The sequence below is a fragment of the Neolewinella litorea genome, assembly GCF_004803465.1.
Taxonomy (GTDB): Bacteria; Bacteroidota; Bacteroidia; order Chitinophagales; family Saprospiraceae; genus Neolewinella; species Neolewinella litorea.
In genome coordinates this window covers 1-57,671 of record NZ_SRSF01000004.1, presented here as the reverse complement: position 1 = coordinate 57,671, position 57,671 = coordinate 1, and the positions used below count along the sequence as shown (strand labels likewise).

At 60.8% G+C, this 57,671-nt stretch carries 45 protein-coding genes (1 of these 45 running past the window's edge); 27 read left to right on the top strand and 18 right to left on the bottom strand.

Annotated features, from left to right (window positions below):
- From E4021_RS11035 to fcl, 15 genes are all read left to right on the top strand, one after another.
- On the top strand, positions 1-772 hold the 3' portion of the coding sequence (locus E4021_RS11035; protein WP_211097008.1) for a glycosyltransferase family 4 protein. The gene continues 479 nt to the left of window position 1, outside the view; the window shows 772 of its 1,251 coding nt (coding positions 480-1,251); its start codon lies beyond the left edge, outside the window; it ends in the stop codon at positions 770-772.
- On the top strand, positions 769-2,109 hold the full coding sequence (locus tag E4021_RS11030) for a hypothetical protein (RefSeq protein WP_136459372.1): 1,341 nt from the start codon (positions 769-771) through the stop codon (positions 2,107-2,109). Before E4021_RS11035 ends, E4021_RS11030 begins: the two co-directional genes overlap by 4 nt.
- Positions 2,099-3,112, top strand: coding sequence for a glycosyltransferase family 4 protein (locus E4021_RS11025; protein ID WP_136459370.1), 1,014 nt, complete (start codon positions 2,099-2,101; stop codon positions 3,110-3,112). Before E4021_RS11030 ends, E4021_RS11025 begins: the two co-directional genes overlap by 11 nt.
- Positions 3,109-4,251: a glycosyltransferase family 4 protein gene (locus tag E4021_RS11020; RefSeq protein ID WP_136459368.1), complete on the top strand. Its 1,143-nt coding sequence runs from the start codon at positions 3,109-3,111 to the stop codon at positions 4,249-4,251. Before E4021_RS11025 ends, E4021_RS11020 begins: the two co-directional genes overlap by 4 nt.
- Positions 4,236-5,162 carry a glycosyltransferase family 2 protein gene (locus E4021_RS11015; RefSeq protein WP_168797565.1) on the top strand — a complete coding sequence of 309 codons (927 nt, stop codon included), beginning with the start codon at positions 4,236-4,238 and terminating at the stop codon, positions 5,160-5,162. The genes E4021_RS11020 and E4021_RS11015 overlap by 16 nt, the downstream gene beginning before the upstream one ends.
- Position 5,163: 1 nt before the next feature.
- Positions 5,164-5,742: a putative colanic acid biosynthesis acetyltransferase gene (locus tag E4021_RS18585; RefSeq protein WP_136459364.1), complete on the top strand. Its 579-nt coding sequence runs from the start codon at positions 5,164-5,166 to the stop codon at positions 5,740-5,742.
- Between the two features lie 76 nt (positions 5,743-5,818).
- Positions 5,819-7,072, top strand: a complete 1,254-nt coding sequence (locus E4021_RS11005; RefSeq protein ID WP_136459362.1) for a WcaI family glycosyltransferase — start codon at positions 5,819-5,821, stop codon at positions 7,070-7,072.
- Positions 7,051-8,469 (top strand): exopolysaccharide biosynthesis polyprenyl glycosylphosphotransferase, encoded by a 1,419-nt coding sequence (locus E4021_RS11000; RefSeq protein WP_136459360.1) that lies wholly within the window; start codon positions 7,051-7,053, stop codon positions 8,467-8,469. The genes E4021_RS11005 and E4021_RS11000 overlap by 22 nt, the downstream gene beginning before the upstream one ends.
- 82 nt (positions 8,470-8,551) lie before the next feature.
- Positions 8,552-9,703 (top strand): glycosyltransferase family 4 protein, encoded by a 1,152-nt coding sequence (locus tag E4021_RS10995; protein ID WP_136459358.1) that lies wholly within the window; start codon positions 8,552-8,554, stop codon positions 9,701-9,703.
- Positions 9,704-9,705: 2 nt separating this feature from the next.
- Positions 9,706-10,821: a GDP-mannose 4,6-dehydratase gene (gene gmd, locus E4021_RS10990; RefSeq protein WP_136459356.1), complete on the top strand. Its 1,116-nt coding sequence runs from the start codon at positions 9,706-9,708 to the stop codon at positions 10,819-10,821.
- 352 nt (positions 10,822-11,173) lie between these two features.
- On the top strand, positions 11,174-12,802 hold the full coding sequence (locus E4021_RS10985; RefSeq protein WP_168797564.1) for a DUF1800 domain-containing protein: 1,629 nt from the start codon (positions 11,174-11,176) through the stop codon (positions 12,800-12,802).
- 13 nt (positions 12,803-12,815) lie between these two features.
- Positions 12,816-14,378, top strand: a complete 1,563-nt coding sequence (locus E4021_RS10980) for a DUF1501 domain-containing protein (protein WP_136459352.1) — start codon at positions 12,816-12,818, stop codon at positions 14,376-14,378.
- Between the two features lie 180 nt (positions 14,379-14,558).
- Positions 14,559-15,518 carry a UDP-glucuronic acid decarboxylase family protein gene (locus E4021_RS10975; protein ID WP_136459350.1) on the top strand — a complete coding sequence of 320 codons (960 nt, stop codon included), beginning with the start codon at positions 14,559-14,561 and terminating at the stop codon, positions 15,516-15,518.
- Positions 15,519-15,639: 121 nt separating this feature from the next.
- On the top strand, positions 15,640-16,962 hold the full coding sequence (locus tag E4021_RS10970; RefSeq protein ID WP_136459348.1) for a UDP-glucose dehydrogenase family protein: 1,323 nt from the start codon (positions 15,640-15,642) through the stop codon (positions 16,960-16,962).
- A 9-nt stretch (positions 16,963-16,971) separates the two neighbouring features.
- Positions 16,972-17,904, top strand: coding sequence for a GDP-L-fucose synthase (fcl, locus tag E4021_RS10965; protein ID WP_136459346.1), 933 nt, complete (start codon positions 16,972-16,974; stop codon positions 17,902-17,904).
- A 196-nt stretch (positions 17,905-18,100) separates the two neighbouring features.
- On the opposite strand, the gene sucD is transcribed toward fcl, so the two are convergent.
- From sucD to carA, 4 genes are all read right to left on the bottom strand, one after another.
- Positions 18,101-18,973 carry a succinate--CoA ligase subunit alpha gene (gene sucD, locus E4021_RS10960; protein ID WP_136459344.1) on the bottom strand — a complete coding sequence of 291 codons (873 nt, stop codon included), beginning with the start codon at positions 18,971-18,973 and terminating at the stop codon, positions 18,101-18,103.
- Positions 18,974-19,020: 47 nt separating this feature from the next.
- Entirely contained in the window at positions 19,021-19,338 is a 318-nt protein-coding gene (locus E4021_RS10955) for a hypothetical protein (protein ID WP_136459342.1), read from the bottom strand.
- A 100-nt stretch (positions 19,339-19,438) separates the two neighbouring features.
- The gene (gene eno, locus E4021_RS10950) at positions 19,439-20,740 is read right to left on the bottom strand and encodes a phosphopyruvate hydratase (protein WP_136459340.1); all 1,302 of its coding nucleotides are present in this window, start codon (positions 20,738-20,740) and stop codon (positions 19,439-19,441) included.
- A 92-nt stretch (positions 20,741-20,832) separates the two neighbouring features.
- Complete coding sequence (carA, locus tag E4021_RS10945) at positions 20,833-21,942, bottom strand: glutamine-hydrolyzing carbamoyl-phosphate synthase small subunit (protein ID WP_136459338.1); 1,110 nt, start codon at positions 21,940-21,942, stop codon at positions 20,833-20,835.
- A gap of 140 nt (positions 21,943-22,082) precedes the next feature.
- On the opposite strand from carA, the gene E4021_RS10940 reads away from it, so the two are divergent.
- The 3 genes from E4021_RS10940 to E4021_RS10930 all read left to right on the top strand — a co-directional run bounded on the left by E4021_RS10940 (position 22,083) and on the right by E4021_RS10930 (position 25,482).
- A complete protein-coding gene (locus tag E4021_RS10940) occupies positions 22,083-23,801 on the top strand; it encodes a GMC oxidoreductase (protein WP_246050278.1) in 1,719 nt (572 codons plus the stop codon).
- Positions 23,802-24,046: 245 nt separating this feature from the next.
- A complete protein-coding gene (locus E4021_RS10935; RefSeq protein WP_136459336.1) occupies positions 24,047-24,904 on the top strand; it encodes a hydroxypyruvate isomerase family protein in 858 nt (285 codons plus the stop codon).
- A complete protein-coding gene (locus E4021_RS10930) occupies positions 24,901-25,482 on the top strand; it encodes a hypothetical protein (protein ID WP_136459334.1) in 582 nt (193 codons plus the stop codon). The genes E4021_RS10935 and E4021_RS10930 overlap by 4 nt, the downstream gene beginning before the upstream one ends.
- Here E4021_RS10930 and E4021_RS10925 read toward each other — a convergent pair.
- Positions 25,463-25,780, bottom strand: coding sequence for a hypothetical protein (locus E4021_RS10925; RefSeq protein WP_136459332.1), 318 nt, complete (start codon positions 25,778-25,780; stop codon positions 25,463-25,465). The two genes, E4021_RS10930 and E4021_RS10925, sit on opposite strands and share 20 nt — an antisense overlap.
- A gap of 112 nt (positions 25,781-25,892) precedes the next feature.
- On the opposite strand from E4021_RS10925, the gene E4021_RS10920 reads away from it, so the two are divergent.
- The 3 genes from E4021_RS10920 (at position 25,893) to E4021_RS10910 (ending at position 28,274) form a co-directional block, all read left to right on the top strand.
- Positions 25,893-26,711: a 2,3,4,5-tetrahydropyridine-2,6-dicarboxylate N-succinyltransferase gene (locus tag E4021_RS10920; protein ID WP_136459330.1), complete on the top strand. Its 819-nt coding sequence runs from the start codon at positions 25,893-25,895 to the stop codon at positions 26,709-26,711.
- 109 nt (positions 26,712-26,820) lie between these two features.
- A complete protein-coding gene (recF, locus tag E4021_RS10915; RefSeq protein ID WP_136459328.1) occupies positions 26,821-27,957 on the top strand; it encodes a DNA replication/repair protein RecF in 1,137 nt (378 codons plus the stop codon).
- Positions 27,958-27,968: 11 nt separating this feature from the next.
- A complete protein-coding gene (locus tag E4021_RS10910; protein ID WP_136459326.1) occupies positions 27,969-28,274 on the top strand; it encodes a DUF721 domain-containing protein in 306 nt (101 codons plus the stop codon).
- Between the two features lie 71 nt (positions 28,275-28,345).
- On the opposite strand, the gene E4021_RS10905 is transcribed toward E4021_RS10910, so the two are convergent.
- On the bottom strand, positions 28,346-29,050 hold the full coding sequence (locus tag E4021_RS10905; RefSeq protein ID WP_211097007.1) for an endonuclease III domain-containing protein: 705 nt from the start codon (positions 29,048-29,050) through the stop codon (positions 28,346-28,348).
- Positions 29,051-29,673: 623 nt separating this feature from the next.
- Between E4021_RS10905 and E4021_RS10900 the strand changes: the two genes are divergently transcribed.
- Complete coding sequence (locus E4021_RS10900; protein ID WP_136459324.1) at positions 29,674-30,159, top strand: single-stranded DNA-binding protein; 486 nt, start codon at positions 29,674-29,676, stop codon at positions 30,157-30,159.
- 200 nt (positions 30,160-30,359) lie between these two features.
- Here the strand turns inward: E4021_RS10900 and nadC are convergent, their stop codons facing one another.
- Positions 30,360-31,226: a carboxylating nicotinate-nucleotide diphosphorylase gene (gene nadC, locus E4021_RS10895; protein ID WP_136459322.1), complete on the bottom strand. Its 867-nt coding sequence runs from the start codon at positions 31,224-31,226 to the stop codon at positions 30,360-30,362.
- Positions 31,227-31,325: 99 nt separating this feature from the next.
- Here nadC and E4021_RS10890 point away from each other — a divergent pair, with 99 nt between their 5' ends.
- A complete protein-coding gene (locus E4021_RS10890) occupies positions 31,326-31,928 on the top strand; it encodes an HD domain-containing protein (RefSeq protein ID WP_136459320.1) in 603 nt (200 codons plus the stop codon).
- 10 nt (positions 31,929-31,938) lie between these two features.
- Here the strand turns inward: E4021_RS10890 and E4021_RS10885 are convergent, their stop codons facing one another.
- From E4021_RS10885 to mqnC, 4 genes are all read right to left on the bottom strand, one after another.
- Positions 31,939-32,655 (bottom strand): SCO family protein, encoded by a 717-nt coding sequence (locus tag E4021_RS10885; protein ID WP_136459318.1) that lies wholly within the window; start codon positions 32,653-32,655, stop codon positions 31,939-31,941.
- Between the two features lie 63 nt (positions 32,656-32,718).
- Positions 32,719-35,298, bottom strand: a complete 2,580-nt coding sequence (locus E4021_RS10880) for a protein-disulfide reductase DsbD family protein (protein WP_136459316.1) — start codon at positions 35,296-35,298, stop codon at positions 32,719-32,721.
- Positions 35,299-35,447: 149 nt separating this feature from the next.
- Positions 35,448-36,167, bottom strand: a complete 720-nt coding sequence (locus E4021_RS10875; protein ID WP_136459314.1) for an SAM-dependent methyltransferase — start codon at positions 36,165-36,167, stop codon at positions 35,448-35,450.
- Between the two features lie 5 nt (positions 36,168-36,172).
- Positions 36,173-37,315, bottom strand: coding sequence for a cyclic dehypoxanthinyl futalosine synthase (gene mqnC / locus E4021_RS10870; RefSeq protein WP_136459312.1), 1,143 nt, complete (start codon positions 37,313-37,315; stop codon positions 36,173-36,175).
- A 181-nt stretch (positions 37,316-37,496) separates the two neighbouring features.
- On the opposite strand from mqnC, the gene E4021_RS10865 reads away from it, so the two are divergent.
- Positions 37,497-39,269 carry an alkaline phosphatase gene (locus tag E4021_RS10865; RefSeq protein WP_136459310.1) on the top strand — a complete coding sequence of 591 codons (1,773 nt, stop codon included), beginning with the start codon at positions 37,497-37,499 and terminating at the stop codon, positions 39,267-39,269.
- Positions 39,270-39,503: 234 nt separating this feature from the next.
- On the opposite strand, the gene E4021_RS10860 is transcribed toward E4021_RS10865, so the two are convergent.
- The 6 genes from E4021_RS10860 to E4021_RS10835 all read right to left on the bottom strand — a co-directional run bounded on the left by E4021_RS10860 (position 39,504) and on the right by E4021_RS10835 (position 45,341).
- Complete coding sequence (locus E4021_RS10860) at positions 39,504-40,235, bottom strand: rhomboid family intramembrane serine protease (protein WP_136459308.1); 732 nt, start codon at positions 40,233-40,235, stop codon at positions 39,504-39,506.
- 12 nt (positions 40,236-40,247) lie between these two features.
- On the bottom strand, positions 40,248-40,640 hold the full coding sequence (gene rbfA, locus E4021_RS10855) for a 30S ribosome-binding factor RbfA (RefSeq protein WP_136459306.1): 393 nt from the start codon (positions 40,638-40,640) through the stop codon (positions 40,248-40,250).
- Positions 40,641-40,784: 144 nt separating this feature from the next.
- Entirely contained in the window at positions 40,785-42,185 is a 1,401-nt protein-coding gene (locus tag E4021_RS10850) for a c-type cytochrome (protein WP_136459304.1), read from the bottom strand.
- A 103-nt stretch (positions 42,186-42,288) separates the two neighbouring features.
- Entirely contained in the window at positions 42,289-42,867 is a 579-nt protein-coding gene (locus tag E4021_RS10845) for an energy transducer TonB (protein WP_136459302.1), read from the bottom strand.
- Positions 42,868-42,879: 12 nt separating this feature from the next.
- Positions 42,880-43,422: an energy transducer TonB gene (locus tag E4021_RS10840; protein WP_136459300.1), complete on the bottom strand. Its 543-nt coding sequence runs from the start codon at positions 43,420-43,422 to the stop codon at positions 42,880-42,882.
- A 116-nt stretch (positions 43,423-43,538) separates the two neighbouring features.
- Positions 43,539-45,341 carry a tetratricopeptide repeat protein gene (locus E4021_RS10835; protein WP_136459298.1) on the bottom strand — a complete coding sequence of 601 codons (1,803 nt, stop codon included), beginning with the start codon at positions 45,339-45,341 and terminating at the stop codon, positions 43,539-43,541.
- Between the two features lie 215 nt (positions 45,342-45,556).
- On the opposite strand from E4021_RS10835, the gene E4021_RS10830 reads away from it, so the two are divergent.
- From E4021_RS10830 to E4021_RS10820, 3 genes are read left to right on the top strand one after another with little or no spacing between them, the layout of a single operon-like run.
- Positions 45,557-50,683 carry an adenylate/guanylate cyclase domain-containing protein gene (locus E4021_RS10830; RefSeq protein ID WP_136459296.1) on the top strand — a complete coding sequence of 1,709 codons (5,127 nt, stop codon included), beginning with the start codon at positions 45,557-45,559 and terminating at the stop codon, positions 50,681-50,683.
- Positions 50,680-51,837, top strand: coding sequence for a catalase family protein (locus tag E4021_RS10825; RefSeq protein WP_136459294.1), 1,158 nt, complete (start codon positions 50,680-50,682; stop codon positions 51,835-51,837). The genes E4021_RS10830 and E4021_RS10825 overlap by 4 nt, the downstream gene beginning before the upstream one ends.
- Positions 51,838-51,843: 6 nt before the next feature.
- Positions 51,844-54,126, top strand: coding sequence for a lipoxygenase family protein (locus E4021_RS10820; protein ID WP_136459292.1), 2,283 nt, complete (start codon positions 51,844-51,846; stop codon positions 54,124-54,126).
- A gap of 909 nt (positions 54,127-55,035) precedes the next feature.
- On the opposite strand, the gene E4021_RS10815 is transcribed toward E4021_RS10820, so the two are convergent.
- Positions 55,036-56,349, bottom strand: coding sequence for an aminopeptidase P family protein (locus E4021_RS10815; RefSeq protein WP_136459290.1), 1,314 nt, complete (start codon positions 56,347-56,349; stop codon positions 55,036-55,038).
- Positions 56,350-57,671 lie beyond the last annotated feature (1,322 nt).

Sequence of the window (57,671 nt, the reverse complement as noted above, 5' to 3'; positions counted from 1 at the left end):
AGAAGCCGAACGGCGGCCCGCCTGGGCCGACACCCTCGGGGGCGGCATCCGCGACAGCCAGCAGAAACTGGACCGCAAGACGGAGGAAATGGAACTGGCCGACGTGGTAGTGGGCCCCGGCTCCTTCGTAATGGACTCCCTGCCGGACTGGGCAACCCACAAAAGGCGGATCGTTTCCCCTTTCGGCTCCCCGGTTTCTCCCGCGGCACCCGCGCGCGCCGCCACCCCCTCCACTAACGGGAAACTCCGCGTCCTTTTTGTTGGCTCGATGGGGCAGCGCAAGGGGCTGGGCGACCTATTTGAGGCGATGAAACTGCTGAACAACCCCCAAGTAGAACTTGTAGTGCTCGGCAGTCTGCAGGCCCCCATGGAATTCTACCGCCAGGAATACCCTGACTTCACCTACGAGCCGACGCGCCCCCACGCCGGTGTACTCGAACTGATGGCCAGTTGCGACGTCTTCTGCCTGCCCAGCATCGTGGAGGGCCGTGCCCTGGTCATGCAAGAGGCGATGAGCCGCGGCCTGCCCGTGATCATCACCCCCAATACCGGCGGGGCCGACCTGGTCGTGCCGGACGAAACCGGTATCCTGGTTCCCATCCGCTCTCCGGCGGCCATTGCGGAGGCCATCCAGTGGTTCTGCGACCACCGCGACCAGTTGCCACGGATGTCGGAGGCCGCCCGCCGCCACGCCGCCGCCTACACCTGGCCGGCTTACGGGGGGACGGTAGCCCGCGAACTAGCTGATCTCTCACCCGCCACCGTATCGTGAACGCCGCCGTCCTGCAACGCCCCCTGGCTCCGCCCCCCGCGGCCGTCGAGCAACAGCACCGGCTGACGAAGCGGCTGATATGGCTGTACCTGTTGCTGCTGCTCTTTGAAGGAGCCCTGCGGAAATGGGTCCTGCCGGGTTTGCAGGCTCCCCTGCTGATCGTGCGCGATCCGGTGGCCCTGCTGATCATACTGCAGGCGGCCAACCGGCACGTGCGCATCCTGAACCCCTATACGCTGGTGATCTTCTTCACCACGATACTTTCATTTCTGATGACCTTCCTGAGCGGACACCAGAACCTCTACGTGGCCATCTACGGACTGCGGATCACGATCCTGCATTTTCCCCTGATCTTCATCATCGGGCAGGTCTTCTCCCGCCTCGACGTGGAACGCATGGGCAAGTTCCTGCTTTGGGTAGCCCCGTTCATGACGGTGCTGATCGCGCTGCAATTTTACAGTCCGCAGTCAGCGTGGGTCAACCGGGCCGTGGGCGGCGGCGAGGGCGGCGGCTTTGACGGTGCGATGGGTTACTTCCGCCCGCCGGGCACCTTTTCGTTTACCAACGGGACCACGCTGTTCTTCAGCCTTACGGCGGTGTTCGTCTTCTACTTCTGGCAGGCGACGCGGAAGGTCAACTTCCTCATCCTCCTGGCCGCCAGCGTGGGCATCATCGTCGCCATCCCGCTGGCCATCAGCCGGGGGTACCTGTTTCAGCTCATCATCACGGCGGTTTTCTTCGTGATGGGAAGCCTGGTGGGCGGGGGCCGCGCCGTGGGTCGTCTGGGCCTGGCCGCCGTAGCCCTCCCGATACTATTAATGATCCTGAGCGGTTTTGACTTCGTGCAGAACGGCATCACCGTATTTACCGACCGCTTTACCAAGGCCAGTCTCGCCGAGGGTGGCTTGGAAGGGACGCTAGGAGACCGCTTCATCGGCAGCATGATCGAGGCCGTGGGCGGCGCCGACGATCTGCCGTTCTGGGGGCAGGGCCTCGGCAAGGGTACCATCGTAGGGGCCACCCTGCTCACCGGATCGTCCGACACCTTCCTGGTGGCGGAGGGCGAGTGGGGTCGCGTCATCGGAGAGATGGGGCCACTGCTGGGCATCCTCACGATACTCACCCGGGTAGTCCTGGCCATTCATTTCCTGGTGCGCAGCGTGATCTACGTCTTCCGGCGGCAGCCCCTGCCCTGGTTGCTCACGAGCTTCGGATTGGTACAGATCATCACCGCCAACTGGTCGCAACCTACCGCCCTGGGGTTTGCGGTGGTCACGGGCGGCTTACTCATCGCCAGTTTCAACGAGCCGGCGGAAAATCGGGCTTATGCGGCTTAACCTGTTTTTCCGCAAGGCTTACCCCACCGCCTTCAGCATCGAGCGCCTGTTCGATCAGTTGTCGGAGGCATTCGTGCAGCGGGGCGTGTCGGTGCACCGTCTGGAACTCCCGGAATACAACAATACACTGGGCAACGTGCGCAGCAACAACCGTTGGGCGCGGACGCAGGTGCAGGGCTGTTCCCGCAAAGAGCCGTGCATCCACCACGTGACCGGCGACGTCAACTCCATCGTTTTCGCGCTGCGGGGGCCGTCGGTGATCACCATCCACGATTGCAACCCGCTGTTGCGGTATCCGCGGTGGCACCCCCGGTACTGGTTTTACCGCTGGATGATCTTTGAGGGCCCCGCGCGCAGGGCGGCGGCCGTGACGGTGATATCCGAAAAGACGCGGCGCGAGCTCGTGGAACTGACCAGTGTAAAGGAGGAGAAACTGCACGTGATCCCCAATTTCGTGGATCCGGCTTTTGTGCCCCGTGACCGACCGTTCAACACGGCACGTCCGACCATCCTGCAAATCGGGGTGAAACCCAACAAGAACCTCGCCCGCCTGGCCGAGGCCCTGGCCGGCGTTCCCTGTCGCCTTGAAATTATTGGCCAGCCCTCCGACGACGATCTCGCGGCCCTTGAAGCCCACAACATTGAATTCAACTGGGCCACCGGATTATCCGACGCTGAAGTGCGCCAACGCTATACGGAATGCGACCTACTGGCCTTCGTCTCGACCTACGAGGGATTCGGATTGCCGATCCTCGAAGCGCAGGTGACGGGGCGGCCGGTAGTGACCAGCAACCTCTCGCCGCACCGCGAAGTGGCGGGTCCCGGTGGAGCAGCCCTGGTAGACCCCTTCGAACCCGCCGCTATCCGGGAAGGTATATTGCAGGTGATCCGGCACCCAGAATACAGAAATCAGCTCATCGAACGCGGGCGGGAGAACGTTGTGGATTACCACATCGACTCCGTAGCCAACCGTTACCTTGACCTTTACTCCAGTTTGCTTTGAAGAAACTCAAGATCCTTTTTCCCGCCGGAAGTTTTTATCCGGCCCAGACGGGCGGACCCGACAATACCGTCTACTGGATCACGAAGGCCCTGACCCGCCGGGGGCATAAGCCGATCGTCTCAACCACGGACCGCGGGCAGGGACTGCCCATGCCCCGCGACCGGTGGCTGGATACCGACTACGGTACCATCATCTATACCCGGAATCCGCTGCACTACCTGCCCGTTAACCTGGTGTTTCGGGCCCTGCGTCAATTGAAGAAAGTGGATGTGCTCCACCTCTCGATGATCACCTATCCCGCCTCCCTGACCATGGCGGTGATCAATTCCTACTTCTACCGCAAGCCGATGCTCTGGTCTTCGCGGGGCGACCTCGACCCGCCCATGCTCCTGCGTTCCCCGAAAAAGAAGGCTACGATGATCAAGCTCATCAATTCGCTGGTGGACAAGGACCTGCTGTGGTTTCACTCCACCTGTGATGCCGAGACCCGCTACATCCGCGACAATTTCGGCGAGGACGCCAAGGTGGTACAGATCCCCAACTATATGGAACTGCCCGAGCGGATCGAGACCAACAAGGAAAAGTACTTCATGTACATCGGCCGCATCGACCCGAAGAAAGCGATCGAGAACCTCATCGAGGCCATGTCTAGATCCACGGCCTTTCTTTCAAGTGAATTTACCCTGAAAATTGTCGGTGATTATTACAACGATTACGGACGTTCACTCGTCAAACAGGTTGAGGACCTGGGGCTTACCCACAAGATCCGCTTCCTCGGCCACCGCGACGGACGCGAGAAGGAGGAGTTGCTGGCCGCGGCCTGGTTCACCTTCATGCCTTCCCACACGGAGAACTTCGGAATTGTGGTGATGGAGGGCCTGGCTCAGGGTACGCCGGCGGTAGCCTCCACCGGTACGCCCTGGGAGATCCTGGAAAAGCACGAAGCCGGCTACTGGATCCCGAACGACCCCGACAGTCTGCTGCGGACGATCGAACACATCCATACCCTTACCCCCGACCAAATGAAAATCATGAACAAGAACGCCCTGCGACTGGCCCGCGAAGAGTTCAGCATCCACGCCAATGTTGGCGAATGGGAAGCCGCCTACCAAAAAGTGATCTCATGCACCACCCGCTAACCATCGTTATCCTCACCTTCAATGAGGAAGCCAACATTGAGAATCTGCTGGACTCCCTGGCGGGGGTAAATGCCCCCATCTTCGTGGTGGATTCTTACTCCCAGGACCGCACCCTGGAGATTCTGGACCGGCGGGGTATTCCCTATACTCAGCACGCCTTCAAAAACTACGCCGCCCAGCGCAACTGGGCCCAAAGCAACCTCCCGTACGAAGGGGAATGGGTGCTGCACCTCGACGCCGGAGAGCGCCTTACCCCGGGAATGGTCACCTGGATCAACGAATCGTTCGATCCGGTGGACAAGACCGTCGACGGCTACATGTTTGCCCGTCGCGCCATCTTCCTCGGCCGCTGGATCAAGCACGGCGGCTACCACCCCATATACCACCTGCGCCTGTACCGCCGCCACCTGGGCCACTGCGAGAACAAGGTGTACGACCAGCACTTCGTCGTCGATGGCAATACCGCCAAGGCGGGCCGGGGCGCGGATCTTGAGGACGGCGTAATGAGCAGCCTGCGCGACTTTACCGTCAGCCACGCCCGCTGGGCGGTCTTCGAGGCCGTGGAGTCTATCCTTAGCGAAGAAGATCCCGGCGAAGTGAAGGCCCGGCTCACCGGCAACCCGATTGAGCGGAAGCGCTGGCTGAAGAGCAAGGTATTTCAGCGCTCCCCCCTTTTCTTGCGGAGTTTTCTGTACCTCTTCCACCGCTACATCATCAAACTGGGTTTCCTGGACGGCAAGGAGGGGCTCATCTTCCATTTCCTGCAAGGCTTCTGGTTCCGCTTCCTGGTGGATTCCACCATTTACGAGATCAAGCAGGAGATGAAGCACCGCCCACTGGAAGCCGTAGTGTGGGACAAGTACGGCCTGGACGTGAACGTCTTCCTGAACAAAGAACCCGCCGTAGTCTGATATGGAGGAGCGCTACCAGGACCTGAGTACCTTTGAATTGCCGGAGAACTTCCGGGGCCGCCCCGGCTGGGTCGTACAGTTGTGGTGGATCGTGGAGGCCTTGTTGTTCCGGCCTTCGCCCCAGTTCATGTACGGCTGGCGACGGTGGCTCTTGCGATCATTCGGAGCGACGGTCGGGCGGGGCGCAATCATACGCCCGACGGTGCGCACGCAGTTTCCCTGGAAGGTTTCCATTGGTGATTTTGCCTGGATCGGCGACGACGTCGTACTGTATAGTTTGGGGGCTATCCACATTGGACCCCATGCCGTTGTCTCTCAGAAGAGTTATCTTTGTACCGGTAGCCATGACCCTGAGAGCACAGCATTTGCTATCTACAGTCGACCTATTAGTATAGGTGCCGAGTGCTGGATAGCAACTGACGTTTACGTCGCCCCGGGGGTTACAATAGGTAGGGGCACCCTGGTCGGGGCCCGTTCCTCTGTATTCAAGGACCTACCGCCGGGCATGATCTGTATGGGATCTCCCGCCCGGGTGATAAGGAAAAGAGTTGCCGGCTCCCCCGCCGGCGGTTTGGTTTGAAAGTAAATCCCAGTTAGCCCGCCCTGAAAAGCGGGTGTCTCTAAACCCCCGGGTTGATACCGGCGGGCTATATATCGTGAAAGTACTAATCTACGGCATCAACTTTGCCCCGGAACTGACCGGCATTGGCAAGTATTCGGGTGAAATGGCGGCCTACTTCGCCGCTCAGGGTGACGAGGTGGAAGTCATCACCGCTCCCCCCTATTACCCCCATTGGAAGGTAAAATCGGGTTACGTCAACGCGTACCGGGAAGAGAATATCGATGGCGTACGGGTATTGCGCAGCCCCCTGTACGTGCCCGAGGAGGTAACCGGTCTGCGGCGCATCCTGCATGAGATGAGTTTCGTGCTCAGTTCCCTGCGATACTGGATACCCCGCTACTTCCGCTCCTATGATGCCATCATCTGCGTGAGTCCGCCCTTTCACCTCGGCTTTCCCGCCTTGCTGCATCAGTGGTTGCACGGTACGCCCGTCATCAATCACATCCAGGACCTGCAGGTAGACGCGGCCCGCGACCTGGGCATCATCCGGCAGAACTGGTTGCTGCGGCTGCTGGAACGTTCGGAACGGTGGTTGCTGCAACGCATGACCGCCGTTTCCACGATCAGCGATGGCATGCAGCGAAAGATTCTGCAGAAGGGCATAAACACGGACAAAATTATCATGTTTCCAAACTGGGTAGACGGAGACCTCGTATATCCAGTGTCGCGGAAAGATTCTGCGAGAGAAGAATGGGGTTTTGGCGATAACGATCGCCTGGTATTGTATGCCGGCAATCTCGGCGAGAAGCAGGGATTGGAAAATATTCTTCAACTTGCGGATCGGATGCGCGACGTTCCAGATCTCACCTTCCTAATTATCGGGGAGGGGGGTGCTAAGTCCCGCCTTATGGCGGAGGCCGAAAGACTGGAACTTACCAACGTAATTTTTAAACCCTTACAACCCCTTGACAGATTGGCGGCCAGCCTGGCCGCGGCAGACGTTCATCTGGTTTTGCAGAAAAAAGCTGCAGCCGATCTCGTGATGCCGTCCAAGCTGACCAACATCCTGGCGGTGGGTGGGCATGCTCTCATCACCGCCGAAGCAGGAACTACCCTACATGACCTCGTAAAGGCTCACCATCTCGGAACACTGGTTGCTCCCGAAGACATTGATGCACTGGAACAGGGATTGAGGAAAATTTTAGCGGGCGAATGTGAAACGAATTACCGCGGAGCCCGCACCTTTGCCGCAGAACAGTTAGATAAGCGGAACATCCTTTTTGGTTTTAGACAGATTTTGACACAGAACACTAAACAACACAACACATGGAATTCACCTCTCAGTTAACCGCAACCTCGAGTTCGAGGGTGTTGCGGTCGACGCCACACCGTTACGACCTTATAGCGACTGACTTTTTCCTGATCAATCTTTCCTTCCTGCTGGCCAGTCTTATCACTTATGGGGTACTGGACTACAGCGCCGCGATGACCGGGAGGAACCTTGCGTTGATTGTTTTCGTCAACATTGCCTGGGGCTGGCTCTGCGTTTATTTTAATGCTTACCGCTGGTACGAACGGGTAAGGATGGAGCAGCAACTCTCCAAGGTCTTCAAGATCCTGATCTTTCTGCTCGCTTTCACCTCGCTGTTCTACTACAACGTACTGGGGGAGGCTCCGCACACTCCCTTCATCCTCCTGGCGCACGGACTGGCGCTGATCCTCATTTCCACCGGCCGGGTATTTCACCGCGTCCGGGAAGAAAGCCCCTTTGAAAAGTTCCGCTACGTAGTGGTAGGCGGCAAGGCCGAGAACCTGCAACAGCTGTTCAAGGCCTTTGATTACTGCTTTCCCGGCAGCGCCGAACTGGTGGGCCGCTTCGGCAATACGCCGCACGCCAACGTAACCAACATCGGCAATTACGGCGACCTCATGGATTACCTGAGCACGCAGCCGGACATCGACAAACTGATCTTCTTCTACAGTGACCTTACCCTGGAAGAAGAACGGGAGATCATGCGCATCTGCGAAACCCAGTTCATCGACGTGGAAGTAGCTCCGCGGGAAACCACCCTTTTCCCCCGGACGTACAAAAGCCAACAGCTGGGCGACCTTTCCATGCTCACGCTGAAGGAGGAACCCCTGAACGAACTGCGCAACAAGGTGCTGAAACGGGCCTTTGACCTGGTGGTCAGCAGCCTGGTGATACTGTTCATCTACCCCATCCTGATGCCTATCGTGGCCATCGCGATCTATCGCGAAGACCCGGGCCCCATCTTCTTCCGCCAGGAACGTACGGGTTACCTCAACAAGGTCTTCAAGATGTGGAAGTTCCGTTCCATGCGCATCAACGACCGCGCCGACGACAAGCAAGCCACCCGCGGCGATTCCCGCATCACCAAAGTGGGCGCTTTCCTGCGCCGGACCAGTCTGGACGAGTTCCCCCAGTTCATCAACGTGTTCCTGGGTGACATGTCGGTGGTCGGACCACGTCCCCACATGATCAAGCACACCGAGGAATACTCCCGCCTGATCGACAAATTCATGATCCGCCACAAGGTAAAGCCTGGCGTGACCGGACTGGCGCAGATCAACGGATACCGCGGCCCAACCGACGAGGTTTGGAAGATGGAGAAGCGGGTGGAGTACGACGTATGGTACCTGGAAAACTGGAGCATACTGATGGACATCCGCTGTGTCGTCATGACCGTCTATAACGCCATCAAAGGAGAGGAGAACGCGCTGTAAGCGTCCCTTATCCCATATCCGCCGCATCACGGTATCACGTTTCCCGCACGTGGTACCGTGATGCTTTTTAGAGACTTCCCCTATGAAAATTTTACTCTCCACCCCGGTATTCAAACCGATGGTTGGGGGGATAGAGACCCTCGCCCTGAACACCGCCCGTCACCTGACGGACCGGGGTCACGAAGTGGTAGTGGTCACCCCGATCACCAGCGAGGTGTCCGATAACGAGCCCTTCCGTGTGGTAAGGCAGGCCGCTCCCGGGGAACTGCTGGACCTGGTGCGCTGGTCGGACCTGGTGTTTTGCAACGGCGCCAGCCTTTACATTGCTCCCTATACGCTGCTTGTACGCCGCCCGGTGGTGATGCGCCACGATGGATACCAGGTTTCCTGTATCGACGGGGCGGGATGGTACGCCGGCGGCCCGGCGCCGCTGCGGCCGCTGCCTTCCTTTTGGTATCACCTCAAGCGCGGCAATCCGTTCTTCGCCCTGCGTGGCCTGCTCAAGGTTACTGCCTTGCGGCTGTATGCCAACCACGTTGTCCGGGCCAACGTAGCCATCTCAGACTGGATGAAGGACCGTCATCCGCTTTCGAATCACGTGCGTATTCACAACCCCTTCCCCATTTCCAAATTTGCCGGGGCGCGGAATACCGACGGGAGCTACGATTACGATTTCTTCTTCCTGGGTCGCCTGATCTCGGAAAAGGGGGTGGCCGTCCTGATCGACGCCTTCATCCGCCTTCAAGGTCGTACCGGCAACGCCTACCGCCTCTGCATCATCGGTGACGGTCCGGAACGGAATCACCTGGAGGGACGGGTCACTGCCGCAGGTTTGGACGCATACGTCCATTTTGCCGGCATGACGACTGGCTCCGACCTCATCGACCTACTCCGCCGCTGCCGCATCGCCGTGCTGCCTTCTACCTGGGAGGAGCCCTTCGGGGGGGTCGCGACCGAACTCATGGCCGCGGGCAAGAACCTGATCGTTTCACGCGACGGGGCCCTTTCCGAGTTGGTAGCCGACGCCGGTCTGGCCGTGCCCAACAGCGACGCTGAGGCCCTGAGCGAGGCGATGTACCAACTTGCCTCGGATAAAAACCTGCAAACGCAACACCTCAAACGCGCTGAAACCATTCTTTCCCGTTTCGACGAGGAGCGTTTGATCGACGCTTACGAAAACCTCTTTCTCCGCGTTCACAACAACCAGAGCATTTACCCCATTAAATCAATTTAGCCATGGCCAAGAAAGCAATCATCACCGGAGTGACCGGTCAGGACGGCGCCTACCTCACGGAACTTCTGCTGAAGAAGGGATACGAAGTGCACGGCATCAAGCGTCGTGCCTCCCAGTTCAATACTGATCGGATCGACCACCTGTACCAGGACCCCCACGTATCGGATCGGAACCTCATCCTGCACTACGGCGACCTTACCGACTCAACGAACCTAGTCCGGATCGTACAGGAGGTACAGCCCGATGAGATCTACAACCTGGCGGCCATGAGCCACGTGAAGGTCAGCTTCGAAATGCCCGAATACGCTGCGGACGCGGACGGCATCGGCACTACCCGCCTGCTGGAGGCGATCCGTCTGCTCGGGCTGTCGGAAAAGACACGCTTCTACCAGGCGTCGACTTCAGAGCTTTACGGCCTGGTGCAGGAAGTCCCCCAGTCGGAAACCACCCCCTTCTACCCCCGATCCCCTTACGCGGTAGCCAAGCTGTACGCCTACTGGATTACGGTCAATTACCGAGAGGCCTATAATATGTATGCCTGCAACGGCATCCTGTTTAACCACGAAAGCCCGCTGCGGGGTGAGACCTTCGTGACCCGCAAGATCACGCGTGCCGTAGCCAAGATCGCGCTGGGCCTGCAGCAACACCTCTACCTCGGAAACCTGGACGCACAGCGCGACTGGGGCCACGCCAAGGATTACGTCGAGGGAATGTGGCGGATGCTGCAGCAGGATGAGGCCGACGATTACGTACTGGCTACCGGCGTGACCACCCGGGTGCGCGATTTCGTGCGGATGTCGTTCCGGGAAGTCGGCGTCGAACTGGAATTCAAAGGAGAAGGAGCCGAAGAAACGGGTGTCATCTCGGAAGTACACAATGATGAGTTTCCGCTGCCCGTAGGCACTACCGTCGTCTCGGTAGACCCCCGATACTTCCGACCCACGGAGGTAGAGCTGTTGCTAGGCGACCCCACCAAGGCCAAAACCAAACTGGGCTGGGAACCAACTTACGACCTGGCCACCATGTGCGCCGAAATGGTCAGGGCCGACATTGCGCTCTTCGAGCGGGATCAGCTGCTGAAACGGGAAGGTTTTGAGGTCCGGAACCAATTTGAATAGCCCCCGCAAAAAAATGTTTGTCGATTTGAAAAATAAATTTCGGGGCTCCGCAGTTAACTAATCGACACTTACCCACCCCGGAGACTCAACAATAGCCTAACATTCAGGCCGTTGCCCGGAAGGTGGAAATGAGCTTTCCCGTGTAAGCGAACAGGAGCTTTCACAAATTTGCCCGCCTTCGGTTTGCAAATTATTGTAGGCACCTGTAGTTTTGCTGCCGCTTAGACACCTGAGCATCAGACTTTTTTGTAGTCACACGGTATTCCAATTTGCATAACTCTCTTGATTAGATCTGTACGACGCAAGCCGTATAGGCCTCACCTGATTGTTCTACATTTTAAATACCTGTGATTTGTCCTACCAGTCTAGTCAACGGTTTTCTACGGTTATCGCCCCTTTAACCACCTTCTCCGGAGCCTGGGACCGCCAAAAAGCAGCCCACCTGCTTCGACGCACGGTTCTCGGCCCACGCATCGATGAGATCAACCGGGCCCAGCGCGATGGCCTTAGCCGGACCATCGATCTCCTCCTCAGCCCCATAGCCGTCCCGCCGCCGCCCGTCAAGTATCGCAATGATGACGACGAGTACCTGCAGATGGGAGAAACCTGGGTTGATAAAAGTTGCCGCGGCACCAACCTCTACCGTGCCCACTCCCTGAAGGGATGGTACTACAACAATATGGTCCAGGCGGATCGCCCCTCCAATATTCAGGAGCGGATGTCCTTTTTCTGGCTCAACTACTTCTCGATTTCCGCCCCGAACTCTGACCCGCGGGCCATGTACAAGCATATCCGCCTGTACCAGGAGGAGGCTACCGGTAACCTGCGCAGGATGCTGCAAAAGGTGACGGTGGACCCCAGGATGCTGCGGTGTCTGAATGGCGACGTCAATAGCAAGGCGAACCCCAACGAGAACTACGCCCGTGAGCTCATGGAGCTCTTCACGCTGGGCAAAGGCCCTCAGGTAGGCGACGGAGACTACACCACCTACACCGAGAAGGATGTCGCGGCCCTGGCCCGTGCCCTCACGGGTTGGAAGATCAACAACTATCGCTTTGCCAAGGATGATACTCCGGTAGACAGCCACTTCGACGTAAACGACCACGACACTGGTGACAAGCAACTCAGCAACCGGCTCGGCAACGTCGTTATCAAGAACGCCGGAGCGGACGAATACAAAGTGGTCATCGATATTCTGCTGAAGCAGGAGGCCACCGCCCTTCACTTCTGCCGCGAACTGTACCGCTACTTCGTTTTTCACGACATCAACTCATCGGTTGAAGATCAGATCATCAAGCCCCTGGCCCAGACCCTGCGCAACAACAACTACGAGATCAAGCCGGTACTGAAGCAGCTGCTCTCCTCGGAGCACTTCTTCGAGGCCGCCAATACGGGTGCGATCATCAAGAACCCGCACGACTTCCTGTGCAGCATCGTTCGCCCCTTCAAGGAGTTCTGGCACGACGGTCCGATGAAGGATCTGCGCATGCGCTACGAGCTGGGCGGCAAGTACTGCGATTACATCTACGATCTGGGAATGGAATTCCTGGACCCCCCCACCATTGCCGGCTGGAAGGCCTACTACGATTCGCCCCAGTACTACCGCCACTGGATCAGCCCCGCGCTGATGCAGCGCCGTGTGCAGATCTCAACCGCCATCATCGACGGTGATTTCCACATCAACGGTACGCGGCTGACGATCGACTACTATTCGTTTCTCAAGGCTTTGACGAATCCGCTTGACATTAATTCAGTTATCGATGAGATTGTCCTCATCTTTTTGCCTCGTCCGATTTCCGCACAGCAGACTGCTGCACTGAAGGAAACCATCATGGGTGGACTGGAAGACAAGGAATGGACCATGAGTTGCAGCGATTTTCTCTCCAATCCGGGTAACTCCAATTACTCGAAGCCGATCGAAGGTCGTATGGCTTTATTCTTTGTGGACCTATTCTCTTTAGGCGAATTCCAACTCCAGTAAAACCCTAATTACCATGAAACGTAGAAATTTCCTCCAGACCGCGGCTGCTCTTACCATTCCGACCTTCATGCCCCTTCCCGGCATGAAAGCCAGTAGCTCCCGGTTCACTTCCCTTATCAATTCCGACAGCGATCGGGTACTCGTGATCGTTCACCTGTTCGGCGGCAACGACGGCCTCAATACCGTCATCCCCCTGGATCAGTATGATGGTATCACCGCAGTCCGGCCCCGCCTCTACCTGAAAGCGGATTTGACGCACAAGATCACCGATACGGTGGCGCTGCACCCCAGCATGCAGGGCATGTCCAACATGTTCAAGGACGGTCGCCTCAAGATCATCCAGAGCGCCGGCTATCCCAACCAGAACCGCAGCCACTTCCGCTCCACCGACATCTGGACTTCGGCTTCCAAATCGGATGAGTTCCTGAACACCGGCTGGGTGGGTCGGTACCTGGATTCCCAGCTGCCCGGCTACCCCGCGGGTTACCCCAACCAGACCCAGCCCCACCCCCCGGCGATCTCGATCGGAAACGTTGCCCACCCCACCTGTGAAGGGGTGAAGATCAACTTCAGCCAGACGGTCAATGACCCCCTGAATACGACCGAGCTTTCCGGCGCCATGGCCGACATGTACTCCGGCGACCGCTACGGCGGGGAGTTGAAGTTCATCCAGACCACCATGCAGCAGACCAACGATTACAACAACGTGATCAAGGAAGCGGCTGCCAAAGGCAAGAATGCCGTACCCTACCCCGGCAACTCCAACCCCCTGGCGGTTCAGCTGCAAAAGGTAGCCCGTATGATCAGTGGCGGCCTGAAGACCAAAGTATATACCGTATACCTCGGCGGATTCGACCTGCACGCCAAGCAGGTGGAGGCCAACACCACCATCGGTGCCCACGCCGACCTGCTCCGTCAGGTCAGCGAAGCCATTGACGTCTTCCAGCGCGACATGGTAGCCCAAAATCAGGACGACCGCGTGATGGGAATGACCTTCAGTGAGTTCGGTCGCCGCATCCGGCCCAACGCCAGCTTCGGTACCGACCACGGCACGGCCGGTCCCATGTTCCTCTTCGGAAGCTGCGTCAACGGCGGAATTCTCGGCGATAACGTGGAGGTCGACAAGGACGTAAGCCAGGGTGAAGGTGTACCCATGCAGTTTGACTTCCGCGACGTGTACGGATCCATCCTTGTCGACTGGTTCGACGTTCCGGCCCTCAGCGTTAAGAATATGCTGCATCAGGACTTCAAATACCTGCCCCTCGCCGGGAAGTGTAACGAAGCGGTCAGCGACGGCACCGACAGCACCAGCGAAGGATGGACCTTCGGCGAGCCCTACCCCAACCCGGCACGTAAGGAGGTGTACCTCAACATCGGCAGCCCGGCCAATAACCGGCTCCGCTACTCACTCTTCGACGGTCGCGGTCGCCTGGTCCTGGCCAACGAGATCGCCGTCAACGACAAATCCGACTACCTCCTCTTCTCCCGGCCCAGCCGCCTTTCCTCGGGGACTTACTCCCTGCGCCTGGCTACGGAAACCGGCGGAACCATTTCCCGGAAGGTAGTCTTCGAATAACAACCCTCTTTTCTAGACTAAAGGACACACCCGAAAAGACGCACACTTGTCATGTTACTGTTACCAGGGGAGCCTTACGCTCCCCTGGTTTTGCTTTTAGGGATGTACTTTTCCGGTTGGTAAGCTGTTAAAGAAAAACTTTCCGGCTCGTTTGCCGCTTATTTTCAAGAACCCCCCAGTATGCGTACAGTCTTAATTACCGGTGCCGCCGGATTCCTCGGATCCCACCTTTCGGATCGATTCATTGCGGAGGGATTCCGGGTGGTGGGTATGGACAACCTCCTGACCGGCTCGATGGATAATATCGCCCATCTGATGCCGCTGAAGGAATTCGAATTTTACTACCACGACGTCAGTAAGTTCGTCCACGTACCCGGTGACCTCGACTATATCCTGCACTTCGCCAGTCCGGCCAGCCCGATTGACTACCTAAAGATGCCCATTCAAACCCTGAAGGTGGGCAGCCTGGGTACCCACAACCTCCTCGGACTGGCCAAGGCCAAGCAGGCCCGCATGCTGATCGCCTCCACCAGCGAGGTCTACGGTGACCCACTCGAGCACCCCCAGCAGGAGACCTACTGGGGCAACGTCAACCCCGTCGGCCCCCGTGGCGTCTACGACGAGGCCAAGCGCTTCCAGGAGGCCATGACGATGGCTTACCACACCTTCCACGGACTCGAGACGCGTATCGTGCGCATCTTTAATACCTACGGACCCCGCATGCGCCTCAACGACGGCCGCGTACTGCCCGCCTTCTTCAGCCAGGCCATCCGCGGCCAGGGGCTCACCGTCTTCGGCGACGGCAGCCAGACGCGCTCTTTCTGCTACGTTGACGACCTCGTGGAGGGCATCTACCGCCTGTTGATGAGCGACTACGCCCAGCCGGTCAACATCGGCAACCAGGACGAGACCACCATCATGCAGTTTGCCGAGGAGATCATGGAACTCGTAGGTAACCCCGACGCCTATCTCGACCGCCGCCCCCTGCCCACCGACGACCCGAAGGTGCGGCAGCCCGACATCACCCTGGCCAAGAAATTGCTAGGCTGGTCGCCGAAGGTCAGCCGCGAAGAAGGACTGCGGCGCACCCTGCCGTACTTCCTGGAAACCGTAGCCCAGGCCGACGCCCAAAAGAAATAACCTCCGGCGGCTACGGGTTTAGTCCCTCTCGGCCCGGCTCTTTGATGGAGCATGGCACCCGCGCGCCGCCGCCCTATTATTCCATTTAACCCCACTTAACTCACATTTTACTCCCTACACTATGAAAATTGCAGTAGTTGGGACCGGATACGTTGGACTCGTTACCGGAACCTGTTTTGCCGAAACCGGCAACGAAGTAGTGTGCGTCGATATCGACGCCGCCAAAGTGAAACGCATGCAGAACGGCGAAGTGCCGATCTACGAACCCGACCTGGACGTGCTCTTCGAGCGCAACCACCGGCAGGGCCGCCTCAAATTCACCACCGACCTGAAGGAAGCCGTTGACGCTTCCGATATCATATTCCTGGCCCTGCCCACTCCTCCGGGCGAGGACGGGTCCGCCGACCTCCGTTACATCCTGGGCGTTGCCAAGGACCTCTCCAAACTGATCACGAAGTACACCATCGTCATCGACAAGAGTACCGTGCCCGTAGGTACGGCCGAGAAGGTACACGCCGCCCTGGCCGAAAACCTCGACGAAAGCCTCTTCGACGTGGTCTCCAACCCGGAATTCCTGCGGGAAGGGGTAGCCGTGGACGACTTCCTCAAGCCCGACCGCGTGGTAATCGGCACCGACAGCCAGCAGGCTGAGGACAAACTGCGCCGCCTCTACGAGCCCTTCGTACGCAGCGGCAACCCGATCATCTTCATGGACCTCCGTTCGGCCGAGATGACCAAGTACGCCGCCAACTCCTACCTCGCCACCCGGATTTCCTTCATGAACGAAATCGCCAACCTTTGTGAAAAGGCCGGCGCCGACGTAGACGCCGTGCGCCGCGGCATGGGCAGCGACTCCCGCATCGGCAAACGCTTCCTGTTTCCCGGGGTCGGCTACGGCGGATCTTGCTTCCCCAAGGACGTGCAGGCACTGGCCCACACGGCCGGTCAGCACGACTACAGTTTCCGCATCCTGAACGCGGTCATGGACGTCAACACCAAGCAGCGCTTCCGCATTGCCGACAAGATCGAGGCCTACTTCGGCGACGACCTTTCGAACCGCACCATCGCCCTCTGGGGACTGGCGTTTAAGCCCAATACCGACGATATCCGGGAAGCCCCGGCCCTCTACACCATCGACCGCCTGCTGGAAGCCGGTGCCAAGGTGCGCACCTTCGATCCGGAGGCCACCGAGCACGTACGCGCCCTTTACGGCGACAAGCTGACCTACTGTGCCGATCAGTACGAGGCCCTGGAAGGAGCCGACGCCCTGGCCATCGTGACCGAGTGGAGCGTCTTCCGCACGCCCGACTTCGACAAGATGAAGAACCTGCTCAGCAGCCCGATCATATTCGACGGGCGTAACCTCTACGACACCGCCCGGATGCAGGAGGCCGGATTCCATTACGACAGCATCGGCCGTCAGCCCGTCGGAGCACAAGACTAGGTGGCCGACATGAATCCCGATCAGAAAATATACGTTGCGGGCCACCGCGGCATGGTTGGCTCGGCCCTGGTGCGCAAACTGCGCAGCCTCGGGTACGAGAACATCGTGACGCGTACGAGCCGGGAACTGGACCTGCGCCAACAGGAGGCGGTCCAGGACTTCTTCGCCGACGAACGCCCGGATTACGTATTCCTCGCGGCCGCCAAGGTGGGCGGCATTATGGCCAACAACACCTACCGCGGACAGTTCCTCTACGACAACCTCATGATCGAGGCCAACGTCATCGAGGCCGCCCGCGTCCACGAGGTGAAGAAGCTGCAGTTTCTCGGCTCCTCCTGCATCTACCCGAAGATGGCCCCCCAGCCCCTGACGGAAGACGCCCTGCTGACCGGCCCCCTGGAGCCGACCAATGAGCCCTACGCCATCGCCAAGATCACGGGGATCAAACTCTGCGACGCTTACCGCTCAGAGTACGGTTGCGACTTCATCTCCGTGATGCCGACCAACCTCTACGGCCCGAACGACAACTACGACCTGCAAAGCAGCCACGTACTACCGGCCCTGATCCGCAAGTTCCACGAAGCGAAAAAGGAAAACCGCCCGGAAGTCGTGATGTGGGGCACCGGCTCCCCGAAACGGGAGTTCCTCCACGCCGATGACCTGGCCGATGCCTGCGTGTTCCTCATGCAGAATTTCAGCGACTACGGTTTCGTCAACGTCGGTACCGGCGAAGACCTCAGCATCCTCTCCCTGGCGGAGACGATCAAGGAAGTGGTCGGCTACGAAGGCAAGATCACCAAGGACCCCACCAAACCCGACGGCACCCCCCGCAAGCTGATGAACGTGGATAAACTCCACGCCATGGGCTGGCACCACCGGATCGACCTGCGGGACGGGATTGAACGGGTGTACGCTGAACTTGAGGACCAGGACTGGTACTGATATCTTTATTTTGGAAGGATCGCCTACGACAAAGGGCGTCGAGATTGCTCTCGACGCCCTTTTTTTGTGGTCGCGGCCGGAGGCCGCATTTTGCTGGCGCGGTCTGGAGACCGCTTCGTACTGGCGCGGTCGGGAGACCGCGTTTTGCTTGCGCGGCCTGAGGCCGCGTTGTACCGTCGCGGTCTGAGACCGCATTTTACCGGCCGAGGGCGCGGGCCATGGTGGTGCCGATATCGGCGGGGCTCTTGACCACGTGCAGACCGCATTCCTCCATGATCTTCATCTTGGCTTCGGCGGTGTCTTCGTGGCCACCGACGATGGCGCCGGCGTGGCCCATGGTGCGGCCTTTGGGGGCCGTCTGACCGGCGATGAAGCCGACGACGGGCTTGGTGCCGTGCTCCTTGATGTAGCGGGCGGCGTCGGCTTCCATGGTGCCGCCGATCTCACCGATCATGATGATACCTTCCGTGTCGGGGTCGTTCATGAGCAGCTCCACGGCGTCCTTAGTGGTGGTGCCAATGATGGGGTCACCGCCGATGCCGATGCAGGTGCTCTGGCCCATACCGGCCTTGGTTACCTGGTCAACGGCCTCGTAGGTGAGGGTGCCGGAGCGGCTCACGATGCCGATCTTACCGGGGGTGTGGATGAAGCCGGGCATGATGCCGCACTTGGCCTGTCCGGGGGTGATCACGCCGGGGCAGTTGGGGCCGATCAGGCGGGTATCGTAATCGTTGATGTAGGAGCGCACCTTCACCATATCCTGAACGGGAATGCCCTCGGTGATACAGATGATGACCTTGATCCCGGCGGCGGCGGCCTCCATAATGGCGTCGGCGGCGAAGGGCGGGGGTACGAAGATGACGGATACGTCGGCGCCGGCCTCCTTGACGGCTTCGGCTACGGTGTTAAAGACCGGGCGGTCCAGGTGGGTCTGTCCTCCCTTTCCGGGGGTTACGCCGCCTACGACGTTGGTTCCGTACTCGATCATTTGCTCGGCGTGGAAGCTTCCTTCCTTACCGGTGATACCCTGTACGATTACATTTGAATCTTTGGTGACTAGTACTGCCATCTGTATTGTTAACTGTTTTTTGGGTTGCGTTGAAATTCCGGTAACCCCTATTGATCGACGATAATAAAGACATCCTCATCGTCCTGCTGCATATAGTAGTTCTCGCGGGCAAAGCGCTCGCGGTTCTGCTCCATGTCCAGCTTTTCCGCTTCGGCCTCCGCGGTCAGCCGGTCGTAGCGTTCCAGATCGGCTTCGAGCCGGTTCACGGTACGGTGAAGGCGGAACTGGGTAGACAGGTCGTGACGGTCAATAAAGATCATCAGGACCAGGAACAGCAGTAAAGTCACGAAGTACCGGTTCCGCAGGTAGGGCGGTACGCGCATCCAAAGTGCGGTAAGGGGGTTCTGGGCTTTACGGGAGGCCATGTGCGACAGGTCAGGGTTGTCGGGTGAAGATAGGAAATAAGGGTGTAGCAGGTAGCGAACAGCCCACGTCGGTTTCGCGGACCGTTCGCTACCTCCTCACTTACTTCCCGCGCCCGATCTTGCGGAGCAGGTCGCGCCCGGGGAAGTAGGCGGTTTCGGCCAGTTCCTCCTCGATGCGCAGCAGTTGGTTGTATTTGGCGATCCGGTCCGAGCGACTGGCGGAGCCGGTTTTGATCTGTCCGGTGTTCAGGGCCACGGCCAGGTCGGCGATGGTGGTATCTTCCGTCTCGCCGCTGCGGTGGCTCATCACGCTGGTGTAGCCGGCGCGGTGGGCCATGCTTACGGCGTCGATGGTCTCGGTGAGCGAACCGATCTGGTTGACCTTGATGAGGATGCTGTTGGCGCTGCTCTCCTTGATGCCGCGGCTCAGGCGTTCGGTGTTGGTCACGAAGAGGTCGTCGCCCACCAGCTGGCAGCGGTCGCCGATGGCGCTGTTGAGGGCCGTCCAGGCACTCCAGTCGTCCTCGTCCAGTCCGTCCTCAATGCTAAAGATCGGGTACTTGTCGACCCAGCCTTTCCAGTAGTCGACCATGCCGGCGCTCTCGATCTGGCGGCCGTCGGATTTGTGGAACTTGTACACGCCTTCCTTGCTGTCGTAGAACTCGGAAGCGGCGGCATCCATGGCGATCATGATGTCGTCGCCGGGCTGGTAGCCGGCTGACTCAATGGCTTTCAGGACGATCTCAATGGCCTCCTCGTTGCTCTTGATATTGGGGGCAAAACCACCTTCGTCGCCCACGTTCGTGCTGTAGCCTTTGTTCTGCAGCACCTTCTTGAGGTGGTGGAAGGTCTCTACGCCCATGCGCAGCGCTTCACTGAAGGTATCCGCGCCGAGGGGCAGGATCATGAATTCCTGGAAGTCGATGCTGTTGTCCGCGTGGCTGCCGCCGTTGAGGATGTTCATCATCGGCACCGGCATCGTGTGGGCGTTCACCCCGCCGATGTAGCGGTACAGGGGCTGGTTGAGTTCCAGCGCGGCGGCTTTCGCGGCGGCCAGGCTGACGCCCAGGATGGCGTTGGCGCCCAGCTTGCTTTTGTTCGGGGTACCGTCGAGCTCGATCATCGTCTCGTCGATGTAGCGCTGGTCGGTCACGTCGACGCCCAGGAGCTCCTCGGCGATCTTTTCCTCCACGTTATCAACGGCCTTGAGTACTCCCTTGCCGAGGTAGACGTCCTTGTCCCCGTCGCGCAGTTCCACGGCTTCGTATTTGCCGGTGCTGGCTCCGCTCGGTACGGCGGCACGGCCGATGGCTCCCTCGGCGGTCACCACTTCTACTTCTACGGTGGGGTTGCCGCGGCTGTCCAGAATTTGGCGGGCGCGGATATCAAGGATACTACTCATAGTTGGGTTGATTTCTGTTTTAAGTCTTGGTGGCGCGGCGGTCCTGCCGGCGGGCGGCGGAGCGCGGGTGCCGGGCGGGGTCGTCGCGCGCGCTAGTTCTTGTGGTTCCGCTCCTTGATCAGGTCAATGAACTGATCGAAGAGGTAGGCGGCGTCGTGCGGACCAGGGCTGGCCTCAGGGTGGTACTGTACGCTGAAGGCCGGCTTGCCCACGATCCGGATGCCCTCGATGGTATCGTCGTTGAGGTTGCGGTGGGTGATCTCCACAATATCGAGGTTTTGCTCGATGGCCTCCGGGCTCACCCCGAAGCCGTGGTTCTGGCTGGTGATCTCGCTCTTGCCGGTGATGAGGTTCTTCACGGGATGGTTAATGCCGCGGTGGCCGTGGTGCATCTTGTAGGTGGGGATCCCGACGGCGCGGGCCAGGATCTGGTGGCCGAGGCAGATGCCGAACATGGGCTTGTCTTCCCGGAGCATCCCCTGGGCCGTTTCCACGGCGTAATCCATGGCACCCGGGTCGCCGGGGCCGTTGCTGATGAAGAGTCCGTCGGCGCCGAAGGCGTTTATCTCCTCCATTGAAGCGCGGGCGGGGAACACCTTCACGTAGCAGTCGCGCTTTACGAAGTTGCGCAGGATGTTCTTCTTAGTACCGAGGTCGAGCACCGCTACCCGGATCGGGGCGTCGGGGTCGCCAAGGGTGTAGGCCTCCGTGGTGGTCACCTGGCTGCTCAGTTCCAGCCCCTCCATATCGGGGGCGGCGTCGAGTTGCCGCTTCAGGTCCTCCAGGTCAAAATTATCGCTGGAGATGATGGCGTTCATGGCCCCCTTGCTGCGGATGTGGCGGACGATGGCGCGGGTATCCACGTCGCTGATCCCGACCACGCCTTCTTTCTCGAAGTAGTCCTGGATGGAGGACTGGGCCTGGTGGCGGCTGTAGGGGACGGTGAAGTTCTTACAGATCAGTCCGGCGATCTTCACGTTATCCGATTCCACGTCGCTGTCCTTGATGCCGTAGTTGCCGATGTGGGCATTGGTGGCGACGAGGATCTGGCCGTAGTAACTGGGATCGGTAAAGATCTCCTGGTAGCCCGTCATTCCGGTATTGAAACAGATTTCTCCGGTGGTGGTCCCGATCTTTCCGGCGGCTTTGCCTTCGTAGGTGGTTCCGTCTGCCAGCAGCAGTATCGCGCGTTGTTCGCTCATATTTTGACGGGGCTTGTACGTGGTGGCCGCAAAGATAGACAATTCGATGCGTGGGTGAGGATTGTGCGAATAATACCTGCGGCGCGCGCCTCCGGACAGTACCGGATAGTTGCGCGCATTCGATGGCTTAATTTGTCCACGTGAAAGGAAAAGAAGCACACACCTACGATGCCATCGTGGTCGGAACGGGCATCAGCGGGGGTTGGGCCGCCATGGAACTGTGCCGCGCCGGCCTCAAGACCCTGGTGCTCGAGCGGGGCCGCCACGTGGTCCACGGCGATTACCCCACCGCTACCCTCGACACCTGGGACCTCCCCTTCCGCAACGAGGTCCCGGCGCGGGAGATTCGCGCGCACTACCCCAAGCTTAGCCGCAAGGATTACATCACCAAGCAGGCCAGCAAGCACTGGTTCGTCAAGGACGACGAATACCCCTACACCGAAAAGCGGCGCTTCGACTGGATCCGCGGCTACCAGACCGGAGGCCGCAGCCTCATGTGGGGCCGGCAGTGCTACCGCCTGAGCGACCTCGACTTCAGCGCCAACGCCCGCGACGGCATCGCCATCGACTGGCCCATCCGCTACGCCGAACTGGAGCCCTGGTACGACTACGTCTCACGCTTCGTGGGGGTGACTGGCCGCGCCGAGCAACTCGCGCACCTGCCCGATGGACCCTTCCTGCCCGAAATGCCCTTCAACTGCGCGGAAAGCCTGTTCCGCGACCGGGTGCAGGCCCGCTTCCCCGATCGCCGCGTGACGCCCGGCCGCGCCGCTCACCTTACGGCCTATGACCCGGCGGTCCACCTCGGCACCCGGGGCAACTGCCAATACCGCGACCGCTGCATCCGCGGCTGTCCGTACGGGGGATACTTTTCCAGTAACTCCGGAACCATCCCCGTCGCGGCCGAGACCGGCAACCTCACCCTGGTCAATAATGCCGCCGTGCGGGAAGTGATCTACGACGCCGACGCGGGCCGCGCCACCGGCGTGCGGGTCCGACTGTCGGAAACCGGAGAGGACACCGAATACTTCAGCCGCGGCGTGATCTTCCTCAACGCCTCCACCCTGAATACGGCCGCCATCTTGCTGGCCAGCACTTCCGACAGTCAGCCCAACGGCCTCGGCAACAACAACGACCAGGTGGGCCGCAACATCATGGACCACCACCACCGCATCGGGGCCTCGGGCAATTTTGACGGCTATACCGACAAGATCGAAAAGGGGCGCAAGCCGAACGGCTTCTACATTCCCCGCTTCGTCAACCTCGGCGACCGCGACACCAAACGCGACTACCTGCGCGGCTTCGGCTACCAGGGTGGGGCCAGCCGGGCGGGCTGGTGGCGCCTGATCCGGGAGACCGACCTTACCCTCGGCCCCGAACTCAAGGAAAAACTGCTGGAGCCCGGCGGCTGGACCGTCGGCATGACCGCCTTCGGAGAATGCCTGCCCAATCCGGATAACCGGGTGACCCTAAACCACGACCTGCTGGACAAGGACGGGTTACCCACCCTCACCATGGACGTGGCCTTCGGGGAAAATGAAAAACGCATGCGCGACGACATGGACACCGCGGCCGCCGAGATGCTGGAGGCCGCCGGCGCCCGTAACGTAAGCACCTACCGGACCCCCGCCCACCCCGGGTTCTCGATCCACGAAATGGGTTCCGCTCGGATGGGCAACGACCCGCGCACCAGCGTCCTAAACCGGCACAACCAGATCTGGGACGCCCCCAATGTTTACGTTACCGACGGATCGGCCATGGTCAGTACCGCCTGCGTGAACCCCAGCCTGACCTATATGGCCCTGACGGCCCGGGCGGTCGACCACGCCGTCGGTGAACTCAACCGACAAAATCTTTAGCGCCCTGTACGGGCCGGCACGGCATTCCCGCAGCGGCCGGCACCCGCGTGCAACGCCAATACCCGAGGGGGAACGAAGGGATCGCTATAGCCTCTATCTGGCCCGAGGGCTTAAGGGTTACCCACCCTTTCTTTTACATTCCCATCCGGCGGACCGGCAATTCCGGACGCCCGGGATTTGTGCCGGATTGTCAAGCTGACAATTCCCTATCTTGAAGCCGCATTACCACCTTAAACGTCTGCATCATGAATCGCCGCAACGCCCTCAAAAGTGCCGCCCTTGGACTGGGCGCCCTTAGTCTTTCCAACGCCATCTGCGCCACCGACCAGGCCACGGCCGGAAAGTACAAGACCAACCACAGCACCTGTCTGTGGTGCTACAACGGAATCCCCCTGGAAGAACTGGCCGAGCGCGGCAAGGACATTGGCCTGCAGAGTATCGAGCTGACCACCGTAGACCAGTGGCCCGTGCTGAAAAAGCACGGCCTGACCTGCGCCATGGGCACCCACAGCAATTTCAGCATCGAAACCGGCTGGAACGACCCGGCCAACCACGCCAAGCTGCAGGAGCAGTACAAACAGGTAATCAAGGACGCGGCCGACCACGAAATTCCCAACGTCATCGTCATGAGTGGCAACCGCCGCGGCATGAGCGACTTCGACGGGATGCGCAACTGCGCCGTGGGCCTGCGCCCCATCGTAAAGCTTGCCGAAGAGGCCGGCGTGACCGTGCAGATGGAATTGCTGAACAGTAAGGTCAACCACCCCGACTATATGTGCGACCACACCGCGTGGGGGGCCGGACTGGCCGAAATGATCGGCTCCGACCGTTTCAAGCTGCTGTACGACATCTACCACATGCAGATCATGGAGGGCGACATCATCGCCACGATTCAGAAATACCACCCTTACATCGGCCATTACCACACCGGCGGCGTACCCGGACGGCACGAGATCAACGACAGTCAGGAGCTCAACTACCCGGCCATCGTACGCGCCATCCACGAAACGGGCTTCCAGGGCTTCATCGCCCAGGAGTACATCCCGACCTACGAGGACAAGATCGCGGCACTGGAAGAGGGGCTGCGTATCTGCGAGGTATGAAAACGCCGCCCTACCAGCTGATTGCTACCGTAGGGAGCATCCTCCTCGTCGCGTTCGTGTTGGCGGCCTACCGTTTCTTTCCCGGCCAACTGCCGCCGTGGACCTTCACGCTGGCGTGGGTAGTGGCGGCACTGGTGCTGCTGGGCACGGTTATGGAACTGTGGCTGATGTGGCGGGACTACCGCGCCGGCTACCTCTTCCCCATGCGCAACGCCTCCCTGTTCATCCTGCTGTTCAGCGTGATCGGGCTGCCGGCCTACCTGGTGTTCGCAGGGGCGACGGGGCGTGAATTGGGCCCCGCTACCCTGCTGCTCGTACCGGTATTTCTGGCCTTCGCTACGCGTAACCTGTTCCGCGTACGGATCGACAACCTCACCCTCCAAGCCAAGACCGGCTTCCGGGCTCCCGTGGAAGTTCCGCTGTTTCAGATCACCGAGGTGAGCGGCACGGAAGACAAGATCACCGTGCATTCCGAAGGGCACCGGCCGGTCCAACTGCTGCGGGTGTTTTTCCTGGCCTCCCACTGGCGGGCCCTGCGCGACCGACTTGGCGAACTGGCTACGACTCGTACGCCGTAGACGCCCGCAGCACCCGGAAGAAATAATAGAGGATTGCCACCACGAGCGCCGCGCTCAGCAGATAGGCCCAAAGCGGGGTGACCAGTACCTCCTCTGCACTCTCCGACAAGGATCCTCCGGCACTGAACAAGAAGAGCCCCGACCGTTGGCCCCGGTCATGCTCCGAAGCAGTGTGGCTCCTCCACGCCTCGTGCCGGCGCGAAGCGACCGCCGCGTCCTCACGTTCCCGGTCCCAAAGTGGATCGGGTAGGCCTTTGGGAGCCGGCCCCGAAAGAAAGGCGGTGGACGGAAGTATCATGTTAACCGGTAAAGCTTTGCCGGACAAGATAATCGCAGAAGCAGTAACGGCGGGCATCCGGGCGTTTTTCCGCATCTTTGCCGCTTCAGGATACACCCCAAAAACCACCAATATGCAAGACCTCCGCACCGCCATCGAAGCCGCCTGGGAACAGCGCGACCTGCTCAAGGAGCGGGATACCCAGCAGGCCATCAACGCCGTCATTGAGGAACTGGACAAGGGCCGGCTGCGCGTAGCGGAGCCTGGCGCGGACGGCGAATGGCAGGTCAACGACTGGGTGAAGAAGGCCGTCGTGCTCTATTTCCCCATCCGGCAGATGGAGACCATCGAGGTCGGTCCCTTTGAATTCCACGACAAGATGGCCCTGAAGAAAGACTACGCTGCCATGGGCGTTAGGGTGGTGCCCCACGCCGTGGCCCGTTACGGGGCTTTCCTGGAGAAGGGCGTGATCATGATGCCCAGCTACGTCAACATCGGTGCCTGGGTGGGCAGCGGCACCATGGTCGACACCTGGGCTACCGTGGGCAGCTGCGGACAGATCGGCCGCAACGTCCACCTGAGCGGCGGCGTAGGCATCGGTGGCGTGCTGGAACCCCTGCAGGCCACCCCCACCATCATCGAAGACGACTGCTTCATCGGCTCACGGTCCATCGTGGTGGAGGGCGTACGCGTGTGCAAGGAGGCCGTACTGGGCGCCAACGTGGTGCTGACCCAGAGTACCCGCATCATCGACGTGACCGGCGACGAACCGGTGACCCACCGCGGCGTGGTCCCCGAGCGCTCGGTGGTCATCCCCGGCAGTTACACCAAGTCCTTCCCGGCCGGCGATTACCAGGTGAGTTGCGCCCTGATCATCGGCCAGCGCAAGGAAAGCACCGACAAAAAGACCAGCCTGAACGCCGCCCTGCGGGAGCACGACGTAGCGGTGTAGGGATCGCGGACGCGAACCACCCTGCCCGGCCCCTGTATTCCATCCCTGCACCCGCGGCCGCGCCCAGTGCTGCCAACGGGTAGATTGTATCCGGTAAACCGTAATCCACTTGCACCTTTCCTCCCTGAAACTGACCCAGTTCAAGAACTACGCGCGACAGACGCTCGCGTTCAGTCCGCGGCTGAACTGCTTCGTAGGGTTCAACGGGGCGGGCAAGACGAACCTGCTCGAGGCGATCTACTACCTGTGCATGAGCAAGGGCTACGGGAGCCTGGCCGACCAATACAACATCCGCCACGGCGACGCCGGTGCCCGGCTGGAGGGCATTTTCCAACTCGACGACGACCGGGAAGACCGGATCGTAGTAAAACTGCGCAAGCGGCAGCGCAAGGTGATCGAGCGCAACGGCACCGCCTACGAACGCATCAGCGAGCACGTGGGCCGCTACCCCGTGGTGATCGTGACCCCGGACGATATCAGTCTGGTACTGGAAGGCAGCGCCACCCGCCGCCGCCTCCTCGACAACAGTCTGAGCCAGACGGACCCGTGCTACCTCAACCACCTGATCACCTACAACAAGCTCCTCGAGAACCGCAACGCGCAGCTCAAGGAATTGGACGGCCGCCCCGACACTTCCGGCTTGCTCTCGGTCTACGACGAGCAGCTGCGGGAGCCGGCGAACTACATTTACAAGAAACGCCGCGCCTTCGTGGGGCCCTTCACCGAGCTGCTGCTGGAGGCCTACGCCGCGATCAGCGGGCAGCGGGAGGAAGTCGGGCTGGAGTATAAATCGCACCTCACGGACCACAGCTGGGAGGATCTCCTGCGGGAGCGCGCGGAAAAGGACCGCGTCCTTCAGCGGACCACCGGCGGGATCCACCGCGACGACCTCATCTTCACCCAGGACGGCCATCCCCTGCGGCGGGTGGCGAGTCAGGGGCAGTTAAAATCTTTCGTCCTGTCCCTTAAACTGGCCCAGTACCGGCTGCTGGAGCAGAGCACCAACCGCACCCCGATCCTGCTGCTCGACGACATCTTCGACAAGCTCGACCACGAACGTGTGCGGCAGTTGCTGGAATTGGTGATGACCTCGGCCTTCGGTCAGCTCTTCATCACCGACACCGATCCGGAACGCATCAGTGCCCTGGTGAGCCGCCTGCAGGGGGTCGACTGGCAACGCTTTATCGTTGCCGAGGGCGTCGCACGCAACGAAGCGGAGTGGAAGCGGTTCTTAGAAGAAGAATAGCCGTCGCCGCCATGTACAAAAAGATACCCCCCAAGCCCGAGCCGCAGGAACTCAAGCAAGCCTTCCTGCGCCTGCTCCGCAACCAGAAGAACGAGGCCGGCTACTTCAAGGCACGTACCAAGTTGGTGTGGGAGAAATTCTTCGGCAAACACACGGCCGACAACACCCGCGATTTCCTGGTCCGCAACCACAAGCTCTACGTCTACGTCACGAACGCCCCGCTGCGCAATCAATTGACCATGGTCCGGGAAGGCATACGCCAGCGGCTGAATGAGGAATTTGGGGAGGAGTATTTTTTGGAGGTGGTGATTAAGTAGTTCTTTAGTACTATAGGCTTTTAGTTCTTTAGTCTTTTAGTTCTTTAGTTCTTTAGGGGTATGCTGTCTGGCTATCGGCTGTTGGTGACGCCGATCCGGGCGCAGTCGTCGAAGACGGGGCAGGTGCTGCAGCGGGGGCGCGTTCCGGTGCAAACGTGTTTGCCGAAGGGGACCAGCACGCGGTTGATCTCAATCCAGAGGTCTTGGGGAAGTTTTTGGGTGAGCGCGTCGCGGGTCTTATCCGGCGAGGAGGTGGCTACGTAGCCCCAGCGATTGGTGATGCGGTGCACGTGGATGTCAACGGCAATGACGGGCCGGTCGAGGGCCACCCCGAGGGCCAGGCTCGCGACCTTGGGTCCTACGCCGCGGAAGGCAATCAGTCGGTCGTAGTCGGCGGGGGTGACGCCGCCGTAATCGTCGACGATGGTTTGGCTGAGGGCGAGAATGTTGTCGGCCTTGGCGGGCGCGAAGGTAGCCTCGCTGATGGTCTGTATAATAGTTTCCCGATCCAGTCGCACCATTTCGGCGGGGGTGCGGGCGAGGCTGAAGAGGCGACGGCTCACTTCCGTGCTTACCTCATCGTACGTTCGCACGCTCAGCAGACTGCTAACCAACTGTTCGTAAAGACTGCCGTAGCCCTCGTCTCGCAGACCGAACATCGCGGCGGGGGGCTTGTCGGCTACGGCTGCGGCGCACCGCTCCAGCACGGAGTGAATCGGAAAATCGCTCATGGCTTGGTAACTGGCGCTGCGGGACGATTTGTTCGTAGATGCCATCGCCTCGCGATGTTGCCAAATGTTCCCCGCCGCCCCGCAACTTTCATGCGTTGTAGCTAATCTGTCTGATGCCCGGAAGCCTGGTTTATCAATACCGGCCTGCCAGTTCCCGCAAAATCACATTACCGCCGGGTCGTGAGGTCATGTGGGGAAGTCCAATCTTGACTTCACCATCGTCGAAACCTTGCTGGGTAAGCACCGGCCGTAAGTTCTTCAACACTCCCCCGTGCCATTCATGGGCAGGCCGCATGCCTTCCCATTTCCGTTGAAATCAGATAAGCCTCAGGGGGGCGCGGCCGCGGGTGCCGACATCCGCAAACGGTGCCGGGCGGGAGAAAAAAGATCAAAAAAAATACAGATCGCCCGATAAATGCAATTGCTTGTAAATCAGAACATTGTATGATAGTTAACCGTATTTAAACGTCTATATACGTATTTAAACGCAAGTAAACGCATAATTGACGATTAGCGGTTTGGAGTGCGCTCACCTTTGTCCTGTCACCAACCGAAACCACCGTGTGCTGCTTCACGGGTCGCTTCACTGGGGGCGCATTTCATCACCAATGCTCGTATCCACTTATTCATGCGACAACGGGTACGAGCCATTATCAACTCCTTTTATTATGCAAGTACGTAACAGTGTAACCCTTATCGGCAACGTAGGCCAGCTCCCCGCCATCAAGACGCTTTCGAGCGGCAGCCGGGTGATCGAGTTCAGTTTCGCCACCAACGACACCTACCGCAACCGCGAGGGGGAAAAGGTCACCCGCACCGAGTGGCACCAAGTCAAGGCCTTCGGCAAGGTCGTGGACGTCCTGGAGCGCTACGTCACCAAGGGCAGTGCCCTGGCGATTACCGGCACCCTGCGGTACCGCAAGTGGACGGACAAGTTCGAGCAGAACCGCGTGTCCACCGAGATCATCCTCGACCAGTTCACCTTTTTGGGCGGCCGGGACGACAAGTCTTACCAGGCCGGGCAAAACGAAGACGAGGAGGCTTCTGAGGCTTCCATGTTGGCCGCCGAGCCCGCTCCCAAGAAGACCGCGAAGCGGCGGGGTAAAAAGGCGGCCGCGGCCGTCGTCACCCCAGCCGAAGACCTGCCCTTTTAAGACCGGGGCATACATCCCTTACGTCCCTTGATTGCTAACCGGGATCGTCGGGGAGGGATTTTTGCAACCCAATGAAGCCTCGCCGGCACCGGGTACGTCACCAGTAGACCGACTTAGAGAAAACCAGGCACGTTTCATCCCCACCGGTAGCTGTAGAGGCAGGACCGGTATCCACCCCCCGGGGTCGGATGCCGGTCTTTTTATTTTACCACCTTCAGGCTCAGGTCGAGGCTGACGGCCGAGTGGGTTAGCGCTCCGACGGAAATGTAGTTCACGCCGGTTTCAGCCACCTTCCGGATGCTTCCCAGGGTGATGCCTCCACTGGCTTCCGTCTCGAAGCGACCGCCGATGTGGGCCACGGCTTCCCGCAGCAGGGGCAGTTCGAAGTTGTCGAGCATGATGCGGTCGACCTGACCCACTTCCAGCACTTCCATCAGTTCCACGAGGTTGCGGACCTCCACGGTGATCGGCAGTTGCATATCGTTCTCGCGGAAGAAGGCCTGGACCCCCTCGATGGCCTTGGTGATCGAGCCGGCGGCGTCGATGTGGTTGTCCTTGATCATGATGCGATCGTAGAGGCCGTCGCGGTAGTTGTGGGCGCCGCCGAGGCGTACGGCCCACTTTTCCAGGAACCGCAGGTTGGGGGTGGTCTTGCGGGTATCGAGCACCTTCACCGGCAGGTCCTCCACCTCGAAGGCGTAGCGGTTGGCCAGGGTGGCGATGCCACTCATCCGTTGCATGGTGTTCAGCACGAGGCGCTCGGCCTGGAGCAGGGCGCGGGAGTTGCAGGTCACGTAGAAGGCTTCGTCGCCGACGTGCATGTAATCACCGTCCTCCATCCGCTGATCGAATTCCGCCTTGGGGTCCACCGTCAGGAAGATCATCTTGGCCATCTCTACGCCCGCAAGTACGCCGACGTCCTTGACCAGGAGGCGGGCCGTATCCCGCTTGGTGGCCGGAATGGTAGCTTCGCTCGTGAAATCGCCGGGCCCAACGTCTTCCGCCAGGGCTTCGTTGATAAATTGCAGGATCCGTTGCCGCAGGGTTTCGTCTATGTTAGCCGCCATATGGTTACTTTGGAGTTCCGCCACGTTCGGGACGGATGTTTCAGTTAGGTCTCGGGCCGCAAAGGTACGCCTTCAGTCGGCCCTATTAAATTACATCCCGTGGTCAAACCATTTTTTGATGATCTCGTGCGGCGGCTCCCCACGGCCGGTCTGAACTGGAACAATCTTCGCCGCGCGTACGCCGGACGGCCCTACCATAACCTGGAGCACCTCGAGGAAATGGTTGCACACCTGCCGCGCCACCGGCCCCCGGCCGACGCCGACATGCTGGGCGTTGCCCTGCTTTACCACGACATCGTCTACAAACCCACCCGCATCGACAACGAGGAGCGCAGTGCGCAGTCTGCCGTCCGGGACCTGCAGCAGATGAGTGATCTCGCGGCGGATCGGGTCGATCGGTGCCGACAACTTATCCTGGCCACGAAGGACTACCAACCCTCCGACCGGGACGATGGCGATGAAGCCCTGCTGGTCGACCTGGACCTGGTGGTACTGGCCCGCGATCCGGCCGGTTACGCCCAATACGCCGCCGCCCTGCGGCAGGAATACTGGATGCTGCCCTACTTCACCTTCCGGCCCAAGCGTTCCGAAGCCATTACGGCCTTCCTGGACCGGCCGCACATTTATCATACCGACTACGGCAGGGAACATTACGAAGCCCAGGCGCGGGAAAACCTGTGGCGGGAACTACGCGACCTCTAGGCTCAGCGGCTTACCGCGCGGAGCCGTCCTCGTCGTCGAGCAGCAATTGAATGTCCTCCATCAGGTGGTCAACTTCTTCTTCCACCAGTCCGCTGGCGTAGGCGCGCACGTACCCTTCCCGGTCGACAAGCACTAGGTACCCGCTGTGGTCGAATCCACCGGGCGCAGCGTCGTTTTCCAGGGCTACGCTCAAGTAATCCTCGTCCAGGTCGTAAATCTCGAATTTATCGCCCTGAATGAACCGCCAACGGTCCATATCCTCGATACCCAGCTTTTGGGCGTACTCGGTCATGCGTTCCGGGGTATCCCGCTTCGGGTCTACGGTGAAGGAGACCAATTGAAAGTCGGGGTTATCCTTGAATCGCTCTTCCAAGCGCAGCATCTGGCTCTTGACCTTGGGGCAGATGGTAGGGCAGGACGTGAAGAAAAAGTCGGCTACGTAGACCTTTCCCCGCAATTCGCTGGTCCCGAAGGGCCGGTTAGACTGGTCGATGTATTCCCAATCCCGCACCGGCTGCGGGTCTACTTCCCCGGTGACCGGATCGGTGGGGTGGTTGCCGGGGTAGCCGAGGGTATCCACGAGGATCAGTCCGGACTCCGGATCAATAGGGTGATGCTGCAGGTAGCCGGGGGCGTGCTCGGGGTCGATCCCGTTCTCATGGTCGTGACCGCAGGCGATTACGAAGAAGGAGAGGACAGACAGCAGTACGAGGGAACGAATGCGCATAATTTTTACTTAGTGGTCCGGTAGGACCTGGGTGGTCGGGCAAGTGCCGCGTGAGCGATGGCATCATTTACCCTGTAATTCTTCGAACGTATCGAGCCCGCAGCGCAGGAAGGCTTCGTAGGCTTCCGCATCGGGGGTATAGGCCACGGGCGGGTTGAGGGTCTGGCCGTCCGGCGAGACCAGCACATAGTAAGGCTGCGTAGCGTGCTGGAACACGCTCTGCTGGAAGTAGTGCCACTTCTCCCCTACCTGGTCGATCAGAATGCTGCGACCGGAACCGTCGAGGCGGGCCACCTCCTGGTGTTGGTCGGTGGGCAGTTCCTTGCGGTCGTCAACGTAGAGGCTGATGAGGACATAATCCTCGGTCAGGATGTCGTTGATGCGGTCCTGGCTCCACACGTTCTCTTCCATCTTGCGGCAGTTGACGCAGGTGTAGCCGGTGAAATCGAGCATGACCGGCTTGTTCACCTCACGGGCGTAGGCCAGTCCGGCATCCAGGTCCTTGAAGCAGGTGATGCCCTGGGGGCAGTCGCAGGGGTTCATGTAGCTGTAGCAGACTGGCGGGGCAATGCCGCTGAGGAGGTTGAGGGATTCATAGCTGCCGGTTTCCTCGTTCTTGGTGAAGCCAAAGGCGAGGTAAGCGGTAAAGAGCACGCCGGCCACGGCGATGATGGCGGCTACCGGTCCGACCTTGCGATTGCGGCTGTCGTGGGGGAAGCTGATCCACCCGAAGAGGTAGGCGGCGATGCCCAGCGAACAGAGCATCCAGATGAGCAGGAAGGGTTCGATGCGCAGCAGGTTCCAGTCGCCCACGAGGTCGGCGTTGCTGAGGAACTTGAATGCAAGGGCCACCTCCACGAAGCCCAGCACCACTTTCACGCTGTTGAGCCAGCCGCCCGATTTTGGCATGCTGTTCAGGACGCCGGGGAAAGCGGCAAAGAGGGCGAACGGCAGGCCCAGGGCCACCCCGAATCCCGCCATGCCCGCCGTGAGCGGCCAGGCACCGTCGCTGACGGCCTCCACCAGCAGGCTACCCAGGATCGGCCCGGTACAGGAAAAACTGACCAGCGCCAGGGTGAGCGCCATGAAAAAGATGCCCACTGCCCCGCCTACGCCTTCGGCCTGACTGGCCCGGTTGCTCCAGCTCTGCGGCAGCGTCAGTTCGTAAAAGCCGAAGAAGCTGCCCGCGAAGACCATGAAGACCACGAAGAAGAGCAGGTTCAACCAGAGGTTACTCGCGATGCTGTTGAGGATGGAGGGGTCGATACCAGCGATCAGGTGAAAGGGCGCGCTCAGCAGTACGTAGATGAGGAAGATGAAGAAACCGTAGAGTGCGGCCTGCTTGACGCCTTCCGCCCGGCTGCCCCCACTTTTGGTGAAGAAGCTCACCGTGAGCGGGATCATCGGAAAGATACAAGGCATGATGAGGGCAAAAAGACCGCCCAGCAGGCCCAGTCCGAAGATCGACCACAGGCCCTGTCCCCGGGTTACGGCCTCACCCACGTTGCAGGCGGCCAGGGGTTCCGCGTTGAAGTTGTAGTCGCCGAGCGGCTGGACTCCCACCACGGCGCGGTCGTCGTTGACCGCGAAGGGATCGTGGTCCGTGCCGCTGATGCCGTCGACCGTAGCCACGCCCGCCGCGGCATCAAAGGTGAAGGGCACGTCCCGCGGGGGGAGGCACATCACATCGTTGCAGGTCTGGAAGGTGAGGTAGCCGGAAACGGTAGCGTTGTCGTCCATCCGGACCACCTGCGAATAGGTCACGGTACCACCATCGACCTTGCTCACCTCGGCTTCCCAGGTGTTGTCGTATTTCTTTTTCAGGGTGGCGGAGGTTTCCGTTACGGTGCCAATCGGCTGTACGCCCGGACCGGCTTCTACTACCATTTCCGTGGGGATGGGTCCGATCTCGGGGTCGATGTCCTGGCTGTAAACTGTCCACTCATCGGCCAGCGTAGCCACCATGGAAAGGCGGTAACGGCTCCCGTCCAGTTCCTCCACGCGGAAGCGCCAGCTCACCGGTTCCTCCTGGGTGGGCGGGGGCAGCGCGGCCTCGTAGGTATTCAGTACCTCCTCGGCGGGCAAATTAGCGACCGGCGGCGGGGCGGTTTCCTTATCGACGATGGTGCCGTCGGGTTTTGGCTTTGGGGTAGTGGCCAGCTCCTTGCGCTCCGCCGCCCCCGAAGTAACGCGTGCCGGGGAATACGAGAAAGGTTCCGTGGTGGGCGGCAGGCACTGGGTATCGTCGCAGCACATGTATTCCACTTCACCCGTGATGGGGACTCCGTACTCCAGGATGCGGACCGTCTGGCGGAACACGGCGGGTTTGTCGCTCAGGTATTTGATGACGTTGACGCCGAAGAGCTCGTCCATTCCCTCCTTCTTGTGGCCGCTTTCGGTCACCGGGCCAATGCGTTCGTAGTGGTCGCCCTCGTCCCAGTAAAAAGTGGTCGGTACGGGACCGCCGTCGTCGGTGAACTGACTGTAGATCGACCAGTCGGTCTCCGCGTGGGCGGTGGCGACCAACTCGTAGCGATCGGCCTCCAGGTGCCGGGCTTCGAAGGTCCAGGAAATGGGGCTCGCAAACTGGGCGCTCAGGGCCAGGGAAAACAAACTCAGGAGGAGGGTAAGCCGTGCGGCCATAGACAAACAATTTTCCGGAAGCGGGCGAAAAGTGGAAAAGATAACGCCCTAGCGGATGCGGTAGTTATGTCCGGTCACGGCTCGTGGCCGGATAAGCGCGTTTAGGGGAGATTTATGGCGTAGATTTTACGTGGCCTACGCTGGTGGGCCTAGGCCAGCAGGAGGAACATCGCCGGTCGCTTCTGTAAGCCGGCACCGATCGCCGGAGCGTCGTCCCCGATCCAATCGCTGATCGCGGCGGTGCGTACCCACTCCGTTTCGGTGGTGAGATCGACGGCTACGGAGAACAGCGTAGACGGTGCGAGCGCTTCCACGGCAACCTCGAGGGTGGCCTGGTTGCGGTACGGGGCCTCGATCCAGAGCTGGGTTTGTTGGTGGCGCCGGCTCTCCGCTTCTAGGCGTTTCAGGTCCTTGGCCAGTTGCGGGCGCTTCGGACTCAGGTAGCCGTGAAAGGTGAAAGACTGCCCGTTTAGTCCCGCGGCCATCAGGCAGAGCAGGATGGCGGAGGGCCCCACCAGCGGTACCACGCGCACTCCGTGTCGGTGGGCCAGCAGGATCAGTCGGGCCCCGGGGTCGGCCACGCCGGGCGCGCCGGCGTCGGAGAGCAGGCCTACATTCTGGCCGGCGAGCGCGGGTTCCAGGAGGGCGGGCAAAGCCTCATCGGGGGTACGTTTGTTCAGCTCGTAGTAGTGGCACTCCTGCAATCGGTGATCGAGCTGCACTTCCTTCAGGAAGGCCCGGGCCACCTTCCCGGTCTCCACCACGAAGTGCCGCAGCGGCCGGATGGCGGCCAGCGTCCGTGGGGGAATGGTATCGATGGCCCCCGGCCCGAGGGTGGAGGGAATGAGGTAAAGGGTGCCGCTGCTCATGCGGGCTAATCTACGATCAGCTCCGCGGTATCGAGTTGTTGCTGGCGGACGTTGGCGGGCAGTTCGCGGTACTCGTACTGCTGGGTACGCAGCTGGGGCCGGAAGCCGGCTTCCCGGATGGCCTCCTGGATGCCGTCGGCCGTAAATCGCCAGCGGGCTCCGGCGGCGCTCACCACGTTCTCCTCGATCATGATGGAGCCAAAGTCGTTGGCGCCGGCGTGCAGACACAACTGCGCAACCTGCTTGCCCACCGTGAGCCAGCTGGCCTGGATGTTGACTACGTTGGGCAACATGATGCGGCTCAGGGCGATCATGCGGATGTATTCGTCGCCGGTCACGGTGTTGCGGGCGCGCTTGATTTTCTTGAGGATGGTGTCCTCGTCCTGGAAAGGCCAGGGGATAAATGCGAGGAATCCCTTGGCACCTTCGGGCTTCTCCCCCTGCACCTGCCGTATCCGGACCAGATGGTCCATGCGCTCCCAGTTCGTCTCGATGTGGCCGAACATCATCGTGGCGGAGGTGGTGATGTGGAGCTGGTGGGCGGCGCGCATCACGTCGAGCCACTCCTCGCCGCCGCACTTCCCTTTGGAGATCAGGCGGCGCACGCGGTCACTGAGGATCTCGGCACCGGCGCCGGGCAGACTGTCGAGTCCGGCAGCGTGCAGTTCCTTCAGTACGTCGTAGTGGCTCATTCCCTCCAGCTTGGCCACGTGGGCGATCTCGGGCGGACCGAGGGCGTGCAGCTTCAGGTTCGGGTAGAGTTCCTTCAGTTTCCGGAAGAGGTCGGCGTAGTACTTCAGTCCCAGGTCGGGGTGGTGCCCGCCCTGCAGCAGCAGCTGTTCGCCCCCGAAGGCGAAGGTTTCTTCAATCTTCTGCTTGTACTCCTCGATGCTGGTGATGTAGCTCTCGGCGTGGCCGGGGCGGCGGTAGAAGTTGCAGAACTTGCAGTTCGCGATACAGACGTTGGTGGTGTTGCTGTTGCGGTCGATGATCCAGGTGACGGTCCGCTCGGGCACGGATTCAAAACGCAGGCGGTCGGCGACGTACATCAGTTCGGCGGTCGCGGCGTTTTCCAGCAGCCAAACCCCTTCTTCGGCGGTGAGCCATTCGCGGTTAAGGCCTTTTTCCAGCAGTTCGGCAGTGTTCATGGGAGGAAAACGGCTGAGGGTGGGGGTAGTTGCGGGGGAAGTTTCATTTTTTAGTGAAAGGTCAGTCTTTGGGTCATTAAGTTGTGGGATTGGTGTTGCGCTTTTCCCTCGCTTCGCCGGGGGGCGGCAATTTCGACATCGGATGTTGTCCGCGTACTTTAGCGGGACACCGGCTACACGTATGACTACAATCCACCACTGGCTGACCGCAAGCCTGTTCCTTTTGGCGGCCACTACCCTGCTGGCCCAAACGGAATATCTGGTCCACTCCCACAACGACTACCTGCAGGAAGTACCCTTTTGGCGTGCGTACAGTAGTGGCGCCGCCTCGATTGAGGCAGACCTGGTCCTGCACCACGATACTCTGTACGTCGCCCACGCCCGGCAGGAGATCGACCCTGCCGTAACCTTCTCTGGCACTTATTTGGAAGAACTTGCCCGCTTGGCGGGCAAGGGGAACCTGCGCCCGGTCCGCCTGCTCATCGACCTGAAGACCGAAGCCTACGCTACCCTGGATCGCGTGGTTGCCGCGATCGCCGCCTACCCTGAGCTGGCACAGGGTGACAAGGTTACCTTCATCATCTCCGGCAACCGCCCGCCCCCGGAAGATTACGCCAACTACCCGGACTTCATCTATTTCGACCACCAGAACCTGGAGGACCTTGATCGGGTAGACCTTTCCCGGGTGGCGATGATCAGTCAGAGCTTCCGCGGGTATTCCGTCTGGAACGGCTACGGCAGGATGACCGCTCAGGACCTGGCCCGGGTAGACTCGGTAATCCAGCGGGCGCAAAACACCGGTATCCCCTTCCGCTTCTGGGCAACCCCCGACACCAAAACGGCCTGGGCGACCTACGCCCGTCTCGGAGTGGATTACATCAATACCGACCAACCCTCCGCGGCCCGGGCCTTTCTAGACAAGCTGAACCAGCATACGTACGCGGCGGATCCCCCGTCTGCGACTTATACCCCCCGGAACCAGATCGACGCTTCCGCCTCCCCCCGGAACATCATCCTGATGATCGGCGACGGCAACGGGCTGGCCCACATTTCCGCGGCACGGATGGCCAACCGGGGAGCCCTGTCGATCACCAGCCTGACCCACATCGGTCTGGTGGGCACCGCGGCCGCCGACGACCCCGTTACCGATTCGGCCGCGGCCGGCACCGCCATGGCTACGGGGGTGAAGACGAACAACCGCGCCATCGGGGTCGATACCGTCGGCCGACCGTTGCGGTCGCTCGTCGAGCACCTCAGTGATCACAACTACCGCACGGGCATCATCACCACCGACGGCATTGCCGGGGCCACCCCCGCGGCCTTCTACGCCCACACGCCCGAACGGGACGACTCCGAAAAGATTATGGAGGACCTGGTCCGGAGCGACCTGTCGTTCTTCATTTCCGGCGGGGAGGGGCTGGAAAAGGCCATCAGTGGCCGCTTCACCCCTACCTCCCTGAGCCAGTTCGAAACCCTGGACCATTCAGTAGCCATATTCAACGGCACCGACAAGATGCCGGCCATCGCGGCCGGCCGTGAGGCCTTTCTACCCGAGAGTGTGGCCAAATCCCTGTCGGTCCTGGGTCAGGACGAACGCCCTTTCTTCCTTATGGTCGAGGGCGCCCAGATCGACAATGGCGGCCACGCCAACGAGATTTCAACCATCGTCAAGGAGCTGCTGGATTTCGACCGGGCGGTCGGTGAGGCCCTGCGATTCGCCGATGCCGACGGGGAAACCCTGGTCATCGTCACCGCCGACCACGAAACCGGTGGTCTGGGCATTGCCGGTGGCTCCGCGGCGGGCGAAGTGCGGGCGGATTTTCTGAGCGTCGATCATTCGGGCACCCTGGTACCCCTGTTTGCCTACGGCCCGGGCGCCCGGAATTTTACTGGCGTGTTTGATAATACGGAGGTCTTTCACCGCATCCTGGCTGCTCTTGGCATCCCGAAGTAGGGAGGGGGGCGGCGGCGCGCGGGTGCCGGGACGTTCCAACCTCCTTTAAGTGGTGGCGCTGTCTTGGGCAGCATTTTGCTTTCGCTGCCCGAGGCAGCATTTTGCTGGCGCTGCCTGAGGCAGCATCTTACTGGCGCTGCCTGAGGCAGCATTGTGCTTTCGCTGCCCGAGGCAGCATTGTACTGGCGCTGCCCGAGGCAGCGTTGTGCTGGCGCTGACTGAGGCAGCGTTTTACTATCGTTGGAGGCGTTCGCGTTCGCTGAGTTCCTTGAGCTTTTGCCAGAAGGCTTCGTTGTCCCTTTCCTTTTTGGTCTTGTCGAAGGTGTCGGTATCCAGGAAGGGTTCCTTCTTGCGTTGTTGGCGCTTTTTTTCTTCCTTTTTGCGCTCGGCGATGACTTCGTGTTCTTCCCGCTCGCCGCGGTAGGCGTAAGCGCCCAGGACGCCCATGACGAGACCGAGGAGGTGGCTTTCCCAGCTGACGCCTTCCTCGCCGGGGAGGATGCCCACGATCATGCCGCCGTAGTAAAAGAGGACGAGCAAGGACACGACTATGGCCCGGAAGTCGCGCCGGAAGATGCCGCTGAAGGCCAGGAATGCCGCCAGGGCATACACTACCCCGCTGGCGCCGATGTGGGTGACGTGGCGACCGAGCACCCATACAAGCACCCCGGTACCGAGCCAGAGGGAGGCCAGTACCCGCGGCCACAGCCGGGGATAGAAAAAGACCAGCAATCCGGCCAGCGAGACGAAGGGTACCGTATTGCTCAGCAGATGCCCCCAGCTGCCGTGCAGGAAGGGCGCGGTGATGATGCCGGGCAGGCCGGCCAGCTCGCGGGTGTGGAGTCCGTAGTAAGCACTCAGCAGTCCGCCCGTGAGGTAGTAGTCGAAGATGAAGACAACGTACATCACCGCCAGCAGGCCCAGCGGCCACCGGATGACGTTACCGAGATTGCGCTTGCTGAGCATGGGGCGCGGGGTTTATTCGTCCTTCGGAGCCTGCTGGCCCTCGGGCATTTGATCCTCGGCGTAGAGCTTTTCGAAGATGTTGTCCACCTTGTTCATTTCGTCGAGGGTCTCATCGATGAAGTAGGATAGGTCGGGGAGACGGCGCAGCTGCCGGCGCAGGCGGTGGGCCAGGGCGCTCTTCAGGCGGGAGTGCTCCTCATCCATTTGCAGGATTACGGCCTGCTTGTTGTCAGTATTCCAGATGCTCAGGTACACCTTGCCCACACTGAGGTCGGGGCTCACCTGTACGTCCATCACCGTCACCAGGGGCTGGGCGCCGTAAATGTAGGGGCCTTCCTGCTGGAGTACGATGCTGAAGTTGCGCTTGATGAGCTCGGCGACCTGCCGCTGTCGTTTGGTTTCCATGGGTGGTGGTTTTGGTTGGTTCGATTGGAACGTGGTTCCCGTAAGTTAAGTTGCTCCGGCGATATCTGGTCCGACGGCTTAGTGGTCGCACCAGGGGACCGTCCAACCGTCCAACCGTTGGACGGTGGGGGGACCGTCCAACGGCTAGAGCGTCTTCAGGTACTCCACCACCGCCCAGCGCTCGTCCTCGCTCAGCTTGTCGCCGAAGGTGTGGCCGCCGTTGCCGTAGCCGGGCACCGAGGTGTCGAAGGTCCACTTTTGGTTTTTCGGGGCGGGGTCGTATTGCCAGCCCAGCTTGCGGTGGTCGTAGGAGGTGGAGCGGCCGTCGCGGGTCCAGCGCGCGGGGCGGGCCGCGGAATTCAGGAGTTCGTAGACGGTGGGAACCGAGCCGTTGTGCAGGTACGGGGCCGTGGCCCAGATGCCGTCGAGGGGCGGGGCTACGTAGCCGTGCACGGGTTCGAAGGAGGATTTCGGCTCACTGGTCGCAAACCAACTGCTGTTGTACCAGTCGACGATGGCCGATTGCTGGATGTAGTCGGCGTAGAGGCGGTCGGTTTTGACCACGTCGACGTTGATGACCTTGTTCGGATAGGTCTCTTCCGCGCCGTAGGTGCCGTGGCAGCCGGAACAGTTGTCGTTGAAGATGGCCTCGCCGCGCCGGGCCAGGGGCTCATCGATCGCCTGCGGGTAGGCCGGGGGTTCGAGTTGGCTCAAGTAGGCGTACACGTCGCGGAAGGCCTCTACCGACCGGCGGGTATGGCTGCTGTCGGGCACCCCGAGTACGCTGGCCTGCAAGAGCAACTTCGGCATGCTCCCGCGGCCGGTGCCCGTGTAATACAGGCTGTTCTTTTTCCCCACGTGCCAGAGCGGCGGCGTGTCGGTGCCGATGTTATAGTTCCACATGTCGTAGAGCGGCTCCTCGACGTAGGTGAGGTCTTCGGGGTTGCGGTGCATCATGCAGGCCTCGGCGAGGCGGAAGGCCGGGTTGGCGCCGGGCTGGGTGACCTTCACGGTCGGGGCCATCTCCTTGAAGTACTTGCCAAAGTCTTCAAACGCCACGGTTTCCGGATCCTCCTTTTTGTACTTCACGGCCATGCCCAGGCGCATCATGGTCCCCATCGGCACCATGCTCTTTTCCCACTCCGCGAAGCTGTTGCCCAGCCCCAAGACGAGCTGCCCATCCACCCGCCCGGCGTGGCAGGTGAAGCAGTTTCCGTTCACCGTTTCGGCCCCGTTCGGGGCAATGAAGGCCGTCATGTAGTAGGGTATCCCCTCGTTGAGGGCGTTGCGCGGGTAGAGGCTGTCGAGATGCGGCATTTTGTCGGACTGCTTACGCATTATCTCCAGCGGAATGCCGCTGCCGATATAGTCGCCGTGGATCAGGTAATCGAGTCCGGCCACCGGGTCGCCGTCCTGCGGTTGCGGACTCGGGGGTATCACCCGGGACTTCCAGGGTGCCTCCTCCGGTTCCGGCAGGGCCAGGGGTTGGTAGGTGTTGCAGGCCACGAGCAGGGCCAGGGTAAGGAAGACCAATAGTTTACGCACGGATAGTAATACGGTAGATCGCAAAGGGTAAACGGCGTGGCCCGAAGATCGTTGCGAGATGGTACCGCAGGGTATGGCACCCGCGCGCCGCCGCCCCGGGGAGTCAGAGGGAGCAGGTGGCGCCGTGGAAGGTGAAGGGGAAAACGAAGGCGCGCGCCTCGGGAATGCCCCCGCGGGTGGCCGGCGTCCAGCGAACGTCGCGGTCCATGAGGAGGTTGACGATGCGGAGGGCCTCGCTGCGGTTGCGAAGGTCGGCGCCCTGGGTCACTTCCGGGGTGGCCATGCGGCCGTACTGGTCGATGGTGACCTTCACGAAGACCCGCTCCGCGGCCGAGCCCGGGGGTTGATACTGGTGGTCGTCGACGAAGGCGAGCAGGCGCCGGAAGCCACAGAACACCCGCTCCTCGTAGTCGGACTGCCCCTCGCAGCCGGGGAAGATCGGCAAGGTCATGTTCTCCTCGCTGGGGAGTTTCGGACGGTAGGAAAACGGTAGCCCGTATATCTTCATGGGGTTCCAGGCCGTGCCGTCACCGCAGTGGTCCGCGGCTTCCTCAACACGTTCCGGCGCGACCTTTGGATCAGCGGAATACCCCCGCCGAAACCCGAACACGGCCGCCGAAAGCAGCATCGCCAGCAGCAGGCCGGTGAGCAGGAAGCGGGAATTCAGGGTATCAGGGTTCATCAATGGCGGGTTCTAGCGTAGGTGAAAGCGGATAGGCAGAATGAATTCCGACGCTACGGGCCGGCCGCCGCGGAGAGCGGGTTCCCACACGGGGTGTTCGTGCAGGATGCGCCGGACTACCTCGCGGCCCGCGCGACCGAAGGCCGGGTGGCTACTGCGCACCACTTCTGGCTGCCCCGTCAGTCCGCTGGCCTCGACCCGGAAGCGGACCACCACCGAGCCGGTCGCCGGCCCCGTGAGGGTTTCCGGGTGCTTGAGGTGCATCTGCACGTACTGCAGCAGTTCACGGTCCGCGCACCGTTTGCGCTTCTGGTAATCGGGCTGGTTGGGGCAGGCCGGAAAGAGGGGGGACTGCATCCGCCGTCCGCCGTGGCGGTGGTGCCGCACGGTGGTGCGCTGCTCCACCCGTATTTCCTGCCGGGGGCGGGTCTGCTCCATCAATTGTTGGCGGGCGGCATCGGGAGCGGTGCGGAAGCCCCACGCCACCAGGGATACTACGGCGGACAGCAGCAGTCCGACCAGGAAGAACCGGGAGGGGAGGCCAGGGTAGCGCATAGGGGTGGTGTTTCCTTAAAAATAGGAAATCCGCACCACATTTTTCGGACGATTCTCACTTCATCCCGGCGATGTCCGGGGCTGTCCGTTGGCCGCCACTCCGTGACCTCCGACGATCATTGCACGGCGTCGCCGCGCAGGATGCGGTACCGCTTCCGGGCCTCCACGGCGAGGATGCTGTTGCTGTAGTCGATGAAGAGGGTTTCGTAGAGCTCCTGGGCCTTTTCCTTGTTGCCGAGTTCGTTTTCGAACAGTCCGGCCAGGGCAAAGAGGGCGTTGTCGAGGCGGATGCTTTCGGGGTAGGTATCGATCACCTGCCGGTACTGGGCGGCGGCGTCTTCGTAGCGCCGCAACTTCTGGTAGATGCGGCCGCGGAGGTACACCACGTCGTCTTCCAGGTCGTGACCCGGGAAGTCGCGCAGCAGCCCGTCCAGGGTGGCGAAGGCCTCGTCGTAGCGGTTCTGGAACATGAGCAGTTCGGCGTCGGCGTAGGTCTGCAGGGCCGTGGCCGTGGTGTCGAGTCCGAGGTTGTCCATGATGAAGACCGACAGGTCCAGGGCATCGTTGGCGATCAGCCGGGAGGTGCTGGCCTTGAGCACGTCGAACTGCGACTGCGCCCACTCGAAGTCGCCGCGGAAGTAGCTCAGGCGGGCGTTGCGGAAGCGGGCCTCATGGCCCAGCAGGTCTTCCTTGAATTGTTTGTCTACCTGGCTGTACAGCAGGGTGGATTCCCATACCTCGCCCTGCATGAGGTAGTAGTCGGCCAGCGCCAGTTTGGCTTCGGCGCGCACGGTTTCGTCGACGCCGTTGAGGTCGACCACGCCCTGGAGGATCTGCGTGGCCTGCTCGAGGTCGTTGAGGTAAAGGGCTTCGAGTTCGGCCAGCTGGATGGCGATGCGGGCCGAGGCGGGGTTACGGCCGAACTGCTGGAGGAACTCCATGTAGGCCGTTTCCAGGATGCGCAGGTCGGCTTCCGTATAGTCGTAGCCGTCGGTAATGGCCTGGCGGCGGGTCAGCAGCCCGGAGCGCTTGGCTTCCAGGTAGAAGGGCGAGCCGGGGGGCTTGTTCTCCACGACGTAGTCGAAGGCCGCGATGGCCGTTTCGTAGTCGTGGTCGTTGGCGGCCAGGTGGCCCAGGTCGAGCACGCGCTCCCCGTTCTCTTCCAGTTTGCGGTCGAGGGCGCGGACCTGCCGCAGGGCCCCCTTGTAATCCTTGCGCTGGATGGCCACCCAGGCCAGCATCTCGGGGTAGAGGGGATTTTCCTTGCGGTCCTGCTGGATGCGGGCGTAGAGTTGCTTCTGGGCCTCCAGCAGTCCGTCGGCGTCGAGGTAGCGCTGGAAGTAGGTCTGTACGTTGCGGGCGTGGCGGGGATCTTCGGCCATTGCGTCGAGGTAGTTGGCAATCATGGGTCCGGTATCGCCCTTGCGGCGGTAGAGGTCGCCGAGATTGAGGCTGAAGGCGCCGTCTTCCTTCAGGAGCTGGGTGCCGCGCTCGTAGGTGCGGATGGCGTAGTCGTACTTGGTGAGCACCAGGAAGGCGTTGGCCAGCTGGGTGATCTGGAATTTATCGGCCCGCAGGTTGTCGATGGCCTCCTCGTACTGCTTGCGTGCCTTGTCCTCGGAAAATTCCTGTTCGAGCAGTTGGCCGTACTTGACGTGCAGGGTCAGGTCCTCGGGGGTGCGTTTCAGTTGTTTTTTCAGCGCGGATTCCGCCTCGTCGTAGCGCCGCAGGTTCATCAGGCTGCTCACGTAGCGGTCGAAGTAGAAGGAGTTATAGCTCTCTTCGGCGAGGGCCCGGTAGAGCTCGGCCGCCTTTTCGTATTCCCCGTCCATGTAGTACTGCTGGGCGAGCTGGTTCGACTGTCCGCCGAGCCACAGCGGGGCCAGGCCAAGGAAGCAACAGAGGAGGAGGTAGCGCATCGTTCGGGGGGATTACGTCAAATTAACGCGGCGGACCGCTTTTAGGTGTAGCCTTTCCGGCTTTTCCGGGTTGGGGCGCGGTCGCGGGTGCCGTACCCCCCACTTAATGCCGGCAAAAGTGGCTCAGCGCCGCATCGCACGGCCTAAATGCTTGGTACATCTTATATTACGTAATCAAGCGGAGGCAGTATCCACCGCCAGAGGCACGAGGCACCATGAAGGCGGAACAACTGGTTTATGAAAGCGTACGCACCAAAATCCATTACCTGGAAGACAGCGAATGGGGCGGCCCCGTGGTGCGCAAGGCCCTGAACTACGAGTTTCCCACCCCCCGCGAGATTGCCAAGTTTTACCGCGAATTCGAGATCACCAAGAACCTGGAGGGCGATGCCATCCGCCGCGTACTGGGCCGCACCCGGTCGCAGAACCGCCATTACCTCTACCTCGAATGGGTCGACGCCCCCACCCTGGCCGAAGTGTTCAAGGACCGCAAGCACGACATCGGCGGCTTCCTGCGCGCCGCCGTAGCCATGGCCGGGGCACTGGCCGAAGTCCACTCCGCCGGCATCATCCATCGCGATATCAGTCCCTACAATATCCTCCTCGACCTGCCGCGGGCGGAAGTTAAGATCATCGACTTTGGCATCTCTTCGCGGATCGACCTGAAGGAGCAGAACCTGGGCAACCCCGAGGTGCTGGAAGGCAACCTGCACTACATCTCCCCGGAGCAGACCGGCCGGATGAACCGCGCGGTCGACTACCGCACCGACCTGTATTCCCTGGGGGTGGTGTTCTACGAGATGCTCACCGGCCACTGTCCGTTCCGGGCCAAGGAACCCCTGGAGTTGGTCCACTGTCACATCGCCCAGCGCCCTCCCGACATCCGCAAGCTCAATCCGCAGGTGCCGGAGTCCGTAGCCCTCATCATCGACCGCCTCCTGGCCAAGAACGCCGAGAACCGCTACCAGTCGGCCCGGGGCCTGGAGGCCGATCTGCAGCACTGTCTCGAGGCCTACGAGGATACCGGGGTGATCCAGCCCTTCATCCTGGGCGAACAGGATTTTTCCGGCCGATTCCGGATCGTGGAGAGGCTCTACGGCCGTGAGGAAGAGACGGCCCGGCTGTTGGCGGCCTTTGAGCGGGTGAGCCGCGGCGGACTGGAAACCGTGCTCGTGGCGGGCTATTCGGGTACCGGCAAATCGGCCCTGGTACATGAGGTCCACAAGCCCATCACCCAGTCCCGGGGCTACTTCGTCGAGGGGAAGTTCAACCAGTTCCAGCGGGCGGAACCCTACTTCGCCCTGCTCCAGGCGCTGGGCCGCTTCGTCGACCTGGTGCTGACCGAAAAGAAGGAGACCGTAGACAGCTTCCGCGAAAAGATTCAGGCGGCCGTGGGCACCGAGGGACGGGTACTGACGGAGGTCATCCCCCACCTCGAGCACATCATCGGTCCGCAGCGCGAAGTACCCGAACTGGCCGGTTCGGAGTCCCAGAACCGCTTCAACTACGTCTTCCGCAAGTTCGTCCGCTCCATTTCTACGGCCCGGCACCCCATCGTGCTCTTCATCGACGATCTGCAATGGGCCGATTCCGCCTCCCTGGAACTCCTGCGGCTGCTGATGACGGACCTGGAAAACAATCACCTGCTGTGCATCGGCGCCTATCGCGACAATGAGGTCGACGCCTCCCACCCCTTCCTGCAGACCGTCCGCGAGATCGAATCCGCCGGCGGCAAGCTCACGACCATCGAGATCGGCAACCTCAGCGTGGACGACGTCAACAACCTGATCTCGGAAGCCACGGGCATCCAGCCCGCCGCCACGCGGCCGCTCACCACCCTGGTGTACGAAAAGACCCGGGGCAACGCCTTCTTCACCACCCAGTTCCTCTATTCGCTCTACGAGGAAGAGCTGCTGTGGTTCGACACGGAAAGCCGGCGGTGGACCTGGGACCTCGCGCTTGTGCGCCAGCGTAACATCACCGACAACGTGGTCGAACTGATGGCGGCCAAGGTCATGCGGCTGCCTACCCCCGCGCAGGACCTGCTGAAGGTGGGCGCCAGCATCGGCAATGAATTCGACCCGGAGACCCTCTGCGTGATCGAATCCGTGGACGCGGAGAAAGTGGAAGAGATCCTTTTCCCCGCCCTGCGGGAAGGCCTGCTCCTGCCCTTCGGCAAGGCGTACAAGTTTGCCCACGACCGCATCCAGCAGGCGGCCTACTCCCTCATACCGGATGCGGACAAGGCCGCGGTACACGCACGCATCGGCCGCCTCCTGCTGGCCGATACGCCCCCCGATCATCTCGACGAGCGGGTGTTCGACATCGTCACCCAGCTCAACAGCGGACTGCCGGCCATCAACGATGGGGAAGAACGGCTGCGCCTGGCCGAACTGAACCTGCGCGCCGGCCGCCGCGCCAAGCAAGCCTCCGCCTTCCGCCGCGGTGCCGAGTACCTGCAGGCCGGCATCGACCTGCTGCCGGCGCAGGGCAGCTGGAAAAGTCACTATGAGTTGAGCCGCGACCTCTACACCGAAGCGGCGGAATGCAATTACCTGAGCGGGGAATTCGCCACCATGGACGGGATGGTGGCCACCATCCTCAACGAGGCCACCGAATTGCTCGATAAGGTCAAGGCCTACGAGATCCGCATCCTCTCCTTCAAGGCCAAGAACCAGCTGAACGAGGCCATCGACACCGGTCTGGAAGTACTCGAGCAACTGGGTGAGAAGTTCCCCGGGCAGCCGGGTCTGCCCAACGTTATGTCCGACCTGCTCTACACCAAGTTGCGCTTCTACGGCAAGGATATCCATACCCTGGAGGACCTCCCGATCATGAACGAGCCGCGCAAGATCGCGGCCATGCGCATCATCGCCGACATCGCCTCCAGCTCCTACTGGGCCCGCCCCAACCTCTTCCCCCTGGTCATCTTCCGCATGTGCCGGATGTCGCTGAAGTACGGCAACACCGCCCTGAGCGCCTTCGCCTTCGCCACCTACGGGGTCATCATGTGCGGGGTGCTGGAACAGATGGAGTCGGGCTACCGCTACGGCAAGCTCGGCCTGCGCCTCATGGACAAGTTCGAGGAACGCGCCTGGACCACCCAGATTTACTGCCCGGTCTACGCCCTGATCATCAACTGGAACGAGCACGTGCGCAATACGCTGCGCCCCCTTCAGGAGAGCTACCACATCGGACTGGAGACCGGCGCCATCGAGTTTGCCTGCATCAATTCCAACATCTACTGCATCCACTCCTACCTCATCGGCCGCAACCTGCAGCGGGTGGAGGAAGAGACCGCCGCCTACAGCCGCAATTACCTGCAGCTGAAGCAAGAGACCAACTACAACTACAACGAGGTCTACCGCCAGGGCATGCGCAACTTCATGAAGAAGTCGGCCAACCCCCTCATCCTGACCGGCGACGCCTACGACGAGGCGAAAATGATGGAACAGAACACAGAGCGCGACGACAAGACCGGGCTGTTCTTCATCTACTTCAACAAGCTCATCCTGGCCTGCCACTTCCGCGACTACCGCCCCGCGGCCGAGCACGCCGCAAACGCCCGCCGGTTGCTGGAAGCCGTACTGGCCAAATTCGAGATCCCGAACCACCACTTCTACGAAGCGCTTGTCAACCTGGCGCTCTACCCCCAGAGCGACCGCCGCGAGCAGCGCCGGATCATGCGCCGGGCCCGGACCAACATCAAAAAAATGCGCAAGTGGTCGCGCACGGCCCCCGAAAATTACCTCCACAAGGCCGAACTGATGGAGGCCGAACGGCAGCGCGTACTGGGCAACTTCAACCTGGCCCGACTGGCCTACGACCGGGCGATCGCGGAAGCCAACCGGCAGCAGTACGTGCACGAGGCCGCCCTGGCCTACGAGCTCGCGGGCCGCGCGTACCTGGAACAGGGCATGGAACAACTGGCGGGCTTCTTCTTCAAGTCGGCCTTCAGTGCCTACCGGGAATGGGGTGCGGAGGCCAAGCTGGCCGACCTGCGCAACCACTACCCCGACCACCTCCGCGGCACGGAACTGCGGGCCGCCGGCACCATCGGCAACACGACCACCCTGCACGCCCTCACGAGCTTTGGTGATACCTCCCTGCTGGACCTTCAGACGGTACTCAAGGCCGCCACCTCCATCTCTGCCCAGATTCAGCTGGGCGACATGCTCCGCAACCTCATGTCGATCGTGATCGAGAACGCCGGAGCCCAGGAAGGCGTACTGCTGCTGGAACGGAACGGCAGCCTGCTCATCGAGGCCGCTTTCTCGGTGGAGGCCGAAAGGACCACCGTCCTGCAGGCCCTGCCGGTGGAAAACTCCGGACTGGTCGCCGAATCCGTCGTCAAGTTTGTCAACCGCACGCGGCAGCCCGTGGTGATCAACGACGCGGCCAACGACGACCGCTTTGCCCTCGACCCGTACCTGCTCGAGCGCGGGGCCCGCTCCGTCCTCTGCCTGCCCTTCCTCAACCACGGCAAGTTCGTGGGCATCCTCTACCTGGAAAACAAGCTCGCGGCGGGCGTATTCACCGCTGAGCGGATCGACCTGCTGGCGCTGCTGTCCGGACAGATCGCCATATCGATCGACAACGCTATCCTGTACGAAAACCTGGAAGTAAAGGTGCGCGAACGCACCGAGCAGCTGGCGGTGGAGAAGACGAAGTCCGACGATCTCCTCCTCAACATCCTGCCCCAGGAGATCGCCGAGGAGCTGAAGCGCAATGGCCGCACCCTGCCGCGGCGGTTCGACAGCGTGACCGTGATGTTCACCGACTTCCGCGGCTTCACCGGGCTGGCCGAGACCCTCCACGCCGAGGAACTCGTGCGCAGCCTCGACGCCCACTTCTGCGCCTTCGACGAGATCATCGGCCGCTACAACATCGAGAAGATCAAGACCATCGGCGACGCCTACATGTGCGTGGCCGGACTGCCCACCGTAAGCTCCACCCACGCCGAGGATATGGTGCGCGCCGCCCTGGACATCCGCCGCTACATGGAGGAACACAACCGCAGGTGCCGCGACCGGGGCGAGGAATGCCTCGAGATCCGGATCGGACTGCACTCCGGACCCGTGGTGGCGGGGGTGGTGGGCCGCAAGAAATTCGCCTACGACATCTGGGGGGATACGGTAAATACCGCCGCGCGCATGGAATCCAGCGGCGTGGCCGGCCGGATCAACGCCTCCGGGGCCCTGCGCGACCTCATCGGCAGCCGCTACACCTTCATCCACCGCGGCAAGATCGCCGCCAAGAATAAGGGGCAGATCGATATGTACTTCATCGAAGACCGCCCCACGCCGGAACCCGAGGAGAAAATTCAAATACAACACACATGAGCCACACCGAGCACTCCACTCTGATTCGCGAGACCATGGCCGACTGGATACGCAACGCGTGGGACTACTCCCTCATGTGGGTGACCTGCAAGGTGTTCGGCCTCGCCGTGGCCATATTCGCCTCGCTGATGATCAAGCGGCGCATGTCGCACGACAACGGCATCGCCGCCACGGGTACCGTGCGGATCTTGGACAACCCAAACATCCCCCTCCACAGGTTCTTCCTGCCCGACCGCACCTTCCCCTGCCGTATACGGCACGCCACCGCTACCTTCCTGGACGATGCGGTGAAGGGCATCCGGAGCATGTCCATCAAGTTCTCCGACCACCACCTGGAAAGCCCCTTCGACCTACAGATGAACACCGGGGAAAAGAGCCTCTTCTGGTCGGCGGCCAGTTTCCTGCAGTTCGCCCGGATGCGCAAGCAGCAGTACGGCGTGCAGTACCGAGAATACTACCGCAAGTACCCCGACGGCCTCGACGGGGCCATCGAGGCCATCCGAGAGAATCCGAAGTCCTTTTCCGACCTGCGGTATTACGCCAAAACACCCTTCCGCTTTGTCGGGGAAGACTTCATCCCCCGTTACGCCAAATACCGCGTCATCCCCGGCGAACCAAAGACGGAGGAAACCGGCAAACTCAAAAACCCGGACCCCCGTGAGATCCCCAACCAGCGCGTGGCGGCCCACAACCCGCGCGGCCGCAACTACCTGAAATACGAATACCGCGACCGGGTAAAGAAAGGTCCGGTCCACTACCTGCTGCAAATCCAGCTGCGCAATGCCGCCACGGACGACAAGCCCGAGATCTTCAACAATATGCTCCCCTGGAACGAGGATCTGTACCCCTGGCACGACCTGGCCGAAATCGAAATCACGGAGACGCTAAACTGGAACGAAAGCTGCCGTACCACTTTCAGCCTGACCCATATGCCCGAGTCGCTGGGCATCATCCCCGCGCGGTCGATCTTCGACTACAATTCCCTCAACTACATGCGCGCGCAGTCCGCCGTAGCGCACAAGGCCCGGCTGCTGAACTATCGGCTCTTCGGCTACCCCCCGGAAATCCCCGACAACGATAATCGTAACTGGTCGGACTGGGAAAAGCCGCCCCGCATCCTCAACCGCACCTATCTCGTCCAGAAGAAAAATTAAGGAAGCATGTCCGGCAAACCTCCCTCCCCCCGCCAAGACCCGTACGCCAAGTACGGCGGCTACGACAACGTTCAGCGGATCTATCGGGAATGCATCGAGTCTACCAAACCGGTACCCTCCGGCAACCGCGGCGTCCTGAAGCCCAAGCTGAAGGGTTTTCACCACCTCGATATTGCCTACTCCAAGATGGTCACGGCCACCCCCGCCCTGATCCTGGACTGGCTCTACGAGACCTATGACCGCGTCCGGGACCAGATCAACCAGTGGGCCATGGACCTCTTCCCCCGCTACCCGAAGATATGGGGACCGAAAGAGAAGGACTCCGTCATCGTGGGGCGCACCACCTACGCCAGCCGGGAAGACCTGGGCACGCCCCTCCACCACATGCGCGTCGAGATCTGGGCCCGCACCTGGTGGCTGAGTTGGCGGCGGCTGGCGAAGGGCTTTTCCGACCACGACGGCAACTTCAGATTGAAATACGATCTGCGGACCGCGCGCTCGGTGGCCGTGCGGAAGATCCGGGCGGAAGTATCGCAGAAGTACTACCGCTACAGCAAGACCGGCCAACTGTCTCCCTGTTACTGCATTGCCCTGGCGATCCCCATCCCCAAGTCCGACCTCGTGGGCATGCAGTACAACCTCCGCGACATTCAGATCGACATCTGGTCGTACCGCCCCGACTCCCCCATACCCCGCGTCAAGATCGACGACCTCCAGGATGAAGCTCCGGAGAAGTACGTAGAGGGACGCGATGATGCGATCACCGACCAGTTCATTCCCGTGGAACTGATCAAGCTGCGCCACGTCGTCCAGCTGCGCGCCCACCCCGATTCGCTCACCATCGACCAGATACAGCGCGACTACCCCCCCAACCTCACTACCTGCCTCGAAAAGCGGCTGCCTGGCTATACGCGCTCCGACATGTTCTTCGGGGAAAGGATGATGAACGGGATGCACGCGCTCACCTTCCAGCCGTTCGCCAATGCGCAGACGAAGCGCAAGGCGGAACACTATCAGGACGTCGACCCCGACCACCTGTACCACGTGGTCAACTGGGGGTACCAGGGCTACGACCACAACGACATCTACGCCTTCCCCACCACGGAAATGGTCTTTGAGATACAACCCGGCGATTTCGTGCCGCGGCCGCTGAGCATCACCTTCACCGGGGCGCTGAGTGCCTTTGACCGCGATCCCTACCAGGAACGCACCTTCTTTCCCACCGACGGCAAGAAGTGGATGCAGGCCAAGCGCGTGGCGCGGTGCGTCGGCGGCCTCATCTCCGAGGTCGACGATCACTTCGCCCGCACGCACGTCAACGTCGAGCAATACGCCATTGCCGCCTTCCGCAACCTGCGGCTCAACCCCATCGCCAGTCTGCTACTACCCCACCTCAAGGAGGTTTCCCTGGTCGACCACACCGCCGACCGCCTGCTCATTTCCCAGGAGTTCGGATACCTGCCACGAGCCTCGGCATTGACGGAAAAGGGATTGCACCAGCGCGTGCGCGACACCCTCGGTATGCTGAACTGGAAGGATTATGAGCCCATGCGCGTGGTGAACGACCACCACCACTACGCGAAAGCCGAAACCTTGTTCTGGAAAATCACCGAACAGTACATCGAGGAATTCATGGGCGAGAACGCGGCGGGAATACGTATGCACTGGGCCGAGATCTACCGCATGTCGCAGGATCTGGTCACCCACAGCGTGCCCGACTTCAACCACCACCATCACCTGCACGGACTGGAAGGCCACGACAAGGAGGTCAAGGCCCGGTGCATGTCCTACTTCGAGCACCGCTTTGAGCACAAGACACATACTCACCGGGAGCACCACGACGGCGAGTGCAGGGCCCTGTCGCCCATCACCCGGCAGGCGAACTTCGCGGACCTCGACGATCAGGCCAAAACGGAAGACTGGGAGAACCTGAAGGAGCTGTGCTGCTACGCCATTCACCACGCCACCTTCCTGCACAGCTGGGTCAACGAACACCAGCACGACGACATCGGCGAGGTATTGTACTGCAGCCTCGGCATCCGCTTCGGCGAGCACCCCGACGGCGTGCTGCGGCCGGAGTCGGACCACAAGATCGCCCTCGACCCACTGCGCGCCACTCAGATGCTGTGGTGGAGCAACCTGCTCTCCCGCACCGAGTACGGGGCCATCACCAAAAACCCGGATGGCGACGTTAACCCCCGCTTCGGCGAACTGCTGCAGGAGCATGCGGAAGAATTTGAACGCTACGGCATTTCGGTGGATAACATTGAGTCGCGTACCAATATTTAGCGGTTTTTGGAATTGGTTACCGCCTTCGGCTCCGATGCTTGGGTTGGATGGATATTGCTGTACAGTTTGCCCGACTACACGGGGGATTGATATGGGGGAGTATGGTCCACCCACGCTCCGCATGGGCTAAATCTGTGCACCTCTGTGAAACCCTCTGCGTACCTCTGCGGTAAAAACCCCCACACGCGAAGCGTATTCTCTGAGTTTCGCCTCCTTCGGAAGCTTCCACTATTTTTCACCGCAGATCACGCAGATTGAGGCGCGGATTTGGGCGCGGATTTTTCGGATGCGTGCTGCTTACCCCGGACCGCCCACGCGCCGCGTGGGCATTTGATGCTCTGGTGCTTTTCTTTTTTCTTGATAAAAAAGAAACAAAAAATCAAGCTTCTACATCCGGCTTAATCGGCTGCCAAACCCCGTCAGGGCTAAAATCCACAAACTCGCACGTTCTCAAGTGAGGCCTCATTGCCGGGGATCCGAATAGTGCTTCGCCACACCACACGACTCCGTCCCGGCTCATACAGTATGTATTTTTATACGCCCTGCCGCGGCCCGGCATCCGGCCGGCTGTAAGGGCGACTTTCCTGCTATTTGGTATTCACCGTGGAGAATCTGTGCACCTCTGTGAAACCCCTCTGTGTGCCTCTGTGGTGAGAAAACCTACACACGCGAAGCGTGCAAACTATGGAACTCTCAGCTTCGCTTCCTTCGGAAGCTCGGGGTAAGGTGACCACAGAGGACACAGAGTACAGCACAGAGGAATCACAGAGTGGGATTCCTGGTGTCCTCCTTTAAATTGCTGACTTTCACCAGGCTAGCGGAAGCCCCGGACCGCCCACGCGCCGCGTGGGCATAATCTGTGCACCTCTGTGAAATTCCTCTGTGCACCTCTGTGGTAAAATAATCCGGCTACCCCAGCACCCGAGGCCCATCCGCCGCCACCAGCACGTCATCCTCCAGGCGGATGCCGCCGAAGTCGCGGTAAGCCTCCAGGGCATTGTAGTTGATGAATTCCCGGTGCTTGCCTTCCGCGCGCCAGCGGTCGGTGAGGAAGGGGATGAAGTAGATGCCCGGTTCCACCGTAAGGGTGAAGCCCTCGCGCAGGCGGCGGCCGAGGCGCAGGTTCCGGGTGCCGAAGAGCGAGCTGCGCTTGAACTCATCGTCGTAGCCCACCAGGTCCTCGCCCAGGTCTTCCATATCGTGGACGTCCAGGCCGATCAGGTGGCCCAGGCCGTGGGGGTAGAACAGGGCGTGGGCCCCGGCTGCGACGGCGTCCTCGGGGGAGCCCTTCATGAGGCCGAGCTCCTTCAGGCCGGCGGCGATGGTGCGGGCCGACTGGTCGTGGATTTCTCGATAAGCCACGCCGGGGCGCAGGGCGGCGATGGTTTCCGACTTGGCGCGGTCCACGATGTCGTAGACGGCCCGCTGCCGGTCGGTCATTTCCCCGCCCACGGCGAAGGTGCGGGTGATGTCGCCGGTGTAGCCCGAGGGGGCCTCGGCGCCGGCGTCGATCAGCAGCAGATCGCCCTCGCGGAGGGTGTTGCCGTGGTAGTGGTTGTGCAGGATGTGGCCGTTGCGGGTCACGATGGCCGGGTAGCCCAGGCGACCGCCGGCGCTGATGGCCAGCCCCTCGACGAGACCGGCGACCTCCGACTCCGTCATGCCCGCCTGGGTGGCGCGCTCGGCGGCTTCGTGCATCTGCATACTGGTGCGGACGGCCTTGTTCATCTCTGCCACCTCCTCGGCGCTCTTCACGGCCCGCAGTTCGACCACGGCGCGGATGAGCGCTTCACTGGCTTCCCGGTCTTCACCCAACCACTTCCGCAGCTGGCGGCGGCGCTCCTCCCGGTAGGGCGGCAGGAAGTGGACGGTGTCGGCCTTGGACAATTGACCGCCCAGCTGCTCCAGCGTACCTCCGTATTCGGCGCCTACGCGCTGGGCCAGATCCTTCACCAGTGGCTGCTCGCCCATCCAGACGATGTCGTCCAGGGTGGGATCGTCCCCGTACAGTCGGCTCTCCCCGCTGCCGGCGTCGATGGTCAGCACCAGTCCGGGCCGGTTGTGGCCGGCGAAGTAGCGGAAGCTCGAATCCTGGCGGTAGGGGTAGGTATTGCCCCGGTAGTTCATCGGCGCCTCGGCGTTGGCGGGCAGCAGGATCAGTCCGGAAGCAAGGGCCTCGGCCAGGCGGCGGCGGCGGTCGGTGTAGGTCTGGGTGGGGAACATTTGGGTTGGTTTTTATTGGCGTTGGGTTGGGCAAAATAACAAGGCCTCCTGCCGAAGGCGCGACGGGCTAAGGTACGGAGGAGCGGACGGGGGCAAAAATGGCCCGGGGGGCGGGTGTCGGGGAATGCCGTTACGGCCGCGGTTGATGGCCGATACACCCCGCTACCTAACCGGCAGTCCAAACCACCCTATCCTACCCCGCCCCCTCTGATACGATCTCGTGACCACATGTTTTGAGTGGAAGAATATACTAGGGCTCTAGCCGTCCACCATACCGTCCAGTGTTGGCCCCATTTTACACCGGCTCGGACTTATGGCGAGCTAAGTTTTAGCGGGGTGATGTCATTGGGGTCCGAGAATCCCGGGCGCGCACACCCGTCAACCCGCGCACACCCGTCAATTATCTCCCCAGCAAATCCGGGACATTACGTATTATTGGCGGGCGGATGGCGCACACCCGTCAATAATTTCACCGCCATTGCGTGCGCAAGTGCAATGCGGGTGTAATAATGTTGGCGGAAATGCCAGTACCACAGGTAATTCATCCTCCAGGTTTTGATATTGGAAATCTGTCTATCATTCAACACAATGAATAAGCACCTCGAAAAATCGGTGTACTTTTTTGCCAGCGGAGTATTGGTGATATTAGTTAATCAAATCATGTTAAGACCTGGAATGAGATTATACCAGGAAAACAACGCTTTAGCACATCAACTCCCATCGGAGATATTCCTAGTTGCGGCTATGTATTATCTATCGCTGATAGGAGGGATTGTTCTAATATTCTCTGGTATTTTAAAGTTGGCAATCTATTATAAACGGATCTAAACCCGCTAAACAGCCTAAAGATATCGCGAGTTACTCCCCCATTGGCCAAAGAAAATCTACCGCCAAGTATTTAGCCTGCACTACAGGGTAAAGCTGCCAAGTAGGAACAGCCCGCACAGCTCTAAAAAAATTCCGCGTAGAAACAGCACGCACTACTCTAAAAAGCTGCCGCGTAATTACAGCTCGCAACACTATAAATAGTCGTCCCTGAAGAAGTATGAATCAGTCTTGCAAAGTGTTGAAAACCAGTAGGCTAATATCTTTTTATATTGTTGACGGCATATTAACTTTTCGCCAGAAACCGGCCAAATACGGCCAAAACCTTGCGAAAAATGAAAGGCTCGCTGCCCAATCATGACCAAACGGATTTGTTCCGCAATCGCCTGACTTCAATCATCAGTCTGGACCATGAGCTCTGCCGCCTGTCCGAGGAAATTGATTGGCCGTGGATCGATGAGGAGTTGGACGGTTACTATGCCCGGGAGGGCCGGCCC

What these genes read in the sequence shown, in the direction of transcription:
- E4021_RS10905 (WP_211097007.1), bottom strand. Translation starts at nt 29,050, where the DNA reads ATGGCATCTACGAACAAATCGTCCCGCAGCGCCAGTTACCAAGCCATG.
- gmd (WP_136459356.1), top strand. Translation starts at nt 9,706, where the DNA reads ATGGCCAAGAAAGCAATCATCACCGGAGTGACCGGTCAGGACGGCGCC.
- E4021_RS10815 (WP_136459290.1), bottom strand. Translation starts at nt 56,349, where the DNA reads ATGTTCCCCACCCAGACCTACACCGACCGCCGCCGCCGCCTGGCCGAG.
- nadC (WP_136459322.1), bottom strand. Translation starts at nt 31,226, where the DNA reads ATGGCGGCTAACATAGACGAAACCCTGCGGCAACGGATCCTGCAATTT.
- E4021_RS11025 (WP_136459370.1), top strand. Translation starts at nt 2,099, where the DNA reads ATGCGGCTTAACCTGTTTTTCCGCAAGGCTTACCCCACCGCCTTCAGC.
- rbfA (WP_136459306.1), bottom strand. Translation starts at nt 40,640, where the DNA reads ATGGAAACCAAACGACAGCGGCAGGTCGCCGAGCTCATCAAGCGCAAC.
- E4021_RS10820 (WP_136459292.1), top strand. Translation starts at nt 51,844, where the DNA reads ATGTCCGGCAAACCTCCCTCCCCCCGCCAAGACCCGTACGCCAAGTAC.
- E4021_RS10930 (WP_136459334.1), top strand. Translation starts at nt 24,901, where the DNA reads ATGAAAACGCCGCCCTACCAGCTGATTGCTACCGTAGGGAGCATCCTC.
- E4021_RS10865 (WP_136459310.1), top strand. Translation starts at nt 37,497, where the DNA reads ATGACTACAATCCACCACTGGCTGACCGCAAGCCTGTTCCTTTTGGCG.
- E4021_RS10885 (WP_136459318.1), bottom strand. Translation starts at nt 32,655, where the DNA reads ATGCGCATTCGTTCCCTCGTACTGCTGTCTGTCCTCTCCTTCTTCGTA.
- E4021_RS10900 (WP_136459324.1), top strand. Translation starts at nt 29,674, where the DNA reads ATGCAAGTACGTAACAGTGTAACCCTTATCGGCAACGTAGGCCAGCTC.
- E4021_RS11000 (WP_136459360.1), top strand. Translation starts at nt 7,051, where the DNA reads ATGGAATTCACCTCTCAGTTAACCGCAACCTCGAGTTCGAGGGTGTTG.
- E4021_RS10925 (WP_136459332.1), bottom strand. Translation starts at nt 25,780, where the DNA reads ATGATACTTCCGTCCACCGCCTTTCTTTCGGGGCCGGCTCCCAAAGGC.
- E4021_RS10995 (WP_136459358.1), top strand. Translation starts at nt 8,552, where the DNA reads ATGAAAATTTTACTCTCCACCCCGGTATTCAAACCGATGGTTGGGGGG.
- E4021_RS10920 (WP_136459330.1), top strand. Translation starts at nt 25,893, where the DNA reads ATGCAAGACCTCCGCACCGCCATCGAAGCCGCCTGGGAACAGCGCGAC.
- sucD (WP_136459344.1), bottom strand. Translation starts at nt 18,973, where the DNA reads ATGGCAGTACTAGTCACCAAAGATTCAAATGTAATCGTACAGGGTATC.
- E4021_RS10935 (WP_136459336.1), top strand. Translation starts at nt 24,047, where the DNA reads ATGAATCGCCGCAACGCCCTCAAAAGTGCCGCCCTTGGACTGGGCGCC.
- E4021_RS10860 (WP_136459308.1), bottom strand. Translation starts at nt 40,235, where the DNA reads ATGCTCAGCAAGCGCAATCTCGGTAACGTCATCCGGTGGCCGCTGGGC.
- fcl (WP_136459346.1), top strand. Translation starts at nt 16,972, where the DNA reads ATGAATCCCGATCAGAAAATATACGTTGCGGGCCACCGCGGCATGGTT.
- E4021_RS10970 (WP_136459348.1), top strand. Translation starts at nt 15,640, where the DNA reads ATGAAAATTGCAGTAGTTGGGACCGGATACGTTGGACTCGTTACCGGA.
- E4021_RS10840 (WP_136459300.1), bottom strand. Translation starts at nt 43,422, where the DNA reads ATGCGCTACCCTGGCCTCCCCTCCCGGTTCTTCCTGGTCGGACTGCTG.
- E4021_RS11015 (WP_168797565.1), top strand. Translation starts at nt 4,236, where the DNA reads ATGCACCACCCGCTAACCATCGTTATCCTCACCTTCAATGAGGAAGCC.
- E4021_RS18585 (WP_136459364.1), top strand. Translation starts at nt 5,164, where the DNA reads ATGGAGGAGCGCTACCAGGACCTGAGTACCTTTGAATTGCCGGAGAAC.
- E4021_RS10830 (WP_136459296.1), top strand. Translation starts at nt 45,557, where the DNA reads ATGAAGGCGGAACAACTGGTTTATGAAAGCGTACGCACCAAAATCCAT.
- E4021_RS10825 (WP_136459294.1), top strand. Translation starts at nt 50,680, where the DNA reads ATGAGCCACACCGAGCACTCCACTCTGATTCGCGAGACCATGGCCGAC.
- E4021_RS10910 (WP_136459326.1), top strand. Translation starts at nt 27,969, where the DNA reads ATGTACAAAAAGATACCCCCCAAGCCCGAGCCGCAGGAACTCAAGCAA.
- mqnC (WP_136459312.1), bottom strand. Translation starts at nt 37,315, where the DNA reads ATGAACACTGCCGAACTGCTGGAAAAAGGCCTTAACCGCGAATGGCTC.
- E4021_RS10980 (WP_136459352.1), top strand. Translation starts at nt 12,816, where the DNA reads ATGAAACGTAGAAATTTCCTCCAGACCGCGGCTGCTCTTACCATTCCG.
- E4021_RS10955 (WP_136459342.1), bottom strand. Translation starts at nt 19,338, where the DNA reads ATGGCCTCCCGTAAAGCCCAGAACCCCCTTACCGCACTTTGGATGCGC.
- E4021_RS10880 (WP_136459316.1), bottom strand. Translation starts at nt 35,298, where the DNA reads ATGGCCGCACGGCTTACCCTCCTCCTGAGTTTGTTTTCCCTGGCCCTG.
- E4021_RS10835 (WP_136459298.1), bottom strand. Translation starts at nt 45,341, where the DNA reads ATGCGCTACCTCCTCCTCTGTTGCTTCCTTGGCCTGGCCCCGCTGTGG.
- carA (WP_136459338.1), bottom strand. Translation starts at nt 21,942, where the DNA reads ATGAGCGAACAACGCGCGATACTGCTGCTGGCAGACGGAACCACCTAC.
- eno (WP_136459340.1), bottom strand. Translation starts at nt 20,740, where the DNA reads ATGAGTAGTATCCTTGATATCCGCGCCCGCCAAATTCTGGACAGCCGC.
- E4021_RS10975 (WP_136459350.1), top strand. Translation starts at nt 14,559, where the DNA reads ATGCGTACAGTCTTAATTACCGGTGCCGCCGGATTCCTCGGATCCCAC.
- E4021_RS10875 (WP_136459314.1), bottom strand. Translation starts at nt 36,167, where the DNA reads ATGAGCAGCGGCACCCTTTACCTCATTCCCTCCACCCTCGGGCCGGGG.
- E4021_RS10845 (WP_136459302.1), bottom strand. Translation starts at nt 42,867, where the DNA reads ATGAACCCTGATACCCTGAATTCCCGCTTCCTGCTCACCGGCCTGCTG.